This window comes from Shewanella submarina, from assembly GCF_042646185.1.
In the GTDB taxonomy this organism is placed as follows: domain Bacteria; phylum Pseudomonadota; class Gammaproteobacteria; order Enterobacterales; family Shewanellaceae; genus Shewanella; species Shewanella corallii.
Window position 1 is genome coordinate 173,014 of the sequence record NZ_JBHRTD010000006.1, and the last position, 57,671, is coordinate 230,684.

Sequence of the window (57,671 nt, forward strand, 5' to 3'; positions counted from 1 at the left end):
CCTTTATGGGACAGCAGGTGGTTAAGCAAAGCGGCTTTTCGGTCATCATCAACCTCATACACCTGCTGCTCAATATCCTGATTACCGGCGTTGCGCTTATCCACCTCAACCAGGGCCGGGCTGCTCAGTAATGATTTGCTGAAGCGGAAAATGCTGTCGTCGAAAGTAGCAGAAAACAGCATGGTTTGACGTTGCTTTGGCACTTTTCTCAGCACCATCTGGATTTCATCTTTGAAGCCCATATCCAGCATACGATCGGCTTCATCCAGCACCAGCCAGTTAAGGCCTCTCAAATCCACTGTGTGTTTGCGCACATGGTCAAGCAGGCGTCCCGGTGTAGCCACGACTATATCCGCCCCTTTGGCCAGTAGTTGCTGTTGTGGCTCGAACGCTGCGCCGCCATAAAGGCAGACACTCCTGATTGACAATCCCTGAGCATACTGGCTGATATTTTCCTGCACCTGCTGGGCCAGTTCACGGGTCGGCACCAGTACCAGGGCTTTGGGTTTGCCATCGCTCTGTATGCCAAGAAGTTGATTAATGACCGGCAGAGAAAAGGCGGCAGTTTTGCCACTGCCGGTTTTGGCTCCGGCCATCAAATCTTTGCCTGCCAACACCAGAGGAATGGCACTGGCCTGAATATCCGTAGGCGTATTAAATCCAAGGTGTTGCAGATTCGCCAGCAGACGGGCGTCGAGATTCAATGAGGCAAAAGACATGGTGGGTACCGTCAGAAATGAATTGGACTGATTGTATCAGGGCAGGAAGCAGACAACAGTCTGCGTCCTCAATATCCCGGTTTACTTGGTGGATTGCAGAATCACGAATTTGCCATTGCTGGCAACGGTCTGACAATTGCCGAATAATCGCTTGAGCTTGATGTGATAACCCAGGTGGCGATTACCGACGATATGCAATATGCCACCAGGCTTGAGACGTTTGCGGGCGTCATTGAACATCTGCCAGGCGATATGGTCGGTAATGGCTTCACCCTGATGGAAAGGCGGATTACACAACACCAAGTCAGCCTGCAGGCCTGCATCCAGGTGGGTCAGACAATCATCCCAGTGGAAGTGACCACGCTCCGGCTCCAGGCCATTGCTTTGCCAGTTTTCTCTGGCGCTGGCGACGGCCATTTCTGAGTCATCAACAAAGTGTACGCTGGCGTCCGGATAGCAGCTGGCGGCACGTAAACCCAGCACACCGTTGCCACAACCAAGATCGATAATTTGTTGGAACTCACCCTGAGGCAAATTTTCCAGCATGATTCGGGCACCAATATCCAGCTTATTGGCAGCAAACACATTGGACAGGTTACTTAACGTCAGACCATATTCAGGCACATTCCAGCGCTGAGGCTTGGGCTCTGCTCTGGTTTTGCCATCGGCAATGGCAGTGATCACCCGGGTCTTTTTCCAGGCAAGACTTGCAGTAGCCGGACCAAAATGCTTGACAATCAGCGCCAACAGGCTTTGATTGATGGATTTGGCCCTGGCACCAATTTGTAAGGTGCTGCCCTGTGGCATCACAGCTGATAAGCGGATCAGCTGGTGGGCAAAGTAGTTCAGGTTTTTCGGAAGCTTCATCAGCACCAAAGCCGATTGAGAGGGCAAGGTATCACGGCTGGTTAACCAGCTGATATTGTCATCCTTCAACTGGTTGCGGCTCAGGTTATGCTGAATTCCCAGCAGGCTGGTTTTGGCATCAGTTTCGCCCCAGAGCTGCTGCTCAGGGTATTTGGCGCGAATGCCGCAGGTCAGGGCACCGAAACTGTCGTTGATGATGCCGATTGGACCACATATGTCTGCCTGTTCATCCAGCCATTTCAGCAGATGCTCGTCGGCCGCATCCCAGGCCTGCAGATTGGAGATCTGAGTCTGTGGGTAACGATGTAATTCGAGCGCTGAGCCGGTGGCTGAAAACTGGGTTGTCATATGTCACACTGAGTTGATGAAACGTCAAAGTGCGGAATTATAACCTACAAAATTCAGCCAGGTGTGAATAAACACATGGCGAACTAAAGAATTATGCAGCAGCAACTCTTTCAACAAAGCCAGGAGCCCTGGACCTGGGTTAAGGGCTATTTGAATCCCCGTCAGCAGTCGCTGTTGTTGACGGAGGCTGAAGCCTATCCCTATGAAAGACCCGAGGTGACGGTTTACGGCAAAGCCCACAAGATCCCCCGTACCCAAATCTGGTTTGGAGATGAGGGGGTTGAGTACAAGTATTCAGGTTTGCTTGTGGTACCCACTCCCTGGCCTTATTACGCCAATCGTTTAAGGCACCAGTTGAGTAAGGATTTTGGCTTTGTCAGCAATGGTGTGTTGGTAAACCGTTATGCGGGTGGCAGAGATTGTATGGGGTGGCACGCCGACGATGAAGATGAATTGGTGCCGGGGAGTGATATTGCCTCTGTGACTCTGGGTGAGGGGCGGGACTTTGTGCTCAGACATAATGACACAGGTGAGAAGCGGATATTGCACCTTGAGTCCGGCGACCTGTTGCTGATGCATTATCCTATGCAGCAGACCTGGCAGCATAGCTTACCCAAGCGGCTTAAACAGGAGGGGACCCGCTGGAACTTTACCTTTCGGCAGCTTATTCCCGGATTCCACGCAGGCGATTGACTCATATCGCACTCGCCTTTACCCTGCGATAGCATTTTTATTTTCAGAGAGCCGATGTATGAGCGTTCAGACGACAATTAGCGATAAATTGACCCAGGCTTTTTCTCCCTCTCACCTGGAAGTGATTAACGAGAGCAAGTTTCACCATGTTCCGCCCAACTCAGAAACCCACTTTAAAGTGGTGGTTGTCAGCGGTGAGTTTGAAGGTAAACGTCTGATCGCCCGTCACCGTTTGGTGAACGAGTTGCTGGCAGATGAGCTGGCTGCGGGCGTTCACGCCCTGACTATGCACACTTACACCAAGCAGGAGTGGTCGCAGCGTGAGGGGGCGCCGGACTCTCCCAAGTGTAAAGGTTAGGGTCTTTTGACCTTTCATGGTTGAATTTTGCTCGAGATAGACGCGCTTTAATCGCGACGCAAGGTGTGTCGCCTAGTGGGCCTAAGCAAATACCTTGCAACAAAGAGTAAAGCGCGTATAGCCGAGCCCTTCGGGCAGCGTTTGTCGTCGCTTTCTACTGCATTAACGCTCATTTATGTAGAACAACTACACTTCAATCGCGTTGCTTTGTATAAAACAACGACAAAGAGCTGCAAAAACCATCTTCAAAGGTCAACAGACCCTGGTCAATTAGTCAATTAGTCAGGCCCGCTGGCGACCGCTGAGCGGGCCTTTGTTTTTCCTGCCCCAGCTTCCCCACTGCTTTCATCTTCTGTCATGTCTGCTGTCTGCCCGGTTTTTGTATAAATACTCACCTCCAACCTCTGTGTTTCTGATTTTCAGTCTGTAACTTTTCTGTTATCAATATGTTGTTATAAAAACAAACGACAAAACAGTAGAGTTGTATGAACAAACTGATCGCTGCCTGCTCCTGGCTGACCGAATATTCCGGCCGCTTGGTCAGTTGGGCCACATTGATTTTACTGCTGCTGACTCTGGCGGTAGTTATTCTCAGATATGTTTTTAATACTGGCGCGACTGCACTGCAGGATACGGCTTTGTATCTGCATGGTGCGGTATTCACTTTGGGCGCCGGATATACCCTCAAGCATGACGCCCATGTGCGGGTGGATATTTTCTATCGGCGTTTTTCCGAGCGCGGCCGTCATTGGGTGGATTTTCTCGGCACCTTATTACTGCTTCTGCCCGTCACTCTGTTTATAGGGATCTGGTGCTTTGAATATGTCGCGACTTCCTGGCGTATCGGCGAGAGGTCGGTGGAGGCGGGAGGCCTGCCACTAATCTATGTGCAAAAGAGTCTGCTGTTGATACTGGTTGTGAGCCTTATTCTTCAGGCCGTGGTGGAGCTTTATAACCATGGTAAAGCCCTGTTTGGGCACGGTGGTAACAGTAACTCTGACAGTGACCCCATCAGCCATGAAGGGGAAGGATTATGATGGCCCTGCTACTGTTTTTATGCATCTGTTTGGTGCTGATGCTGGGCTATCCTGTGGCCTTTACTCTGGCAGGTATGGGGCTCTTGTTTGCTGGAATCGGTACCCTGAGTGGCGACTTTAACCCCATGTTGCTCAACGCTCTGCCCAGTCGTTTATATGGGGTTTTGAATAACCCGATTTTGATGGCTGTGCCTCTGTTTGTATTTATGGGTACTGTGCTGGAAAAGTCCAAAGTGGCGGAGCAGTTGCTGACCAGTATGGCAGAGCTGTTCGGGCGTTTTCGTGGTGGGCTGATATTCAGCGTGTTCTTTGTGGGTATGTTACTGGCTGCCAGCACAGGTATTGTCGGTGCCACTGTGGTGACCATGGGGCTGATGTCTTTACCTGCCCTGATTAATCGGGGTTACAGCCCCTCTTTTAGTGCCGGTGCTATCTGTGCCACAGGGACACTGGGGCAGATTATCCCGCCCTCTATCGCCCTTATTCTGCTCGGAGATGTATTGTCCAATGCCTATCAGCAGGCGCAGTTATCCATGGGGATATTCAGTCCCAAGTCAGTGTCTGTTGGTGATCTGTTTGCCGGTGCACTGATCCCAGGATTGGTGCTGGTGGGATTGTACTGCCTTTACACACTCTTCCTTATATATAGAAAGCCTGAACGCTTTCCTGCTGTCGCAGAGCAGGGACAACTGGACAGTAAGTTCTGGCTGCGTACCGCGTGGGCGCTGTTGCCACCTCTGATTCTGATATTGATGGTGCTGGGCTCTATTCTGCTGGGGATCGCTACGCCGACGGAAGCAGCCTCCGTGGGTGGGGCTGGCGCCCTGGTGATTGCCCTGTTGAAACGCCAGTTGACGTTAAAGGGCTTGAAAGATGTGATGCTGAGTACGGTCAAAGTCACTTCCATGGTATTTCTTATCCTGATCGGCGCATCTATTTTCTCATTGGTCTTTCGTGGTCTTGGCGGTGAAGAACTGATTCATCAGCTGTTTTCCAATATGCCCGGCGGTGTGATTGGCGCCATGATATTGGTGATGGCGGTGATTTTCCTGCTGGGCTTTATTCTGGATTTTATTGAGATCACCTTTGTGGTTGTGCCTCTGGTGGCGCCGATTTTGTTGGCTATGGGGCTGGACCCTGTGTGGCTTGGCATCATGATCGCCGTCAATTTGCAGACCTCATTTTTAACGCCGCCGTTCGGATTTGCACTTTTCTACCTGCGGGGTGTGGCAAAAGACTTGGTGACCAGCGGCCAGATCTATAAAGGGGTGATTCCCTTTGTGATGATCCAGCTGCTGTTAATGTTGTTGTTGAGTATCTGGCCTGAGCTGGCGACCTGGTTGCCTCAGCAGATATATGGTTAGGCCCTTGAGACGGGTCGACAGGGATGAGGGTAATAAAAATGAATAAGTGGCTAACCGGTTTGGCTGTGGCGGGCACCATGTTGTTGTCCGGCTGTGGTGATAAGCAGCAGTCTCAGGGGGAAGGGACTGCTGCTGAGCCTGCAAAAACCTATCAGTGGAATCTGGTGACCTCCTGGCCCAAGAACTTTCCCGGATTGGGGATGGGGCCTGAGCGTTTCGCTGTGCTGGTGGATGAGATGTCTGCCGGTCGCCTTAAAATTAAAGTGTACGGGGCCGGTGAGCTGGTTCCTGCCTTTGAAGTATTCGATGCGGTCAGTCAGGGGACTGCCCAGATGGGACACAGCGCGGCGTATTACTGGAAGGGTAAGTCTCCGGCTGCGCAGTTCTTTACCTCAATTCCTTTTGGTCTGAACGCCAAGGAGATGAATGGTTGGCTCACCTATGGTGGCGGTCAGGAGTTGTGGGAAGAGGTTTATGCGCCATTTGGCATACTGCCAATGCCGGGAGGTAACTCAGGCGTGCAGATGGGCGGCTGGTTCAATAAGGAGATTAACTCCCTGGACGACCTCAAAGGCCTGAAGATGCGTTTGCCCGGGCTGGGTGGTGAAGTGCTGGAACGTTTGGGGGGGACACCGGTAACGCTGCCGGGCCGTGAGCTGTTTACCGCGCTGCAAACCGGCACCATAGATGCCACTGAGTGGGTGGGACCTTTTAACGATCTGGCTTTTGGTCTGCACAAAGCTGCCAAATTCTACTATTACCCTGGTTGGCATGAGCCGGGTACGACTCTGGAGTTTTTGATCAACAAGCAGGCCTACGAGCAATTGCCTGCAGATCTACAGGCGATTGTCAGAGTGGCAGCCAAGGCGATTAATCAGGATATGCTGGATGAATACACTACCCGCCATGTGGAGGCCCTGGATGCACTGGTCAATGAACATGGTGTTGAACTTAGAGCCTTCCCGGAAGATGTGCTGGATAGTTTGAGAGACACGTCCATCGAGGTGATTGCTGAGCAGTCGAACAAAGACCCGCTGATGAAAAAGGTTCACGATGCCTATCGTGAATATGAGCAGGGTGTCCGCCGTTACCACAGCATCGCCGAGGATGCTTATACCGAGGCCCGTCAACCCGACTAACCACAAACCTGCACTTTTTGGTGACAATTACAGCGTCTGAGTAAAGTGCAGGCTACTCTTTGGTGTCTTATTGGTGATATCCTTGTGATTCACTTGTGAGTGGCTGTTATTTAACAGATAACAGCCACTTCCTAATGGAAGAAGCAGTGCAGTCCCGGACTGTCTGTCGCTGGCTTAACACTGATTCAGTTGCCCGCGGATAAGGATTAAGTGCCCTTTTGCCGGTCCCGGTTTGCTGCTTCCTGTGGAAATGGAATACACCCTGGAGAAGTCTATGCCACTGCTTGATAGCTTTACTGTGGATCATACCCGGATGCATGCGCCCGCAGTGCGGGTAGCTAAAACCATGAGTACGCCCTCTGGCGATACCATTACCGTCTTCGACCTGCGTTTTTGTATTCCCAATAAAAGTATTCTGAGTGAACGGGGCACCCACACATTGGAGCACCTGTTTGCTGGCTTTATGCGTGACCATTTGAATGGCGACTCGGTTGAGATTATTGATATCTCTCCCATGGGCTGCCGCACCGGCTTTTATATGAGTCTGGTGGGACAACCCAATGAACTTGTGGTGGCTGATGCCTGGCTTGCCGCTATGGCCGATGTGCTGGACGTCTCTGAACAAAAACAGATCCCTGAATTGAACGCCTACCAGTGTGGCACTTTTGAGATGCACTCTCTGGAGGAGGCGCAGGCCATTGCCCGGGCGGTGATTGCCGCCGGTGTCAATGTTAACAGGAATGCTGAACTGACTCTCAGCGACGAGATTTTGGCTGGTCTGTGAAGTTTCTCTGCCGCGCGGAAGGTGACGGTGTGAGGTTTGTGGCGCTTTTGTTTGCCGCCAATGTGTGAGTGTTTGGAGTGAATGTGTGCGCCCACTTACGGTTAACTTACTGCAATAAGTGGGGTTCTCTCGATATATATGTGGCGAAATGAGGGTTCGCTGCTATTTTTCTTAAGGGAAGGGTGAGCCAGATCGCACGCGGCCTCCCCATGGGTGAGTCGATTTCAGTTGCAGTTTTGTATTGGACTTTAGTCGATAAACTCGGTTTTGAGCGCAAAAATTCGGCAACACCGTTTGTTTAGTGTGCGTTTGGATGTAAATCGTTAAAAACTAATGTTTTATTTTTGCATCTACTGCAAAATGTGATTTTTAGCGGCTTTCACCGGAAAAACCCCTGTCGATGTTCACGATTGCTGGCCTTTTGGCTGTTTGATCACAGATAAATGGTCGTTATTTTCGTGGCAGTGATGTGTTAATTGGGGTAAAATGCGCGCGAACAGCGTGATTATTGTCGCATTTCTGTGATAAATCTGCGCTAGCTCAATTTTGGGGTTTGGATTAACTCTTTGAAATTGATGCGGGAATGCGGCGCATTGTCTTTCCTTCAAACGTAGTGCTTGTGGATATGATTACAATTAAGAAAGGATTGGACCTGCCTATCTCAGGCAGACCAGAGCAAGCCATCCATGATGGTCAAGCCATTAAACACATAGCTACATTGGGTGAAGAGTATATCGGCTTACGTCCTACCATGAAGATTAAGGTAGGAGATAAGGTGCAAAAGGGCCAGGTGATCTTCGAAGACAAGAAGAACCCAGGCGTTATATATACAGCTTTAGCCAGTGGTACAGTAACCGAAATCAACCGTGGTGCCCGACGCGTTTTGCAGTCTGTTGTCATCGAAGTCGAAGGGGACGATGCCGTCGCTTTTGATAAGCATGATGCGCAAAACCTCGACGCACTGACTGACGAGCAGGTACGCAGCAATCTGATCAACTCAGGTTTGTGGACCGCGCTCAGAACCCGTCCATTCAGTAAAGTACCGGCCATTGACTCCAAAGCTGCCGGTATTTTTGTGACTGCAACTGATACTCAGCCACTGGCGGCTGACCCTGCGGTAATCATCAACGAGCATAAAGATGATTTCGTTAACGGTCTGACGCTGCTGTCTAAACTCACCGAAGGCAAAGTTTACCTGTGCAAAGCTCCTGGCGCGGATATCCCTGCCGGTAACGCTCAGGTAGAAGAGTTTGGCGGCAAGCATCCTGCCGGTAACGCAGGTACTCACATTCACTTCCTGCTGCCTGCATCCGGTACCCGTACCGTATGGCATATCGGTTATCAGGACGTGATTGCTGTCGGTAAGTTGTTCACTACTGGTGAACTGTTCACTGACCGCGTCGTTGCTATCTCAGGTCCTCACGCCAAGAATCCCCGTTTGGTTCGTTCTCGTCTCGGCGCTCAGGTATCACAGCTGACCCAGGGTGAATCTGAAGGTGAAAACCTGCGTCTGGTATCAGGCTCTGTCCTGAACGGTCGCACTGCCAACGGTCCTCACGACTTCCTCGGACGCTACCACAACCAGGTAACCATTCTGGAAGAAGGTACCGAGAAAGAGTTCTTCGGCTGGGCTATGCCGGGCAAGGATAAATACTCCATTACCCGTGCTTTCTTAAGCCACCTGTCTTCTGGTTTGTTCAACATGACCACCTCTACCGGCGGTTCAGATCGCGCCATGGTACCAATTGGTGCGTATGAACGTGTAATGCCACTGGATATTCTGCCGACTATGCTGCTGCGTGACCTTGTGTCCGGCGACACGGAAGAAGCCATGGCGCTGGGTGCACTGGAGTTGGATGAAGAAGATTTGGCCCTGTGTACGTTCGTTTGTCCCGGCAAGTATGACTATGGCGTCTACCTGCGGGATTGTCTGGATACGATCGAGAGGGAAGGCTTATGAGCTTGAAAGAATTTATCGAACGTATTGAGCCGCAGTTTGAAAAAGGCGGGAAATACGAAAAGTGGTACGCTCTTTACGAAGCCGCCGCCACCATTTTTTACACCCCGGGTAAAGTGAACAAGGGTCGCACCCATGTTCGTGACAACCTGGATTTGAAGCGCATGATGATCACCGTATGGGCCTGTACTTTCCCTGCGATGTTTGTCGGTATGTTCAACGTCGGCCTGCAAGCGCAGGACGCTCTGATTGCCGGTTTCGGCACTCCGGATGTGTGGCAGGTTTCCCTGTTCAGCATGTTTGGGGCTGAGCTGACTGCCAACTCAGGTTGGGCCACCTTGATGTGGTACGGCGCCTGTTTCTTCCTGCCTATTTATGCTGTGACTTTTGCAGTTGGTGGCTTCTGGGAAGTGCTGTTTGCCTCTGTCCGTGGTCATGAAGTTAACGAAGGCTTCTTCGTTACCTCGATTCTGTTTGCCCTGACCTTGCCGGCAACTATTCCATTGTGGATGGTAGCGCTGGGTATCACCTTCGGTGTGGTAGTGGCTAAAGAGGTATTCGGCGGCACTGGCCGTAACTTCCTTAACCCTGCACTGGCGGGTCGTGCCTTCCTGTTCTTCGCCTATCCGCTGAACATGTCCGGCGATACCACCTGGGTTGTAGCTGATGGCTATTCAGGTGCGACTGCACTGAGCCAGGCTGCCAGCGGTACTCTGGAATACGGTTTGAGCCAGCAATGGTGGGATTCCTTCTTCGGCTTTATCCCAGGCTCTGTGGGTGAAGTATCGACTCTGGCTATCCTGCTGGGTGGTCTGGTAATTGTTTATACCCGTATCGCTTCCTGGCGCATTATCGCCGGTGTGATGGTAGGTATGATTGCTGTATCCAGCCTGTTGAATCTTATCGGTAGTGACACCAACCCAATGTTCGCCATGCCTTGGTACTGGCACCTGGTTCTGGGTGGCTTTGCCTTCGGTATGATGTTTATGGCGACTGACCCTGTGTCAGCCTCTTTCACCAACAATGCCAAGTGGGCTTACGGTGCGCTGATTGGTGCCATGGCGGTATTTATCCGTGTCATCAACCCTGCATTCCCTGAAGGCATGATGTTGGCGATTCTGTTTGCCAACCTGTTTGCACCACTGTTCGACCATTTTGTGGTTCAGGCCAATATCAAGCGGAGGATCGCACGTGGCTAGTAAAAAGGACTCGTTCGGAAGAACGCTTTTCGTTGTCATTGGCTTGTGTTTGATTTGCTCTATCTTCGTATCGACTGCGGCGGTAGTGCTTAAGCCAATCCAACAGGAAAACAAGCTGCTGGATCGCCAGAAGTACATTCTGGAAGCGGCCAACCTGCTGAACACCAAAGATGCAGGTATGACCAAAGAGCAGATCCTGGAGACCTACAACAAATTCGTTGAGGCCAAAGTGGTTTCTCTGGCAACCGGTGAATTTGTTGATGTTGACGGCAACAGCTTTGATATGGAAAAAGCGGCCCGGGACCCGAAGACCTCATTTATCCCAGAAAACGACATTGCATCTGTTAAGCGCGTAGCCAACGATGCAGTGGTTTACCTGGTGCACGATGAAGCCGGTACCCTGAAGACTGTGATTCTGCCCATCAAGGGCTATGGTCTGTGGTCAACCATGTACGCTTTCCTGGCACTGGATCCTGACATGAACACGATTCAGAACCTGGTGTACTACGACTTCTCCGGTTCAGGTGAAACTCCTGGCCTGGGTGGTGAAGTACAGAATCCAAAGTGGATCGCCAAGTGGCACGGCAAGAAGCTGTATAACGACCAAGGTGAACTGGCTATCAAGGTAACCAAGAACCCTGCCGTTGCTCAGACTGAGTACGGTGTAGACGCTCTGTCTGGTGCAACGCTGACCAGTAACGGCGTGCAGTACTCTCTGGAGTTCTGGCTGGGTAAAGAAGGCTTTGAGAAGTTCATCGACAAGGCCCGTGACGGAGGACTGAGCTAATGGCTGATGCTAAAGAACTGAAGCAGGTCCTCACCGGACCTATTATCAGCAACAACCCGATTGCCCTGCAGATCCTGGGTATCTGTAGTGCACTGGCGGTAACCAGTAAGATGGAAACCGCTATGGTGATGACGATTGCACTGACTGCGGTTTGTGCCTTCTCAAACCTGTTTATCTCTATTATCCGTAACCACATCCCAAGCAGCGTGCGTATCATCGTGCAGATGACCATCATTGCCTCTTTGGTAATCGTGGTTGACCAGGTGCTGCAGGCATACGCCTATGACGTGGCCAAGCAGCTGTCGGTATTCGTTGGTCTGATTATTACCAACTGTATCGTAATGGGACGCGCTGAAGCCTACGCCATGAAGACTCCTCCTATGATGAGCTTTATGGATGGTATCGGTAACGGCCTGGGTTATGGTGCAATCCTGCTTGCTGTTGGTTTCTTCCGTGAACTGTTTGGTAACGGCTCCCTGTTTGGTGTTGAGCTGCTGAAGAAGGTTTCTGAGGGTGGCTGGTACGAGCCAAACGGCATGATGCTGCTGCCTCCCAGTGCATTCTTCCTGATCGGCGGCATCATCTGGGTTATCCGCATATACAAGCCAGAGCAAGTTGAAGCAAAAGGATAAGATGAGATGGAACATTATATCAGTCTGTTAATCCGCTCTATTTTCATCGAGAACATGGCGCTGGCTTTCTTCCTGGGGATGTGTACTTTCCTGGCGGTTTCCAAGAAAGTCACCACCTCCATGGGTCTGGGTGTAGCGGTAATTGTGGTACTGGCCATCTCTGTGCCGGTTAACCAAATTATTTATCAGGGAATTCTGGCGCCGGGTGCGCTGGCATGGGCTGGTCTGCCTGAAGCGGATTTGAGCTTCCTGAAGTTCATTACCTTCATCGGTGTGATTGCGGCTCTGGTACAGATTCTGGAAATGACCCTGGATAAGTACTTCCCACCTTTGTACAACGCGCTGGGTATCTTCCTGCCATTGATTACAGTGAACTGTGCGATTTTCGGTGCGGTTTCCTTCATGGTTGAGCGTGACTACAACCTGGGTGAAAGCCTGGTATTCGGTATCGGTTCCGGTATCGGTTGGGCACTGGCTATCGTGCTGCTGGCCGGTATCCGCGAGAAGATGAAGTACGCCGACGTACCCGATGGGTTGCGTGGTCTTGGGATTACATTTATCACAGCTGGTCTGATGGCCTTAGGTTTTATGTCGTTCTCCGGTGTGTCTCTGTAAGGGACACCCTGTACGACTTTTCAGAATCGACCTTCTAAGGATAAGTACATGGATATTTTGAGCTCGACTCCGCTGGAAGTATATCTGGGCGTGAGTATGTTTACCGCCATTGTACTGGTGCTGGTTTTGGTGATTATGTTCGCCAAATCCAAGCTGGTAGCCAGCGGTGACGTGACGATTAGCATTAACGATGACCCTGAAAAGGCCATCAAAACCGGTGCTGGTGGCAAGTTGTTGGGGGCGTTGGCCGATAACGGTATCTTCGTTTCCTCAGCCTGTGGTGGTGGTGGTTCTTGTGGCCAGTGCCGTGTGAATGTGACCTCAGGCGGTGGTGATATTTTGCCAACCGAGCTGGACCACATCAGCAAAGGTGAAGCCAAACAGGGTTGTCGTCTGGCCTGTCAGGTTAACGTTAAAACTGACATGGATATTGAACTGGACGAAGAGATCTTCGGCATCAAGAAGTGGGAATGTACTGTTGTTTCCAATGACAACAAAGCCACCTTTATTAAGGAGCTTAAGCTGGCCATCCCTGATGGTGAGTCAGTACCTTTCCGCGCCGGTGGTTACATCCAGATTGAAGCCCCTGCACACCATGTAAGATACGCCGATTACGATATTCCTGAAGAGTATCGTGGTGACTGGGAACATTTCGGCTTCTTCAAGCTGGAGTCCAAAGTGGATGAGCCGACTATTCGTGCATACTCCATGGCGAACTACCCGGAAGAGTTTGGCATCATCATGCTGAACGTACGTATTGCGACTCCGCCGCCACGCGACCTGTCTCTGCCTTGCGGTAAGATGTCTTCATACATCTGGAGCCTGAAGGAAGGTGACAAGGTCACTATCTCCGGCCCATTCGGTGAGTTCTTCGCCAAGGATACCGATGCTGAAATGGTATTTATTGGTGGTGGTGCAGGTATGGCGCCAATGCGTTCACACATCTTCGACCAGCTGAAGCGTCTTCAGTCTAAGCGTAAGATGAGTTTCTGGTACGGTGCCCGCTCCAAGCGCGAAATGTTTTATGTTGAAGATTTCGATGGCCTGGCGGCTGACAACGATAACTTCCAGTGGCACGTGGCCCTGTCAGATCCTCAGCCAGAGGATAACTGGGACGGTTACACCGGCTTCATTCACAACGTACTGTACGAGAACTACCTGCGTGACCATGAAGCGCCGGAAGATTGTGAGTACTACATGTGTGGCCCTCCAATGATGAATGCCGCCGTGATCGGTATGTTGAAAGATCTCGGTGTGGAAGACGAAAACATCCTGTTGGATGACTTCGGCGGATAATACCCGACGCGCTGCGTGATATACTGTCACGCAGCGTTTTTCCAATTTTGATTGAAGGGTTAAGGGTCATCATGATTAAGACCTTGGGAAAATGGCTGGCCTTTGTAGGGTTGGCCTTTTTTATTGCAGCTTGTTCTTCTCCGGCCAAGTTACAGTCCTATTCCGGCAACACTATGGGTACGACTTACCACATTAAGTTGGTTCCCAATGACAGTTTGCCCGATGCACAGTTACTGCAGGCCGAGATCGATTTGGCACTGGAACAGGTTAACGACCAGATGTCGACCTACCGCCCTGACTCCGAGCTGTCGCGCTTTAATAAGCTGGCATTGGCACAGAGTGTTGTCGTGTCTCCAGACACTCTTAAAGTAGTGGAAGAGGGGATACGTTTGCATAAGCTCACCCATGGCGCACTGGACATTACCATGGGGCCTTTGGTCAACTTATGGGGTTTTGGCCCTGACGCCAGACCAACCAGCATACCTTCCCAGTTTGAAATTGATGAGGCCATGGCGGACGTAGGTATTGAGGGAATTAAAATCTCCGGCGATCGCCTGGAGAAAACCAAACCTGAACTCTATGTCGACTTGTCATCCATTGCCAAAGGTTTCGGCGTAGATAAAATTGCTGCCATTCTCGATAAGTACGGCGTAACCGGTTATCTGGTGGAAATCGGCGGTGAGGTATCACTCAAAGGTACCAAAGCAGGCGGTGAACCCTGGCGTATCGCTGTAGAGCGTCCGACCGAGGATGCCAGAACAGTGCAACTCGTAATAGAACCGAAAGATATTGCCATTGCCACTTCCGGTGACTACCGCAACTATTATGAAGAAGAGGGTCAACGATTTTCCCATATTATTGACCCGCGTACCGGTTATCCGATAGAACATAAACTGGCATCGGTGACGGTTATGGATAAGAGTTGTATGGTTGCTGATGGACTGGCAACGGCCATGATGGTGATGGGCACCAAGGAGTCTTTGGCGCTGGCAGAGCGTGAGGGACTTGCTGTGATGCTAATTGAATACCAGGGTGATGGGTTCAAGACCTACTACAGCGAAGCATTCAAACCCTATATTACTCAGCAGTAGGAGTGAAGTATGAGCACATTTTTGGCCGCGTTTGTGGTGTTATTGTTGTTTTTCTTACTGATGTCGGTCGGCTATATCATTAAGCGCAAGGCAGTCGCTGGAAGCTGTGGCGGTTTGGGTGCCATAGGGATAGACAAAGCCTGTGATTGTGATGAGCCCTGCGACAACAGAAAGGCGAAAATGGCCAAGGCTGAAGAGGAAGCCCGTAACGAGCGGCTGACTCAAAACAGAATTCTCTGAGATATCTAACGGCGCCACAGGCGCCGTTTTTATTTCCGCACCGCCCGTGTGCTTTAAAGCTGTCTATACTCAATATTATCCAGGGTGATTTAGGTGGTAGCGCATGACAGCTTCATCTGTGCAGGGGAGAGTGCACTCGCAATATAATGATGCCGGAGAGCCGAACGGTCTGGCATCCAATCCGGTAGAAGCCGCCGCTGAGATGGTGGGCAGAGCCTCTGAGGCTGTGCTTAACTCCGTGGTGCAGCTAACCGGTAAACGTCAGATTCGTGCATTGGGTGAGAGCCTGGTGGACACCATTCATAATTCACTTGATGCAACGGCGGTTGCCTTTGTCGCGGTGAACAGTCCGATACACTTTCCCGCCTGTATGCTCCCGAAAAAGAATGCCCTGCCAGAGTCTTCACTGCTCGACTGCGTGCAGAAGTGCTCCCGTCAAAATCAGATGGTGTCAGAGCGTCATGATGACAGTGTATTGACCGCCCTTCCTATTATGGTTAACGGCATCACAGTGAAAGTGCTGTTGATTAAATCCATTATGGAGATGTCTGAACATCAAATCAGTTTGCTTACCGGCTTTGCCCGGGTGTATGAGAACTTTCTCAATGTAATGCTGGATATGGAAACCGATAGTCTGACCGGTTTGCTCAACAAGAAAGCTTACTACTCTCAGGTGTTGGCCGTATTGGAAGATGATGACAGTGCGGTTTGTGAAGAAAGTGGTGACCCCAAGTTTTTCTGGCTGGTGATATTCGACGTCGATAAATTCAAGAAGATTAACGACACCTTCGGTCACCTCTACGGCGATGAGATCCTGCTACTTGTGGCCAATACCATGATCAAAGTTTTTGATGATGAAGACCTGCTGTTTCGATTTGGAGGGGATGAGTTTGTGGTGTTGCTCAGCCCCAGAACCAAAGAGAAAGCCCGGGAAGTACTGAAACAGTTTCAGCAGGAGATCGCCTGTATCCGTAACGATAAGCTGTGGCCGGTGCGCTGCTCCATTGGCGGGGTCAATGCGTCCGGTGCCGAGAATCCTACTGACCTGTTGGTACAGGCCGACAGAGCCCTGTACTACGTGAAGGAAAACGGACGGGGAAAAATCGCCTTCTATTGCGACCTGCTGGATGATGGTGTGATGACCAATGAGCACTTTGAAGATGACATAGAACTTTTTTGAATACCTGACTCCTTCTTTAGCTTTTTGAGTTTTGTTGAACGGCCACCAATTTGGTGGCCGTTTTCATTTTTGTCCCAAATACAAGCGCTTGAGAGAATGGCTTAAGCGTAAATGCAAGTTGGAATGATAATGGTTCTCTTTGCTTAACTTTATGAAAAATAAAGAAATTGAATATTCCTCTGAGCATGATTTACTAAACCTTGATCCAGATCAAATTCTGACAGGGAGCCATTATGAAAGGCCATGCCGATGTCCTTAAGCAACTCAACAAGGTGTTGACCAGCGAGCTGACCGCCATCAACCAGTATTTTCTGCACGCCCGTATGTTCCGTAACTGGGGCCTGGACGGCCTGGATAAGGTGGAGTATCGCAAGTCGATTCAGGATATGAAGCACTCAGACAAGTTGATAGAGCGCATTCTGTTTCTTGAGGGACTCCCCAACCTGCAATTGCTGGATAAGCTGATGATAGGTGAGCACACCGAGGAGATGCTGAGTTGTGACATGTTGATGTTACGGGGGGAACTGGACCTGCTCAGGGACTCTATCGCCCTGTGTGAGCAGCACAGGGATTATGTCAGCAGGGATATGCTGCAGGAGCTGTTGGAGGATGAAGAGGAGCACCTGGATTGGCTGGAAGCCCAGTTTGAGTTGATTGGCATGACAGGTATCGAGAATTACCTGCAATCACAGATTTAAGGAGGCAGATAATGAAAGGCAATGCAGAGGTAATCGACGCACTGAACCGCTTGTTGACCAATGAGCTTACCGCCATGGACCAGTACTTTGTTCATGCCCGCATGTATGAAGACTGGGGGCTGAACGAACTTTATGAGCGTATTAATCACGAGTCCGATGATGAACGTGAACATGCATCCAGACTTATCCAGCGAATCCTGTTTCTGGAGGGCAAACCTGATGTCGCCAGCCGTGCACCCTTGACCATAGGCAAAGATACGCCCGAGATGCTGCATAACGATTTGCAGTATGAGTACAAAGTTGCTGAAGATCTGCGGCAAGTGATCGCTTTGTGTGAAGAGAAGCGTGACTTCCAGACCCGGGATATTTTACAGGTGTTGCTGGAAGAAACTGAGGCAGACCATATGTACTGGCTGGAGAAGCAGTTGGGACTTATCGACAAGATGGGTCTGGCTAATTATCTGCAGTCAAAGATGGGAACTGAGGCCGCTCCCGCAGGTTAACGCTCGGATCTTACTTGACACTGTTTATTTGTACAGTATCCTTTCTGTTGGAGGAACACTGTGCGTAAAATTATTCATGTCGATATGGACTGCTTCTATGCAGCCGTTGAAATGCGTGACTTCCCTGAACTCAGGGGAAAGCCCCTTGCCGTAGGCGGTCGCAGCGATCGCCGTGGGGTGATCAGTACCTGTAACTATGAAGCCCGCAAGTTCGGTGTTCGCAGTGCGATGGCGTCAGCCTATGCACTGCGGCTGTGTCCGGACCTGATTCTGGTGCCGGGACGCATGGACGTATATAAGCAGGTGTCATCCCAGATTCGGGATGTGTTCTCCCGTTACACCTCGTTAATTGAACCTCTGTCACTGGACGAAGCTTATCTGGATGTGACCGACTGCACCGCTTGTCGGGGCTCGGCAACCCTGATTGCTGAGGCCATCCGCAAAGATATCTTCGAAGAAACCGGCCTCACGGCATCTGCAGGTATTGCGCCGGTAAAGTTTCTGGCCAAGGTAGCTTCAGATCTTAATAAACCCAATGGGCAATATGTGATAACCCCTGATGCTGTGTCTGAGTTTGTGAAAACCCTGCCTCTGGGAAAAATCCCCGGTGTTGGTAAGGTGACGGGAGAGAAACTGGCATCCATGGGACTGCATACCTGTGGTGATGTACAAGGGGCAGATCCGGCCATGTTGACCGAAAGGTTTGGTAAATTCGGTGCTCTGTTGGTGGAAAGATCCAAAGGCATAGATCCCAGAGCTATTTCACCCAACAGGGTGCGTAAGTCAGTGGGGGTGGAAACCACGCTGGCGCAGGACATTTATGAGCTCTCCCAGGCCAACCAGGTGATGTCAGGGCTGATTCCTGAGCTTTCTACCCGTATGGCACGGGGAGCGCCGGGCAGAGGTATTCATAAGCAGGTGGTTAAACTCAAGTTTGCCGACTTTAAACAGACCACGATTGAACATCGCAGTGATTCCCTGTCTGTGAATCTGTTTCAGGACTTGCTGGCTCTGGCCATGGAGCGGGCTGAGGGCCGGGGAATTCGTCTGGTGGGGATCTCTGTAGGACTGGCTGAACAGCAAACTGATGAGCAGAACTCTAATGTCTGTCAGCTGGATTTAGCGCTTTGACACTCGGCTTATATTGGCTGATGGTGTGTTTAACTCTGATTAAGCGTGCGGCGCGTGTTGTATATAGCTACCGTCATAAACACCAAAGGTGCTGCCAGCAGCGCGCATACAAGATGGTGTAGCAGCAGGTGACTGAGCATAAACCCGGGAATGTCGGACGCTTTATCTATCAAGGTCATTTTGGCGATCAATACCAGGTACAGACTGATATGAAGGAGGGCTGCAGTAGCAAACAATCGACTGAACTTTTGTTTGAGCACTGGGTCGAGCTTGAATGGAAGCTTGCGACAAACTATCCATGCTATGCCGCCAATGGCAATGCTCATCAATCCCTGTCCAATCAGAGACAGTTTAATCAGCACCACTGATACCAGCATAAATATTATAAACACCAGAATTGCATCTCTCTTATTTGGAATCTCAATCGGACGCTACAGGCGTGAACCGGTATTCATCCTGTATCGGCCAGAGTTAATCTTGTCCGTATATTGCTTCGAGTTAGACTGAGTCTTTACCCTTAGCGGGAGCAAGTCATGGAAATCATCCACGCTGACATCTGTCATCTTAACCAGATAGCAACTCTGTTTAATGACTACAGGGTGTTCTATCACTGCCAATCAGATTTAGAGCTTGCCAGAGAGTTTATCGCTGCGCGTTTAAATAACAATGAATCTGTGATTTTTCTGGCGGTGGAGAATGACAGGGCCCTTGGCTTTACTCAATTGTATCCATCGTTTTGCTCGGTGGAGGCCTGCAAAATAGTGATTCTTTACGACCTGTATGTGGCAGAAGATGCCCGTAAGTCCGGTGTCGCGACTGGGTTGATGAATGCCGCCAGAGCTTATGCGGAAGGCACTGGTGCCAGGCGTATGGATCTGTCGACCCAGAATACCAATCTTCCCGGTCAGCATCTCTATGAAAAACAGGGCTATCAAAGAAGTGGTGAAGACTTCTATATCTATTCTTTGTACCTTTAATTGGGGTTTTGCCTGCCGATTAATTGCAGACAAACAAAAAGCCACATCGAATATCGATGTGGCTTTGTTATTTCAGCTCTTTGTCAGCTGATATCAATCTTTGGTCGGAATACGTTCTAGTACTGCCAGCAGTAATTGCCAGTATTGACCAACAGTCTCAATGTTGACCATTTCATCCGGGCTGTGCGGGAAGCGAATGGTGGGGCCAATGGAGACCATATCCATCTCAGGGTATGGCTTTTTGAACAGACCACACTCCAGACCTGCGTGGATAACCATGATCACAGGTTCTTTGTGATAGATATCCTGATAGGTTTCACGCACGATCGCCATGACAGGTGAACTGTTATCCGGCTTCCAACCTGGGTAAGCCCCTGACAGTTCGATTTCAGCACCGGCCAGATTGGCCAGAGCGATCAACATGCCTTCTACCTGGGTGCGACCTGAATCAATCAGTGAACGGATCAAACACAGAACTTTGACTTCCTGCTCGTCGGTGGAGATTACGCCCACGTTAAGGGAGGTTTCAGTGACGCCTTCCACTTCATCACTCATGCGCATGACACCGTTGGGGCAGGCGTGCAGCAGGTCGATCAGTGTGTTCTGGCTCTGCTCGCTCATCACTCTGGATGGTGTTGCAGCCTCCTTCAGCGTCAGCGTGCCATCTGGGTCAGCGACAGCCAGTTCTTCGCGGATCAGGGCTTCGAACTCAGTAACTTTGGTACGCAGGGCGGCAACATGCTCCTCGGGCACCATAATGGTGACACCTGCTTCACGTGGAATCGCGTTACGCAGAGAACCACCGGAGAAAGCAGTCAGTTCCAGTTGCAGGGCTTCAGCATTTTCAAACAGGAAACGCCCCAGCAGTTTGTTGGCATTGCCACGACCCAGGTGAATGTTCACGCCTGAGTGACCACCTTTGAGGCCAGACAGGTTCAACTCAAAACACTGGTAGCCTTCAGCCGGTGCTTCCCAAACCATAGGCAGGGTGATTTCAGCGTCGACACCACCGGCACAACCCATATAGATTTCGCCTTCCTGCTCTGAGTCGGTATTGATCAGAATGTCGGCTTCCAACATGCCTGCTTCCAAGCCGAAAGCACCTGTCATACCGGCTTCTTCATCTATCGTCAGCAGCACTTCCAGCGGGCCATGGGGAATATCATCACTGCCCAGAATCGCCAGTGCTGATGCCATACCAATACCGTTGTCAGAACCCAGAGTCGTGCCTTTGGCCTTTACCCATTCGCCATCAATCCAGGGTTCAATTGGGTCTTTTTCGAAGTCATGAACCTTGTCGTTGTTCTTCTGCGGCACCATGTCGATATGCGCCTGGATAACCACAATTTTGCGGTTTTCCATACCAGCAGTGGCTGGCTTGCGGATAATCAGGTTACCCACTTTATCTTCGGTAACGGCCAGGCCTTTCTCTTTGGCCCATGCCTGAATATGAGCGCTCAGGGCTGCTTCATGTTTAGACGGGTGCGGGATGGCACAGATCTGCTCAAACCACTGCCACAGGGGTTGGGGATATAACTGGTTAATGCTTGTCACGAAAGATTCCCTCATAAAGGCCTTTGTAATATCTGGCCCGAGTGTATCACAGACCCGGCGCTGCCCAAGGGCTCTGGCAGGTGATGGTATCTACTGGTGGCAGAGAAAGTTGCCAGCTGATGGTTTACTGCACAAACCTGAATGTTGGGGTCAATATGGCTTCTGTACAGCGGACTTGACTCATGGAACCCAAACTTGGGGATATGGGGTCTTTAACCCTCAGCGATTGTGTATAGAATGAGGCTGATAATGACAACAAATGGACCTTACATGACAAGCAACTTCTTTACTCCGGCTGCGGAGAACGCGTGGCGCGAACAGGATTGGGATCTGCTGGTGTTGTTTACCACAGCGGGTGAGTGGCCAGCTAATCAGGTACTGGCTGATATTGCCCAGGCTGGCAAGCTGCTGGATGCCCGTGTGGGTAACACTCTGACCATGCTGGCAGCGCCTCAGGTCAGTGGCGGTCGAATGATATTGGCGCCGGTGACAGGTACTGACAATGAATATCAGGATGTTCGTCTGTTTGCTGATATGGGCAAGCAGGCTGCCGCGTTAGCCAAAGCGGTTGGCGCCCGTCGACCTTTGCTGATGCTGGATGCCAAATTGGATGCAGCATACAAGCAAGCGTTGCAGGTTGCTGCTCTGGGTTTTGCTCAGGCGTTGTGGCAGCCGCTGGAGAAGCGCGAAGCTGAAGGTTTGTCTGCTGCATTGGATGCCGTGGGGGTATTGGCCGATGAGCAAACCGTTGCTCAGTTGAGCGCCATTGAGGCGGGCAAATATCTGGCGCGGGACCTTTGTGGTACTGAGCCTGAGCGGATGTCAGCGCCGGCGTTCGCCCATTACAGCGTGGCACACCTGCAGGACTCAGGGCTGACAATCAGGGTAGAAGAGAACCGGGATGCGCTGGAGCGGGATTACCCGCTCATGAGCGCGGTAGCCAGAGCTTCTTTTCAGGTCGCTCGTCATCAACCCCGTGTTGTGCGGTTCGAGTATCAGGGTGAGGGCGAGTGTCAGCATACTTTCCTGTTGGCTGGCAAAGGTGTGGTGTATGACACCGGCGGCGCGGATCTGAAGATTGGTGGTGCCATGGCCGGTATGAGCCGGGACAAGGGGGGCGCTGCAGCTGTAGTGGGGCTGATGAAGTCGCTGTCGGAACTCAAGCCAAAAGGGATTCGGGTCATTGCCGATGTGGGATTGGTACGCAACAGCATTGGCTCAGAAGCGTTTGTTACTGATGAGATTATTACCAGTCATGCGGGCGTGCGGGTACGCATTGGCAATACAGATGCCGAAGGTCGATTGGTGCTGGCTGATGTGCTGTCTCACCTGCGTATTAAGGCAAAAGAGTGTGTTGCTCCTGAGCTGTTCTCGGTTGCTACTCTTACTGGTCATGTGGTTCGCGCCTATGGAGGCTACACTGCCGCGGTGGAGAATGCGGTCGCCAGGGAGCAGGGCGTTGCCAACAGTCTGAACGAAATCGGTGAGAGTTGGGGGGATCCTATGGAAATCTCCCGATTGCGTCGTGAAGACTTTGCCAAAATCCGTGATGTCTCAGATGCGGCAGATATTCTCAGTTCCAATAATGCGCCGTCCTCCATTACTGCAAGAGGTCACCAATTCCCGGCGGCCTTCCTGCTGAAAGCCTCGGGCCTGATGGACAACACAGGCGAGGGTGAGTTACCACTGCCATACACTCATCTGGATATTGCTGGCAGCGCCACTGAGGGTGATCCGGTTTATGGCGTGCCAACTGCGGCGCCGCTGACGGCTCTGCTGCAGTACATCTTGTCCAAATCCAGTCATTGATCGGTATTGATGGCTAAAGGTAAAACGCCGTGGGTTACCCTGCGGCGTTTTTTTTAGGCTGGGGCTTGGCATGATTGTTTGGTAATAAAATTACTTAAATTTGAGTTTTTAGAAAAAATATTCAGCGATCTATTGTAATAAAACTACAGAAATGTAGAATGGCTCGCGTTGGTTGAGCCAAGGTGGCCACCAGCTCTAGTTCACCTCCTTACGGAATAATCTCCAAGGATATGAATGATAAGTTGTCTCCACGGAACCGAGAATCTCTAGCTCCAGGGAACCGAGCCAAGCTTCGCTAGAGTAATTTTTTTACAACTTTTGATTTCGGAGTATCTCAATCATGGCTTATCAAGCGATGACCTCTATTTATTGGCAGAGCACCTGGTTTGATACCAGTGTTTTGCGTGGTGGCATTTACCCAATGTCACTGTAAGGACTCACACTCCTTACCGGAAAGTTTCCATCATCCATCAACCTTTGTATCACCCTTTGGGTGTGTTTCGGACAAACTGCTTTTCTGTTGTTAGTCACCTTTCGCATCGGTGGCCCTGATTACTCGCTGGCGCGGTAACCAATTTCCCTGCGGAAAAGTATGAGTTTTGTCTTGGCCTGCTCTTTGAGCAGGCTTTTTTTTTATCTGCAATTTGCTCCCTGGGTGTTCCCTTTAGCGTTTAACAACCCGCAACATAAGCGAAAGATGTACCAGCATCGTCTAAAAATCAGGTCGATCGTTCGGCTTTTGGAACAATATGTTCTGTCTGGTGGGCGTTAGCTTGCTGGTCTGATCTGGTTGAAATTCCTATAATCCCGCCGAAATTGTGAGTGGCTTTCCAGGATGGCAGTTCCGGTAGGTACCGGGTCACTTACCCACACTGTTTGTTTCGCGCTATAGGAACCAGCTTCCATGTTGGAAAAACTGTTCAAACTCAAGCAAAACCAAACCAGCCTTAAGCAGGAAGTGATCGCAGGTTTTACCACCTTCCTGACCATGGCCTACATCCTGTTTGTTAACCCTATGATGCTGGCAGATGCCGGTATGGACCATGGTGCCGTATTTGTGGCCACCTGTCTGGCGGCAGCAATTGGCTGTATCGTCATGGGTGTCGTTGCCAACTATCCCATTGCACTGGCTCCCGGTATGGGTCTGAACGCCTTCTTCACTTACACTGTGGTAGGTGAAATGGGCTACAGCTGGGAAACTGCATTGGGTGCAGTATTCCTGTCCGGTATCTGTTTTATGGCCTTGTCTCTGGCCCGTATTCGCGAGTGGATTGTGAACTCAATTCCTATGTCGCTGCGACTGGGTATTGCTGCTGGTATCGGTCTGTTTCTGGCGCTGCTTGCGCTGCAAAGTTCAGGTATCGTGGTTGGCAGCCCGGCGACTCTGGTGACCATGGGGGATATCACTTCCTTCCCTGCGCTGATGGCGACTCTGGGATTCTTTATCATTATCGCGCTGGTTCAGCGTGGGTTTAAATCTGCGGTGATTATCAGCATCCTGTCTATTACTGCATTGGGTGTGATTTTCGGTGGTGTGGAGTACAAAGGCCTGGTGTCTGCGCCGCCGTCGATTGCGCCAACCTTTATGGCCATGGACCTGTCCGGTGCGCTGGAAATCTCCATGCTGTCAGTGGTATTTGCCTTCCTGTTTGTTGACCTGTTTGACACTTCCGGCACTCTGGTGGCGGTCGCTCAACGTGGTGGTTTCCTGGATGACAAAGGGCGCCTGCCTCGCTTGAACCGTGCTTTGATGGCTGACAGTACAGCGACTATCGCAGGTGCTGCATTGGGTACGTCAACCACCACAAGTTATATTGAAAGCACCGCAGGTGTGAGTGCTGGTGGCCGTACCGGTTTAACTGCGGTTGTTGTGGGTCTGCTGTTTTTGGCTGCTCTGTTTATCTCACCGTTGGCAGGTATGGTGCCAGCCTATGCGACCGCGGGTACTCTGTTCTATGTTGCCATTCTGATGATGTCTGGCCTGGTGCATGTAGAGTGGGAAGATCTGACTGAAGCAGCTCCTGTGGTTGTGGTCTGTATTCTGATGCCACTGACATACTCTATTGCTACCGGTATCGCCTTTGGCTTTATCTCTTACGCCGCTATCAAGCTGATGAGCGGTCGTTACCGTGACCTGACTGCTGGCGTAGTAGTGTTGGCTGCCCTGTTTGTGGCTAAGTTTGCGTTCGCCTGATAACGCAAGTTATCACGCAACTCTGCTTCGGGTTGATCACTGAGTTAAAAAGCACGTCACAGGACGTGCTTTTTTGTATCCGGGGTGATTCCTATGCGGATGAAATCTTGCTCATCTATGATGAATATCCATCATATGCCTGTTGCGGGTACTGTTAATTCCGCGGGGGATTGGGTATAAGGATCCATCGAATTTTTTATGCTGAAACAGAATGAACGCAAGTGAGATAGCTTACCGCCGCGTAGTGGTAAAACTGGGAACCAGTGTGCTGACATCAGGCAGTCGTAGCCTGGATAAAGCGCAGATGGCGGAATTAACCCGCCAGATGGCGCATCTGATGAAAGCCGGTGTGGAAGTGGTGTTGTGTACGTCCGGAGCAATTGCTGCCGGTCGTGAGCATCTGCAGCACCCCCAGTTGCCCGATACCATGGCCAGCAAACAGTTGTTGGCAGCGGTAGGGCAAAGTCAGTTGATCCTGGCCTGGTCACAGCTGTTTGGTATTTATGGTTTTAATGTGGGCCAGCTGTTGCTGACCCGTGCCGATCTGCATGACCGTGAACGCTATCTCAATGCCCGCGATACCTTGAATGCTCTGTTGGCTCAGGGGATTGTGCCTATTATCAATGAGAACGACGCTGTCGCGACACAGGAAATCAAAGTGGGCGATAACGACAACTTGTCTGCCCGTGCTGCACTTTTATGTGATGCTGATTTACTGATCTTGCTGACAGACCAAAAAGGTTTGTTCGACGCGGATCCCCGTAATAATCCTGATGCAAAATTGATCCCCGAAGTCGCCAATATTGACGATAGCCTGCGTAAGCTGGCTGGCGGCTCTGTGTCCGGTCTGGGTACAGGTGGTATGGCCACCAAGCTGGAAGCGGCAGATATTGCCCGTCGCGCCGGTATAGAAGTGGTGATCGCTTCGGGTCAACACCCGGATGTGATTAAGAAGCTGAGCTGCAAAGAAGCTGTCGGTACTCATTTCTGTGCTATTGAGCATCCACTGGAGAGCCGCAAGCAGTGGATCCTGGCCGGTCCCAAGCCAAGAGGTCAGCTGGTACTTGATGAAGGTGCGGTGAATGCCGTGGCCAATAAAGGTCGCAGTTTGCTGTCCAAAGGCGTGGTATCCGTTGAGGGTGAGTTTGAGCGCGGTGACACCCTGGAGCTGACCGATGCCAACGGCAGGGTGTTTGCACGCGGTCTGGCCCGCTATAACGCGGCTGCCATGCAGAAGATTGCCGGTAAGCACTCGGATGATATCGAGTCTCTGCTGGGGTATGACTATGGTGATGCTGTAGTACACAGAAACGATATGGTGGTGTTGTAATGACGATGAGTGCACAAGACAAGCAGACTTACCTGGACAACCTGGGTAAGCAGGGCCGTGAAGCCAGTTATTCTCTGGCCAACCTGACTGCCAAAGATAAACAGCAATTGCTGACAGCGATTGCCGCATCACTGCAGGCCCACAAGAAAGAAATTTTGGCCGCCAACGAAATGGATGTGGCCGCCGCCCGTGAAGCTGGCTTGAACGATGCCATGGTGGACCGTCTGCTGCTTGATGAGGTCCGGCTGCAGAGCGTGATTGCAGACATAGATAATGTGATTGCCCTGGCTGACCCCGTGGGCAGTGAAATCGACAGTCGCGTGCTGGACAATGGTATGCGTCTGGCCCGTCGTCGCGTGCCTCTTGGTGTGATTGGTGTGATCTATGAAGCCCGGCCCAATGTGACCGTGGATATTGCGGTACTGGCGCTGAAGACAGGCAATGCTGTTATTCTGCGTGGCGGTAAAGAAACCGTAAATTCCAATCGCGCGCTGGCATCCGCCATCCGCCGCGCTGTGGTCGAACAGGGTTTGCCACAGGATGCTGTGCAGCTGATTGATAACCCGGACCGCGAGCTGGTCAGTGGCCTGCTCAAGCTGGATCAATATGTGGACATGATTGTGCCCCGTGGTGGTCAGAAGTTGCAGCGCCTGTGTGCCGAGCAGGCGACTATTCCGGTCATCCTCGGTGGCATTGGTATCTGCCATATGTTTATTGATGAGCAAGCTGATTTAAGCCGCATCAACCCGGTGATCATCAACGCCAAGGTGCAGCGTCCAACTGTCTGTAATGCACTGGATACTTTATTGGTACATGAAAAGGTTGCTGCCGAGGTGATTCCGGCGGCATTAACCGAGCTGGCAGCTCAGGGCGTGCACTTTTATGGCTGTGACAAAACCCGGGAGCTGGCTGCAGGACTGAATGTTGAGATGCATGCTGCTGATGATGAGTCTTTCAGCACTGAGTGGCTGTCGTTGACTCTGGGCGTACGAGTTGTGGCCGATTTGGATGAAGCCGTGACCCATATCCGCCGTCATTCCAGTGGTCACTCAGAAGCGATTCTGACCGATAATATTCACACTGCGGCTCGCTTTATGGAACAAATCGACTCATCTGCAGTGTATGTGAATGCCAGCACCCGCTTTACCGACGGAGGCCAATTTGGTCTGGGCGCAGAGGTTGCTGTATCTACCCAGAAGCTGCATGCCCGTGGACCCATGGGATTGGAAGCCCTAACTACCTTTAAATGGTTGGCCTGGGGCGATTACACCGCCCGCAGCTAAGCTAAATAAAAAGGCCGCATTGATGCGGCCTTTTTTATCGCAATTACTCTGACTGTTTCAGCTCATGGGGATATTTAAGGTGATCCGGCAGTGTGATGGGTTGCCCAAGTGGCGTGCTCATAGCGTAGATATACAGGCCCAGCACGATAAGAGTAATCACTATGGTCACCGCCCTCAGAGCAGCAAAAAACTGTTGTGAAAACGGGAAGTATCTCTCCTGTACGGCGCGGTCCAGGCCGATAGAAGGTAAAAGAAACATAAAGTAGAGCAGTACCAACAGATGGGTGTAATCATTGCCGGTGTAACGTTGAATGGTAAATATTACCAGGCCAACCACAATGCCCAGATATTTGAGCCTGCGCTCATTCTTTAAATTGATAAACTTGCCGGGCTCGTCCATTGCCCCTCCATGCTTGCTTCCAGTCCTCTGTTTCTGTTTATAACCCTCTGATGCCACAATTGCAAAAAGGCTTTTTAAGAGAATGCTTAACAGTGTTTAAGATCGGCAAATTTGGCATTCAGCACCTTACCCAGATCCGCTGCCTTTAAGCTGAGTTGCAATCCACGCTTGCCACCGCTGACATAGATAAAATCAAAATTGGTCGCAGTATCGTCTATCACAGTGGGTAAGCGTTTCTTCTGCCCCAAAGGGCTGATGCCGCCCACCAGGTAGCCGGTGCTTTTCTGGGCCGGCTCTACCCCTGCCATGGTCAATTTCTTCAGGCCGAGCACTTTGGATAATGCCTTGAGATCCAATTGATGGCTGACAGGCACCAGAGCGACGGCAACCGGTGCTGAGTTGCTGGATTCAGCCACCAGAAGTGTTTTGAACACCTGCGCCGGATCCGCGTTCAGTTTTTGTGCAACCTCGTCGCCAAATGCGTGCACCTCTTTGTCATGATGGTACTCATGTAACTCATATTGGATTTTGGCTTTCTTGGCCTGGACTGTGGCTGGAGTCATCTGAATTATCCGCGGTAAATAGCGAATTATAACGATAGCAGCGTCGGGCTTCCGTGATCTTTCGTTTAGCTTACTGGACGCATTCTCATTATGTTCAACGGAAAGAGATTGTGAAGGGACTGGCACAAAGAGGATACGGTGGCAGCAGCGACAGCCGAAGTGAATGAGCACGGGGGGGCACTCGAATTACAGTGTCTATCCATCAGGCCTGAGGCTAATCAGGCTTTGGGAGCACCTTAATATTACTTCTGTATCGAGAGGCGTCACCAATTGAATTGGACATCAGTATCTCCCTCGCAATAGCTTCCTTCGGAAGAGGAATTTCGATTTCAATTAGATGAGGAATTGCCCTGCATAGATCCGGCTTTACCCTGAGTAATTGCAGGGTTGTTTGTTGTTCACTTTCATCAATAACCTTCACCTTAAATGATTCAACACCTGTGCATCCGGTTGAAACAACCGCCACCTGGATACTCTTTCCCACTACCTTTACGCCATAAAGCAGCTCGGGAGAGGCAGATCTGACGTAGAAGTTGTTCATTTTGGCATGGTAGATGGTGGCGATGGCGGGAACAGAAACCATCGCAATAACAACCGCCAGTAATAATTGGTTTTTCATATTGAAGCTCCTGACAGGGCTTTGGAGATAACTCCAAAGCCCTCAAATGGGTTTATGCCCGTTTGCGTCTTGGGCATGACACCATTGCCAGAAGTGCCAGCAGTAAGATCAACGATAGTGAAATACTTCCACCTTTGCGCTTCTCCTGAATGATGACAGCGCCCTGGCTGGTTGCTTGTGCGCCGTACTGATCTGTTACTGTCAGTTCAAACTCAACCTTGCCCGCTTTTTTGCCTGGTTTTAACGTCGCAGTGTTATTGGTATTGCCAGTGAGGGTTGCGCCACCTGGGTTACTGGTTAGCTTCCAACTGTAACTGAGGGTATCTCCGTCAGGATCTTTTGTTGCGCTGGCATCAAGCTTAGCCGTTTTGCCTATCTCAACAGTCTTGGGGGCTTTAATGGCTATGGTTGGGGCCTTATTGGTAATGGTCAGTTGTACATTGTCCAGGTAAGCCTTGTCGTCCCCATCACTGCCGGAACCATCTTTGGTATAGGCAAACAATACTCTATCTTTACCTTTGGAAAGAGGGAGTGTCACATGCAGGAATTTGTCCTGGGTACTGCCGCTGGCAAACAGTTCTTCATTTTGGTTTACCGATACCCGCAATCCATCCTTATTGGCTTCGGAGCTGACAAGATAACTGAAGCTTAATTCAGTGACCCTGTCACTGCTGATAATGCCTAACAATGCAGCGGCGTTATCATCCTCAACAGAGTCTGTTTCTATGCCGCTGTCACCTGTGTATGTTTGACTGGACTGGGGTTGCCACTTTCCTTTGCCCCCCGTGTGCCACTCGATAAAGCCCGGATACTTGATATCCAGCAGCTTTTTCAGGTCAAGATCTGATTTCTCTGCAATTTCAACAGAGACATTGGAATTTGCTTGTTTAAGGTGAGGGTGGCTGGTTTCCAGCGCCATAACTAAGCTTGCAGCCCCAGCATTGTTAGTGGCAAACTTAAATTTAATATCGCACTCTTTGCCCGGTTCAATATCCTTCGTATTACAACTGTTATCGGTAACTTGTGGTGAAGCCAGATTTTTCAGCTCATTGAACTCTACTTTATTAACAACAAATCTCTCGCTTCCTTCATTCTTGATATTTAAATTTTGAATGACGTCCTGAGCCATTTCCAAATAACCCAAATCGAGCTCTTTGTTGAATGTCACTCCCGAAGATAGCCCATAAATCCAGTCAAGCATCTTGGAGACTCTGACGTAGACTCCCGGCAGATTATCGCTGGCACAAACCTGGGCGCCCCAACTGACAATGCCGGTTTGATAATATTGGCCGTCTCTTTTCATAAACAGCGGACCACCGCTATCGCCGTTACAGGAATCTTTTTTTATCTTGGCATAGCCAGCGCAGATCATAGCGTCAGTAATAGGGTTCTTCTGACCCATATATTCTTCATAGTTGGTATTGCATTGGGCTTGGTTAAATTGCGGCACATCGGCCTTTTGCAGTATTTCTGCAAGGGGTCTTTCGTCATTTTCAATGGTGACGCCAAAGCCAATGACAGTCATCATATCGCCGTCTTTCAGCTGCTTTGCCTGCTCAAGGGTTATGAGCTTGATTGGAACTACTCCTTCTGCAGGTTTTTCCAGCTCCAGCAGAGCGGTATCAGTGGCTGGATCTGCGTAGATAGCTTTGAGCTTGTGACGTTTGCCTTCGCCGGGTTTGTTGACATCGTGAAGCCCGACAATCACATCTATGGAACTTGGGTCTGCTTGGCCATAGCCGACACAGTGGGCGGCAGTAAGGATGTATTTTTTTCCTATCAGAGAGCCACCGCAAAAAGGCTGGACAGAGCCTGTGGTTTGCGTGTTGGAGCCAATAAGTGAGACCATAAACGGGAACTCACCCTTCTGGGCATTTTCACCACCAATGACTCGTGGCGTGGGGTTTGAGGCTTTTATTTTTGATAGGTTTTCGTATGTGTCCTTTGGCGCCGCGAGACAGGCGCTACTGGCTGTTACCACAAAAGCGGTAATCAAACTTGTTATTGTGGGGTGGGGCATTGTAAACTCCAATTGTTTAACTGTGCTTAGTTAAATGAAATCCTGCCTGAATTAGATTGCCGTCTATTCAGGCAGGTACTCGAGCAAATCACCGGGCTGACAGTCCAATGCTTCGCAAATTAGCGCCAATGTCGAAAACCTGATCGCTTTTGCTTTTCCTGTTTTCAATATCGACAAATTTTGTATGGATATTCCAACTTTGTCTGATAGTTCACTTAATCGCATATTCCTTTTGGCAAGCATTACTTCAAGATTTACAACTATTCTCATGCATAATCCATGTATTTAAATCAGAGTATCGACTTCTTCTTTTAAGTTTGCTGCATAACTCATTATTCTGGCGACTACAACCAGAAAGGAACCAAACAGCAGCAATGTAGCATTGTTATATATGATGGTGCCGAATTCTGGAGCATCTGATGGGTCCATTCCAGATTCGAGGGTATGTGGTGACACACAGTCAATCATCTGGGGGTCGCCCTCTGAGAAACTGCCAAACAAGATCGCTTCATCCGGGAGCCCTTCGCTGATAATAATATTCTCCATGGGCAGGCTAAACAGCAATGACTCGAATGTAATTGATGCAATTGCGTCGGTAAAATAGAGTGCAATCAACAACCATCCTATATTTGCCATTCTTTTATTATTTAGTGGATGGAAAACAATACCTTGTGAATAGGACTTAAATAGCCTGTCCAGCTTTATCAGAATCATTGCTGTGATGATCAGACAGACGGGGACAGAGATATACCAGAGGATTTTAGTGAACCATTTTGGAGAGTCATGGATGCTGGTGGACATGGCATCATCAAAGAATGAAGAGAATAACAACTCCTGAATCATGAAAGAGTTTGTGCGGGTAAATAGTTGAGTATCAACACCATAAAATAAAAACAAACTAATATTTGAAAGCAGTATAAGGCCGCAAATCAGCCACAACAGCCATCTCACCCGTTTTCCCAGATTGCATATTCTGGCTATATCTGAATTTGATTCCATATTAGTTTTCCGAATCCAGGTATCGAGTATGGATTTAACGATATTCATTAAAAATTTAATGTTAAACATTAAATTAACAAAGTCAAATGTTTTGCTGTTCATTCTTATGTTGTTGTTAATATGGGGTTATTTATGTTCTGGTTATCAGCGGGGCTTTTTTTTCTGTCACCTCACGGTTTGGTTCTGCTCTGCGTGATCATTAAGATGATGTCGTCTCATTCGCCCACTTAGCTCGTTGCCCTGACCAGAGGTGTGCTGTTTTTTTCTTTGTGCTGAAGTAATCAGAAGAAATTGATATTTACTTGTTTTTGCTTGGAATAAATAACAGGAGCAAGTAATGCATTCTCCGTCCGGAGGGCTTACTTCTAAGACGTGTATATTTGGGTTGTTTACATGTTGATAACTTTACGCCATTAATATTCAGGAGAGCTAAATAATAAAATGTGCAGTAGGGAGGCGCTATGGGTCAGGATATTAGTGACACCACCAAATCTCATCATGATAAACGCCTGTTTATGCAGCACCTGCTCAAGGATGTCCAGGCCCTTGAAACTATGTTGCAGCAGAATAAATTTGAAACTGGTGTCAGCCGTATCGGCGCCGAACAGGAGTTCTTTCTACTCGGGCAGGATATGGAGCCCGCCGCCAAAGCCCAGGAGGTTCTGGAACATCTGGATCCGGACTTCTTTACTCACGAACTTGCATTATTCAACCTTGAAGCGAATCTTAGTCCCCGGGAGTTTAAAGGGGATGTACTCAGCGCTGTGCAGCGGGAACTTGATGGCCTGGTAGCTGACCTTAAAAAGGCAGCAACCGGGGAGAGTTGCAATGTGATGGCCACCGGGATCCTGCCGACCATAGCGCCCAGGGATCTTGAGCTGGACAAGATTACCCCCAAGAACCGTTATTTCGAGCTCAACCGTGTGCTATGCGATATGAAAGGTGAAGATTATAAGCTTTATATCAAAGGCATAGATGAGCTTTCATTCACCCATGACAACGTGCTTATTGAGGCTTGTAACACCAGTTTTCAGGTCCATTTTCAGATAGCGCCGGAGGAATTTGTACATTACTACAATATTGCTCAGGCGATTACCGCGCCCGTGCTTGCGGTTGCTGCCAACAGTCCGATTTTGCTGGGTAAAAAGCTCTGGCATGAAACCCGGATTGCACTGTTTCAACAATCAATTGATACCCGTGACAACAAGCTGAACAGCCGGGAAATGGAGCCCAGAGTCTGGTTTGGCAGCAAGTGGATCGATGCCTCAGTAGCTGAAATCTTTAAAGAGGACATTTCCAAGTTCCGCATTCTGTTTGCCGAGCAATGTGAACAGGACTCAATGAAGGCGCTGACCAATGGTGAGATCCCCAAGCTCAAAGCTTTGTGTCTTCACAATGGCACCGTCTATCGCTGGAATCGCCCCTGCTATGGTGTGAAAGACAATTTACCTCACCTCAGAATTGAGAATAGAGCATTGCCTGCCGGCCCCACCAGTCAGGATGCCATTGCCAATATGGCGTTTTACCTGGGTCTGCTTAATGGCTACGGCCATACGCTGGACGATGTCACCAAGCTGATGCCCTTCAATGTGGCCAAAACCAACTTTGATAATGCCGCGGCTCAGTCACTCAATACCACAATGGAGTGGTTTAACGGCGAACAGCTCAGTTGCTGTGAGCTTATTGAAAAGCACTTGCTGCCTGTAGCCGAGAAGGGGCTAAGGCTGGCCGGGCTGGATGAGGCAGATATTCAGTTGTATCTGGGGATAATTGCTGGCCGGGTAAGTACCAAAACCAACAGTGCCATATGGATGATCCGCAATTTCGACTTTATCCAGAGCAAAGGTTTTAACGCACGTATCAGCAGTAATCTGTTGACCCGCGTGATGCTAAATCGTCAGGAAAGCAACTTACCGTTGCATCAATGGAAAGATATCAGTGCCACAGAGTTGGAGGTGTACACCAAGAGCGGCAAAACCGTTGAGCAGGTGATGGATACCCGGGTGTTTACCGTTAACGAGAACGACCTTATCGACTTCGCTGCCAAGATTATGCATTGGAATCATCTGCGCACTCTGATAGTCGAATGCGATAATGGTGACATAGTTGGTGTCCTGTCTTACCGTCATATTTTGGATATTTATGGCACCTATGCCGAGCAGGGCGATGTACACCTGGTTCCGGTAAAAGACTTGATGAGTCGCGACGTTATCACCTTATCCCCCACGACAAGTGTGAAAGAGGCTGTTGAGCTGATGCAATCAACACAGATTTCAGTCGTACCCATCATTCATGACGGTAAACTCGTTGGAGTATTGTCAGATAAGCAACTCTTCAATGAGTTCTCCCATTGGTTGTCGAGTTTGTACTGAATTTATGACTGAACCTGTATTTCATTGGCTTAAGAGTTCACCGACGGGACCATTGATGGTGCTGACCGGCTTTGTCCATGGCAACGAGCCGGTTGGACATTACGTATTGGAGCAACTTAAAGAGTGTATAGCGGGTCTGCCGACTAAAGGGAGTTGGTTGTTTGTAGAAGGAAACAAACAGGCATTCCTGCAGGGAAAACGTTTTATCGACAGAGATCTCAACCGCTGTTTTACTCCGGAAATCCTGCTTGAAGAGACAATTTATGGGCATGAGCCTGAGCTTGCCAGGGCTATTAACAATAAGTTGAGTGCGATTTTGGATGAGTATGAAGACAGAGAGATACACCTGCTGGATCTTCATTCTACATCAGCCCATGGTATGCCCTTTATGTCAGCTCTAACCCGGAATACAGCTGAGCTGCTGCTGCCCGTTACCCCGGTCCCCAAGATTTCAGGTCTGCTGGAACAGCTGCAAGGCTGCCTAGCTGAGTGGTTTGTTCCTGAGTTGACGACCTCTCATATCATTGAATGTGGTCAGCATGATCAGGCATCCACGCTGGAATATGGCCTGAATGCCGTTATATTGCACAGCCATATTCTTGGCATGATGGCCCACTGTGAACAGGTTGAATCTGCAAAAGCTTATCTGGCAAAGGCATCTGCACCCTGGGGAAAAATCTATACCGAGATTTGTTATACCCTGACAGTAAGCAAAGGGGACGAGTTTTCCATGTACCCCGGATTTGAGAATGGTCAGCCGATTCATCGGGAACAACCGCTGGCAACCCTTAACGGGCGGGAGATCTGCGCCCATCTTGATGGCAGGATTATCATGCCCGGCTACCATCTTCCTGTCAGTGAAGGTTTCTTTCTCAGCCAGGATAAGCCTAGGCAATAATCAATCTGGTTAAAATCACTAAATGTGTTGGCAATATTCGCCACCCAGGCAGCTTGATATCTAAGTCTGGAATGGAGGTTTTTGATTAACGTATTGTACTTTAAGGTTTTTTGTTGGTTGGCATTGTCTTTGCTATTTCGTGGGAAAGGAATATTTCCACGGAGATGCAAAATGAACAGAATGCTGAAAACCAAAATTGCTGCGCTAACCTTATCCGGGCTGCTGATATCAGGCAGCGCATTGGCCGACGACAAAACCCTGACTGAATCCTTCGATTATCAGGGGGAGGTTTTACACCTGGATGTAGGAGTTGGGCAGGTTGAGCTGATCGCTTCCAACTCAGATCAGATAGAGATTCAGGTTGAATTGGAAGGTGCCGAAACCGGATTTTTGTTCTTTGGTGATAAGCGTGATGTCAGCGATATCGAACTGGACGTGCAGTTGAATGAAGGAAAGCGCCTGTCTTTGAGCTTGAGTGACAGCGAAGATGTCAAAGAGGAGTGGCGCATTTTACTGCCGGCGTCAGTGGCGGTAAATCTGGAAATGGGTGTGGGCAGAGTTGAAACCCGGGGCATGGACAACAGCCTGGAAATCGACCTTGGCGTTGGCGAGGTAGAGGTGAATCACAGCCACCAGTATGATGACGTTGAGCTGACCTCAGGTGTGGGTGATGTCAGCTTCTCTATGAACGGCAAAAAAGCTGAAGTCGAGCGCGCCATGGTCAGTGCCAGTTACAGCGCCAGCTTGAACGGACAGGGAAATCTTCATGTCGACGTAGGCGTCGGTGAAGTGGATGTCAATGGCAAGTAGAACCCGGTAACTGAATTAAAAAAGCCCTTCAGTTGAAGGGCTTTTTCGTTATTGGCTGTCTGGCTTATTTTTGAGTCTGACGGTAGTGGTCGAAGTGCTCAATATAGTCGTTCAGGTTACCTTCGAGCATCTCTTTATAACGCTCCATATAGTAATCCATCATCTCCTGCTTCTTTGACTGCATCTGCTCTTTGGTTTCAAAACTGGTGGAGCCAAACCAGGCATTGTAACGGGCTACCGCATACATAAAGGAAGCGCTGACTTCGCCGGTTTTGATTTCTGTGTTTTGGTTCTGTTTGTTCGCCAGTTGGATCAACTCACTGGCACGGTCAAAAAACGCTTTTTCGCTGTCAGACATCCTGAATTCCTGTTCTATGGCAAAAGGTATCACTGACCTTTTGCATTTATCTTTATTCGCCGTTAACCCTACGCATTTTGTGTGCCGCAGACAGCAAGCTGGCTCACATTACTGATTTATATGAGTTAAAAACGATGAGCTAAATCTCAATATTGGGAAAAGAGGATAATTGGTCAGCCACTGAGGTTCGGTTGCGGCCATTACTTTTCGACTCATACAAAGCTTTGTCTGCACGAATGAATAGGGCGTTGATGTCGGTTTCGTCATTGCTGAGTTGGGCCACGCCAAGACTTATGGTTATATGGCTGCCATCCAGTGTCGGAAATACCATACTTTCCACGCTTTTTCGCAGGCCCTCGGCGATAGCTGCAGCACTGTTCAATCCTGTATCCGGCAGAAGAATGACAAACTCCTCTCCTCCGTATCTAACAGCAATATCTGATGTGCGGATGCTGGCTTTAATGTTTCGCCCCAGCATTTTTAGTACCTGATCTCCAGAGGCGTGGCCATAGTTGTCGTTAACATGTTTGAAGTGATCGACATCAAATAAGATAATGCTCAGGTTGCTTTGCTCACTTATGCTGGTTTCGATCAACTGCCGCGAACTGTCATGCATGTAGCGGCGATTTTTCAGGCCTGTCAGAGGGTCTGTTGTCGCATCACTCAGAGCATCATCCAGTTTACTCTGTGTCTTTTGATTGGCATCAACAAGAGCATCTCTGGACCGGGTCACTCTTTCCCCCATATGATTAAATGCCGTGGCTAGCTCGCCAATTTCATCCTGTCTGGAGAGTTGGACAGGAATAAAAGCTTTGGAGAATTTGTAGGCCCTGGCTGATTTGGTCAACAGAGCTAAAGGCCGAAGTATGCTTTTATTGACATACCATAGTACGCCTACCATAGCTGCGATAAAGATCAGGGACTCAAGTATAAAGGTGTGCTGAATGGCAGTTTGCATTTTTGAGTATGTATCTCGCCGGGACTTCAACAGTTCTGCTTCTACGGCTTGAAAGGCATCCATTTCAAGTCGTATCTCATCCATTATTTGCTTACCCTGGTCACTGTCGACAAGCTGAATGGACTCTTCAATTTTTCCCGCTTTATAAAGGGTTATCGTATGAGTCAGTTCATTCAGTTTATCGTCGATTAGGTTTTGTATTCTTTCAAGCTTTTGTTGTTGCTCTGTGTTGTCCCGGGTTTTATCCAGTAGTACTTTCAGCTCTTGCTTGCTGCGCTGTACACCGGAAAAAAATGGCTCAAGGTATCTTGGGTCGCCGGTAAGCAGATACCCTCTTTGTCCTGTCTCTGCATCCCGGATTTCACCCAGGAGGTTTTCACCGTGCTGCATGACAACATGTGTGTGAGTTACCCAGTTGTAGTCCTCCTCTGAAGTTTTTGCCATCGAACTTATCAGACTAAAATTGATAACGCTGATGGCCATCAGAGAAGCAAACAGCAGGAAGACCTTGCTGCGAATATTGATTTTCATAAGAGACCTACAACACAGATCTGTTGAACATGACCTTGCCGGGCGCAGTGGGAACCTGAAATTGAGCTGCTTTCGATGAATGCATTATGGGGTATTTTTTCAATTTCATGCCTGAGCCTGAATGCCAGCATTCTGGTGTTCAGGCGGAGCCGAACCTGGGTCATGAATAATCATCCTTGAATGGTTGTGGTGTTTTACAACTTTTTGTATTTGAAGATAATTGATTGTTTCAGTCAAATCTTTGCCCGGCAAATCGAGGATATCTCTGCATTGGTTTTGGACTCCATTGGAGTGTGCTTACTTTTGTTGATTCAACAGATAAATTCGCTGCCTTTGTGTTGGCCATATTTTGTTGGCAAAAAAAGACCGACAGTAAAACTATCGGTCTTATTCAAATATGCTGGTTCAGGACAGTTTGAGATATGTTTAAGCTGCAGGTTCCACCTTGGGGCCCCGGGGCTTCAGTAGTTTCTGCATCACCAGCGCCGACAGAATCAATCCCATACCGGCGATGGTTGACGCGGTAATGGTTTCTTTCAGCACCAGCGCAATCAAGCACATGGACAGCAGCGGCGTTAAAAAGGCCAAAGTGCTGATATTGGCGGCGCGCTCGGCTTTTTTCAGCGCCATCAGCCAAAGTACAAAGGTGATGCCCATTTCAAACAGGCCTACATACACCCCGGCGGCAAGGGCTTCCAGATTCAGGCCTGGTAACTTATCTGTGGTCAGCACAGTGACCAGAATAAAGGGCAGGCTGATGATAAAGCCCAGCATCAGGCTGACAACCGGGTCGCCTTTGTCCCTGGTATTGATGATCCAATACAGGCTCCACAGCAAAGTGGAGGCCAGTGCCAGCGCCACGCCCTGAGGGTTTTCAAAGTTCATTGATAGTGGATTACCGCCGGTGGCGATCACCAATACACCCACATAACCCGTAATGGCCGCGAGAATATCACAGCCCTGTAGTTTCTGTTTAAGCAGAGGGACCGCCAGCAGTGGCAGCAAGATGGCCCAGGTGTAGTTCAGTGACAAGGCTTGTTGGGCTGGCAGCAGCGAGTAGGCTTCGAACAACACCAGATAATAAAGAAACGGATTGAGCAGGCCGGTTTGCAGATAAAACAGTGGGCGCTCGCGGAACTGGCCTTTAAGCAGTTTGAGTTTTCCCTGTACGCCCAGGATCACCGCCAGCGCAATAATCGAAGTACATACCGCAACCAGCACCAGTTGCAGCGGAGTAAAGTGGGCCAGAGCCAGCTTGAAGGCGGTGGCGACAGTGGACCAGCAAAGTACGGCACCAATGCCATAGACATAGGCCAGGTTTGATGTTTTCAAGGTAGGGCTTCCATCCAATGCCCCTGACGGGGTCTGGTACTACAAAAGTCGTATGCATTATACAATGTGTAAAACCTGACCACAGAAAAAAAAGATCAAAATTTTTCATCGATCCCTTGTTTTTGGAAATGGCATCCCAATATAGGGAGTTAAGAGAGATATGGCAGCATGGAAAGCGCGACTTGAAAGCCGGGAAATCCATCCCCATATCACCATCATTGAACAGAATTAAGCGTTATAAAGTTTTTTGGAGGACCCCATGGGTAAAATTATTGGTATCGATTTGGGCACAACCAACTCCTGCGTTGCCATCCTGGATGGTGGTAAAGCTCGCGTACTGGAGAACGCCGAAGGCGATCGTACCACTCCGTCTATCATCGCCTACACCGAAGACGAAACTCTGGTAGGCCAGCCTGCAAAACGTCAGGCAGTGACCAACCCAACCAACACTTTCTTTGCTATCAAGCGCCTGATTGGCCGTCGCTTTACCGATGACGAAGTACAGCGTGACGTAAACATCATGCCATTCAAGATCATCGAAGCTGATAACGGCGACGCCTGGGTTGAATCTCGCGGCAACAAGATGGCAGCGCCTCAGGTGTCTGCTGAAGTGCTGAAGAAAATGAAGAAAACTGCTGAAGACTTCCTGGGTGAGTCTGTAACTGAAGCGGTTATCACTGTACCTGCATACTTCAACGATGCTCAGCGTCAGGCAACCAAAGATGCCGGTCGTATCGCTGGTCTGGAAGTTAAGCGTATCATCAACGAGCCAACGGCTGCGGCACTGGCCTATGGTATCGATAAGAAGCAGGGCGACAACATCGTAGCTGTATACGACCTGGGTGGTGGTACCTTCGATATTTCCATCATCGAAATCGACAGCAACGACGGCGACCAGACTTTCGAAGTACTGGCAACCAATGGTGACACTCACCTGGGTGGTGAAGACTTCGACAACCGTCTGATCAACTACCTGGCTGACGAGTTCAAGAAAGAGCAGGGCCTGGATCTGCGCAACGACCCACTGGCTATGCAGCGTCTGAAAGAAGCCGCTGAAAAAGCCAAGATCGAGCTGTCCAGCACCACTCAAACTGAAGTTAACCTGCCATACATCACTGCTGATGCAACTGGTCCTAAGCACCTGGTGGTTAAAATCACCCGTGCCAAGCTGGAGTCTCTGGTAGAAGACCTGATCCAGCGCTCTCTGGAGCCACTGAAAGTTGCTCTGGCTGATGCTGACCTGTCTGTGTCTGACATCAACGAAGTGATTCTGGTGGGTGGTCAAACCCGTATGCCTAAGGTTCAGGAAGCGGTAACCAACTTCTTCGGTAAAGAGCCTCGTAAAGACGTTAACCCAGATGAAGCGGTAGCTATGGGTGCTGCGATTCAGGGTGGTGTACTGGCCGGTGACGTGAAAGACGTACTGCTGCTGGACGTAACTCCTCTGTCTTTGGGTATCGAAACCATGGGCAGCGTGATGACCAAGCTGATTGAGAAGAACACCACGATTCCTACCAAGGCATCTCAGACCTTCTCTACTGCTGACGACAACCAGAGCGCAGTGACCATTCACGTGCTGCAGGGTGAGCGTAAGCAGGCCAGCGCGAACAAGTCACTGGGTCAGTTCAACCTGGAAGGCATCGAGCCAGCTCCACGCGGCATGCCACAGATTGAAGTAACCTTCGACATCGATGCTGACGGTATTCTGAATGTGTCTGCCAAAGACAAGAAGACCGGCAAAGAGCAGAAGATCACCATCAAGGCTTCTTCTGGTCTGAACGATGAAGAGATCGAAAAAATGGTACGTGACGCAGAAGCTCACGCGGACGAAGATAAGAAGTTCGAAGAGCTGGTAACTGCACGTAACCAGGCTGATGGTCTGGTACACGCGACCAAGAAGCAGATTGAAGAAGCTGGTGAAGCACTGAGTGCTGACGACAAGACCAAGATCGAAGAAGCTATGGCGAAAGTTGACACTGCCAACAAAGGCAATGACAAAGAGGCCATCGAGAAAGCTTCTCAGGAGCTGATCGAAGCCTCTTCCAAGCTGATGGAAATTGCCCAGGCGAAAGCTCAGTCTGCTCAGGGCGGTGCCCAGGCTGAAGCCGGTCAGAGCAATGCGTCTGCTGACGATGTTGTTGATGCCGAGTTCGAAGAGGTTAAAGACGACAAGAAATAATTGAGGTTTAGTCCTTAATTATTCGTCCGGCGGGCGTTACGGGATCTCCCTAACGCCCGTTGTTATGTCTCCCGCAGTCAAAATGAACTGCCAGCTCAGAGAAAGCGAAGACTATGTCAAAGCGAGATTATTACGAAGTATTGGGCGTTGGCCGTGACGCCAGCGAGCGCGATATCAAAAAGGCGTACAAGCGCCTGGCGATGAAATACCATCCCGACCGTAACCCGGGTGACAAAGAAGCGGAAACTGCCTTTAAAGAGGTGAAGGAAGCTTACGAGATCCTGACCGATTCCGATAAGAAAGCGGCCTATGATCAATTTGGTCACGCCGGTGTTGATCCTAACCGTGGTGGCGGTGGGTTCGGCGGTGGCGCTGATTTCGGTGATATTTTCGGTGATGTCTTTGGTGATATCTTCGGCGGCGGTCGTCGTGGTCAGCGTCAGGCTGCCCGTGGCTCAGACCTGCGTTACAACCTGGAACTGTCTCTGGAAGAGGCCGTACGTGGCCTGACCAAAGAACTGCGTATTCCAACACTGGCTACCTGTGACGTGTGTGATGGTTCTGGTGCCAAAGCTGGCAGCAGCGCGACAACCTGTGGTACCTGTCATGGTGCCGGTCAGGTGCAGATGCGTCAGGGTTTCTTTGCTGTGCAGCAGCCATGTCCAACCTGTCATGGTCGCGGCAAAATCATTAAAGACCCTTGTGGCAAGTGTCATGGCGAAGGTCGTGTCGAGAAGACCAAGACTCTGTCTGTGAAGATCCCGGCCGGTGTTGATACAGGTGACCGTATCCGTCTGGCGGGTGAAGGTGAAGCCGGTGAGTTCGGTGCACCTCCAGGCGATCTGTATGTACAGGTCAGCGTGCGCGAACATCCTATCTTTGTGCGTGATGGCAACAATCTTTATTGCGAAGTGCCTATCTCTTTCAGCAAGGCTGCACTGGGCGGCGAAGTTCAGGTGCCAACTCTGGATGGTAAGGTTAGCCTGAAGATCCCAACGGAAACTCAGACAGGTCGCATGTTCCGTCTGCGTGGTAAGGGTGTGAAGTCTGTGCGCAGCCATGCCGTGGGCGATCTGCTGTGTAAGGTTGTAGTTGAAACCCCGGTTAATTTGAACGAGCGTCAGAAAGAACTGTTGCGAGAGTTTGAAGAAACCCTGACGGGCGAATCACGCAAGCACAGCCCTAAAGCTGAAGGTTTCTTCGATGGCGTGAAGAAGTTCTTCCAGGATCTGAATAACTGATCCTCCGACCCTGTCGAACGATGAATTAACAAAGCCCGGTACTGGAGACAGTATCGGGCTTTTTACTTTTGCGCTGACTATCGATTTTATCTGTCTGTATTGGTTACACTCTACCACATTGTTGTAACGGACTAAACCAATGAAGATATCTGTGAAATTAGCCGCACTGGCATTAACCCTGACAATGGCAGGCTGCGCCACTCACCAATCGCCCACAGGACGCAGTCAGATGCTGATGCACAGCGAGGCAGAAATGGCGCAGTTGGGGCAGGTATCGTTTGAGCAGTTGAAACAGCAGGAAAAAGTCAGCAGCGATCCGGCCAGCATTGCCTATGTTAATTGCATCGCTGACAGAATCACAGGAGTGCTGCCTGCTCAGCAATGGGAAGTGGTACTGTTTGACTCCCCTCAGGTGAACGCCTTTGCCCTGCCTGGGGGATATATAGGGGTTTACACCGGCATGCTGAATGTCGCCCAAAATGAGGACCAATTGGCCGCGGTAATGGGGCATGAGGTGGCGCACGTACTGGCTCGCCACAGTAATGAAAAGGTGTCCCGCTCCGAGCTGACGGGAACCGGGCTGCAAATCCTGAATATTGGTCTTGCTGCCTACGGGGTTGAAAGTGCCGGCACGATTACTCAGCTGGCGGCATTGGGCACCAATGTGTTTTTCACTTTGCCCTATGGCAGAGAGCAGGAAACCGAAGCAGATATTATGGGCGTTGAGCTGATGGCCAGAGCCGGCTTTGACCCGGCCGCGTCTGTAGACCTTTGGCACAATATGGCCAAAGCCAGTGAAGGTGCACCACCTGAAATGCTGTCTACTCATCCCTCTCACAGTACCCGTATTAATGAGCTGACCGCTCAACAGCAATCGGCTCAACAATATTATCAGGCGGCCAAAGCGATGAACTGGCCAACCTGCAGCAAGCCAAAATGATTAAACCTGGCCCAATGTCATTGGATAAGTTATTTACTGCCCATATATAGGTAAATAAGCACTGTTGTCATCGAATGCTGTTTATTTGCCTATGAAGAAGTTTATTCCTGCGTTTGTATTGTCACTGGCGGTCACTTTATTGAGTGGCTGCGATACCCATACCTCGCCAACCGGGCGTAGCCAGACGCTGCTGTTTTCCGAATCTGATATGGCACAGATGGGAGAGGCGAGCTTTGCGCAAATGAAGCAAAGTCTGCCCATTAACCGCAATCCCCAGTTGAACGCCTACGTCAACTGTATTACTCAGCGTATCGTCAAGCAGGCGGGCGATACCCGTCATAAGCACTGGGAAGTCGTGCTGTTTGACTCACCTCAGGTCAATGCCTTTGCGCTACCCGGTGGCTTTATTGGGGTCTATACCGGCATGCTGAATTTGGCCCGCACCCAGGATGAACTGGCCGCTGTCATAGGTCATGAAGTGGCTCATGTGCTGTCCAGTCACGGTAACGAGCAGGCTTCCCGCTCCGAGATGAAAAACTTTGGCCTTAAGGCGGTGGATTTTGCTCTGGATATGGGCGAAGTCGAGCACAGGGATATGGTGATGGCCGCGTTGGGCCTGGGCGCTGAAGTAGGTATTACTCTGCCGTTTGGCCGGGATCAAGAGACAGAGGCGGATTTGGTCGGGCTGGTGCTGATGGCCAAAGCCGGGTTTGACCCCGGGGCTGCTGTCAGTCTGTGGCAAAATATGGCCAGAGCATCCGGCAGCCAGCCTATGGAAATACTCTCAACTCACCCATCCCACGGCAGTCGTATAGAGGAGCTTAACGAGCAAATTCCCCATGTAATGCCAGCCTATCAACAGGCCAGGGAAGACGGGATACGTGAGTGTCGCCTGAGGTAAGTGCTCAGAAATTACCCTGTTATGGCAGGGCGTTGCGTAATGCACTATGTTACAATGCCCGCCGCATAAATTTTCACTAACCAAGAGTAACCTGATTATGTCTGAGAAGTTCTCTACCGTAGAACAGCACGCCAGCTATGGTGTAGGTCGCCAAATGGGTGAGCAGCTGAAAGCCAACTCTTTCGAAGGTATCGATATCGCTGCAGTCCAAGCCGGTCTGGCTGATGCGTTCGACGGCAAAGATAGTGCAGTATCCATGCAGGATATGCAGATTGCTTTTACTGAAATCAGTCAGCGTCTGCAAAAGGCACAGGAAGAAGCGGCTGCGGCTGCATCTGCTGAAGGCGAAGCTTTCCTGGCTGATAATGCCAAGCGTGACGGTGTATTCACCACTGAATCAGGTCTGCAGTACGAAATCATCACTGAAGGTAACGGTGCCAAGCCTACCTACAATGACACCGTACGTACTCACTACCATGGTACTTTCATCAATGGTGATGTGTTCGACAGTTCCGTTGTTCGTGATCAGCCTGCTGAATTCCCGGTATCCGGTGTAATCGCTGGTTGGACTGAAGCCCTGCAGCTGATGCCTGCCGGCTCCAAGTGGAAGCTGTATGTACCTCAGCACCTGGCCTATGGCGAGCGTGGTGCCGGTGCATCTATCCCACCATACTCTGCACTGGTATTTGAAGTAGAGCTGTTGGATATCCTGTAATTGGATTGATGCTATTACTTATAAAAACGTCGGCACTGCCGGCGTTTTTTTATGCCCGGTATCCGTCTGGCACTGACGTTAGCCTTGAAACGCTGAAATCTGGTCAAGTACAGAGATTTTTCTCCCTCCTCTTCATAGTTTATGTAGAATCAATCCATTCATTTGTCCGCGAGCCGGGCAATAGCGTTATCAGATTCAGGGAGCTAGTGATGAGTGGAGATGTTCGGGTTGCGATTGTAGGCGCCGGCGGCCGTATGGGGCGGACGTTGATCGAAGCAACTGAAAACCATGCTGACATTATTCTGGGGGCGGCTATCGAGCGTCCTGATTCAAGCCTGCTGGGCTGTGATGCCGGTGAGTTGGCGGGGATCGGCAACAAGGCAATTACTCTGGTTGATAGCCTGGATAAAGCCAGCGATGATTTTGATGTTCTGATTGATTTCACTTCCCCCGAAGGCACGCTTGCGCACCTGGATTGGTGTGCCCGTAACCATAAAGCCATAGTGATAGGCACTACTGGTTTTAATGCTGCTCAGAAAGAGCAGATAGCCGCCTTTGCTGAGCAGACCCCAGTGGTGCTGGCACCCAATATGTCTGTGGGGGTAAACCTGATGTGGAAGCTGCTGGAACTGGCTGCTGAAGTCATGGGTGAGTACACAGATATCGAAATTATCGAAGGCCACCATAGATTCAAGAAAGACGCACCCAGCGGTACAGCCTTGAAGATGGGCGAGGTAATTGCCAATAAGCTCGGCCGTGATCTGGAACAATGCGCCGTTTATGGGCGTGAGGGCATTACCGGTGAGCGTGACCGCGAGACAATAGGTTTTGCCACTATCCGAGCAGGCGATCTGGTAGGTGAGCATACCGCGATGTTTGCTGATATCGGCGAACGTCTGGAGATTACCCATAAAGCCTCAAGCCGTATGACCTTTGCTAATGGTGCGATGCGTGCCTCTTTATGGGTATCTGACCAGGATGCCGGTCTGTATGACATGCAGCAAGTGTTAGGGTTAAGTTAACGAAAGCCGCCGCAAGGCGGTTTTTTTTGGAATTATTTTTCAGAATAGAAAGCTTGGGTGTAGACGGGTTAGCATCCCCAAGGTATAATCCTCGGAATTTGTCAAAATTTCGAAATTAAGCGGAATTTGGTAATTTAACTATACAAATAAATTCAATTTTCAGTGGCTTGTCTTTCGGAGGTCGCGTTGACACAGTCTGCCTTACTCGTACTCGAAGATGGATCCGTTTTCAGAGGTACCGCAATTGGAGCGAATGGAATCGCCGTTGGAGAAGTTGTTTTTAACACTTCGATGACAGGGTATCAAGAAATTCTGACTGATCCTTCCTATTCTCGCCAAATCGTTACTTTAACCTACCCACATATTGGTAATACCGGTACCAATTCAGAAGATACAGAATCCAACAGCGTTCATGCCTGTGGTCTGATCATCCGGGATCTTCCTCTTCTCGCCAGCAACTTCCGCAATGAACAATCCCTCAGTGACTATCTGAAGTCCAACAACATAGTTGGTATTGCAGACATTGACACCCGTCGCCTGACCCGCATTTTGCGTGAGAAAGGTGCTCAGGCAGGTTGTATCCTGGTGGGTGATATGGATGAAGCCAAAGCACTGGAAGCTGCCCGTGCATTCCCTGGTCTGAAAGGGATGGACCTGGCCAAGGAAGTGACCACTGAGTCGACCTATCAGTGGCGCAAAGGAAGCTGGCGTCTGGAAGGTGGTCTGCCTTCAGACACACCTGCCGAAGAGCTGAAGTTTAAAGTCGTGGCTTACGACTATGGCGTAAAAACCAATATTTTGCGCATGCTGGTTGACCGTGGCTGTGATGTCACTGTGGTACCTGCACAAACTCCTGCCAGTGAAGTACTGGCGATGAATCCTGACGGTGTGTTCCTGTCCAATGGCCCTGGTGACCCAGCGCCATGCGACTACGCTATCGCAGCGATTCAGGAAATCCTGACTACCGACATCCCTGTTTTCGGTATCTGTCTGGGTCATCAGCTACTGGCTCTGGCCAGTGGTGCACAGACTCTGAAGATGAAGTTTGGCCACCATGGTGCAAACCATCCGGTGGGCGATATCGAAAAAGGCACTGTGATGATCACCAGCCAGAACCACGGTTTTGCTGCTGATGAGGCAACACTGCCAGCCAACATCAAGGTGACTCACAAGTCCCTGTTCGATGGCTCACTGCAGGGTATTCACCTGACTGACAAGCCAGCGTTCAGCTTCCAGGGGCATCCTGAAGCGAGCCCGGGCCCACACGATTGTGCACCTTTGTTCGACCACTTTATCGAACTGATTGAACAATATCGTCAGACCGCCAAGTAACAGAATTCGGAGCAGAGAAGTAAGCCATGCCAAAACGTACAGACATACAAAGTATCCTTATCCTGGGTGCCGGTCCGATTGTTATCGGTCAGGCCTGTGAGTTTGACTACTCAGGTGCTCAGGCCTGTAAAGCCCTGCGCGAAGAAGGCTACCGTGTCATTCTGGTGAACTCCAACCCAGCCACCATCATGACCGACCCGGAAATGGCCGATGCCACTTACATCGAGCCAATTCACTGGGAAGTGGTGCGCAACATTATCGCTAAAGAGCGTCCAGACGCGATTCTGCCTACCATGGGCGGCCAGACCGCACTGAACTGTGCACTGGAACTGGAACGTCAGGGCGTACTGGCTGAGTTCAATGTTGAGATGATCGGTGCCACTGCCGATGCTATCGATAAAGCAGAAGACCGCTCACGTTTCGACGTGGCTATGAAATCTATCGGCCTGGAATGTCCTCGTGCCGGTATCGCCCACAGCATGGAAGAAGCCTACGGCGTACTGGATGAAGTGGGTTTCCCATGTATCATCCGTCCATCTTTCACCATGGGTGGCTCAGGCGGCGGTATCGCTTACAACAAGGAAGAGTTTGAAGAGATCTGTAGCCGTGGTCTGGATTTGTCTCCGACCAATGAACTGCTGATTGACGAATCCCTGATCGGCTGGAAAGAGTACGAGATGGAAGTGGTTCGTGACCGCAACGATAACTGCATTATCGTGTGTGCCATCGAAAACTTCGACCCTATGGGCGTTCACACTGGTGACTCCATCACTGTGGCACCGGCCCAGACGCTGACCGACAAGGAATACCAGATCATGCGTAACGCCTCCATGGCGGTACTGCGTGAAATCGGTGTAGAAACCGGTGGTTCCAACGTTCAATTCGGTATTAACCCGAAGACTGGCCGTATGGTTATCATCGAGATGAACCCACGTGTATCCCGTTCATCTGCACTGGCCTCCAAAGCAACCGGTTTCCCGATTGCCAAGATTGCGGCCAAGCTGGCAGTAGGCTTCACCCTGGATGAGCTGTCCAACGACATCACAGGCGGTAAGACCCCAGCCTCTTTCGAACCTGCTATAGACTATGTTGTGACGAAGGTTCCACGTTTCAACTTCGAAAAGTTTGCCGGTTCCAACGACCGTCTGACTACTCAGATGAAGTCTGTGGGCGAGGTAATGGCGATTGGTCGTACCTTCCAGGAGTCTCTGCAGAAAGCACTGCGCGGTCTGGAAGTAGGCCGTAACGGTCTGGACCCTGTGGTTGATGTAGAAGAAGCTGATGCCCTGCAGAAAATCCGCCATGAGCTGAAAGAGCCGGGTGCGGACCGTATCTGGTACATCGCTGATGCATTCCGCGCCGGTCTGTCCATGGACGCCATCTTCAAGCTGACCAATATTGACCCTTGGTTCCTGGTGCAGATTGAAGACCTGATTAAGTCTGAGAACAAGGTTCGTGAACTGGGTTGGGCTAACCTGGATGCCGACCTGCTGCGTCAGCTGAAGCGTAAAGGTTTTGCCGATGCGCGTTTGGCAGAGCTGCTGGGTATCAGCGAAAACGAACTGCGCAAGGCCCGTCATCGCTATGAAATCTTCCCGGTTTACAAGCGTGTAGACACCTGTGCTGCTGAGTTCTCTACCGATACCGCTTACATGTACTCTACCTATGAGGAAGAGTGTGAGGCCAACCCATCTACCCGTGACAAGATCATGGTACTGGGTGGCGGTCCAAACCGTATTGGCCAGGGTATTGAGTTCGATTACTGCTGTGTTCACGCTGCCCTGGCACTGCGTGAAGATGGTTACGAAACCATTATGGTTAACTGTAACCCAGAGACAGTATCCACCGATTATGACACTTCCGACCGTCTGTACTTCGAGCCGGTAACCCTGGAAGACGTATTGGAAATCGTACGCGTTGAGCAGCCAAAAGGCGTTATCGTGCAGTACGGTGGTCAAACGCCACTGAAACTGGCCCGCGCTCTGGAAGCCGCTGGCGTGCCGATTATCGGTACCAGCCCTGATGCCATTGACCGCGCTGAAGACCGTGAGCGTTTCCAGCACGCAGTGCAGCGTCTGGGCCTTAAGCAGCCTGAGAACGATACTGTAACCACAGTTGAAGGTGCGGTACTGTCCGCTGAGCGTATCGGTTACCCACTGGTTGTTCGTCCATCCTATGTATTGGGTGGCCGCGCCATGGAAATCGTGTATGACGAGCAGGATCTGCGCCGTTACTTCAACGAAGCGGTAAGCGTATCCAACGCGTCTCCGGTACTGCTGGACCGCTTCTTGGACGATGCCACTGAGGTGGATATCGATGCAGTATGTGACGGCAAGACTGTTGTGGTTGGCGCCATTATGGAGCACATCGAGCAGGCGGGGGTTCACTCAGGTGACTCTGGTTGTTCTCTGCCTCCATACACCCTGAGCAAGCAGATCCAGGATGAGATGCGCGAGCAGGTTCGTAAGCTGGCCTTCGAGCTGGGTGTTGTGGGTCTGATGAACGTACAGTTCGCGGTGAAGAATAACGAAATCTATATGATTGAAGTTAACCCACGTGCTGCCCGTACCGTGCCATTTGTGTCCAAGGCGACCGGTGTGCCGCTGGCCAAGATTGCTGCCCGTGTGATGGTTGGTAAATCTCTGATTGAACAGCAGTTCACCGAAGAAGTTATCCCACCATACTACTCAGTGAAAGAAGTGGTACTGCCATTCAACAAGTTCCCAGGCGTTGACCCGCTGCTTGGCCCTGAAATGCGCTCTACCGGTGAGGTTATGGGTGTAGGTGATACCTTCGCAGAAGCTTATGCAAAGGCGCTGCTGGGTTCTGTTAAGGACATTCCTAAGAAGGGCCGTGCCCTGCTGTCTGTACGTGACAGTGACAAGGGCCGTGTTGCTGACCTGGCTGCCAAGCTGGCTGAACTGGGTTATGAGCTGGATGCTACCCATGGTACTGCCGTGGTACTGGGCGAAGCCGGTATCAACCCACGTCTGGTGAACAAGGTACATGAAGGTCGTCCACACATTCTGGACCGCATCAAGAATGGTGAATACACCTATATCGTCAACACCACTGAAGGTCGTCAGGCGATTGAGGACTCCCGTCAGCTGCGTGGCGGCGCGCTGCGCTACAAGGTGCAGTACACCACGACCCTGAACGCGGCGTTCGCAACCTGTATGGCATCGACCAATGATGACCGCAGCAAGGTGAACTCAGTGCAGGAACTGCATGAGCGTATAGCCAAGGGCTAATTCAAAGGAATTAACCAATAACTAAGAAGGCCGCATTAGCGGCCTTCTTCTTTTGTTGGTATTAATTATTTTTGAATCAGCATCTGCAGCGGTTTAGTAAGATATTCAATAATCGTTGATTTTTGAAATTTGGGGATTAGCTTGCTTGATATGCCCTTAAGCTGTTTTCAAACGGATAAGGCGGGTGATTAATCAAGTTTAATCCTGTGCAGTTTTTATGGAACTTTAAGACTATCTTTGGGTGGTTGTTTATCTCTAAACAAATCAGGTGCCTGATAAGAACTTCAGCTTGAAGATGGTATTTTGGAGTCAGAAATAGAGATAAGTACTAAATCTGTTTGAGAAATATAAACCAGACCTCTTAGCCTCTTACTCGTTTTGTGTGAATTTTCGTATTTACATTGAATTCCAATGACGACTCCTGTCCTCTGTTGCCTGAACTTATGACAGGAGGTTACACATGAAATCAATGATCTTAGGTTTACTCGCTGTGGGAGCGTTAACGGCATTTGATACCGAAGCAGCGGCTGTTGAGTGTTATGTAGATACTCAGGCCTATGACCAATATACTGCTGGTCATTGCTTCTCCATGGTGTGGGGAGCCAGAACTGCTACGGCTGTGTTTCGGGTAAATGGCGCAAATGGTCAAATCTCTCAGGTTATTTGGGGAGATGCTGCCAGTGGCAAATGCGGTAGCGGAACCCACTGTTCTTTTACTATCAGGCCTTTTAGACCGTACCGTGCGACAGCGACAATTTTGTATGCCGATGGAACCTGGGAAAATGCGACTCCTGCTACCGCCAGCTTTGAAGATGGCAGATAGCCTGTATTGCATCTGATGCCCCAAAGAGGGTGGGGCTGAAGCCACCCTCTTTCTTTTGATTATGACTTCCTCTTTGGCAACTAAAGCATCCATTTGTCAGCTCACAAAAGTTCAGTTTGGCGTGGAGTTGTTGCTGAATTATCTCTACAATCCGCCACCTGAATTTTGCTCATCTTGTGCTGTAAATGATCGATCTATCTGTATTACCCCTTTACCTGACTGCTATTTTGGCACTTTTGCTGATCCCTGGCCCTGATATGCTGCTGATCACTTCAGCCAGCCTCAGCTATGGTCGTCGTGTGGGCGTTTGGGCCAGTATTGGCAACGCGACTTCCGGCATTATTCTGACCTTGTTGGCGGCGATGGGGGTGTCTGCTCTGGTAGCCATGAGCCCACTGGCACTGGAAGCGCTTAAGTATATTGGCGCAGCTTATCTGGCATGGATGGGATGGGGTTGCCTCAGAACCAAAGACGGCGGCGAAGCCAAAACACCGGAAGCGCAAAAGAACCTGGGCAAGCAGTTATATCGTCAGGCTGTGATTAGCAACCTGCTTAACCCCAAGGCACTGATGTTCTTTGTGCTGTTTCTACCTCAGTTTGTGTCATCCAATATTAGTGCATCATCCGGTGAGCAGATGTTGGCGCTTGGTTTGCTGCTTAATGTCGCAGGTCTCACCTTTAACCTCTTGCTCGTCGCTGCGGTGGGGTCTTTGGGGCAGGCGTTGCTCAGCCATCCCGGTTTCCGGGTTTGGCAGAACAAGGTGATGGGCGCCGTATTTATTTTGTTGTCAGTTTGGTTGCTGACATCTCAGGTTACGGCTCAGGTCGCTTAGTTCAACAACCCTCCAGAAAGTCGAAAAGGCGTCCTTTGCTTGATGTGCATAGAGCGCCTTTTTACTGTCTGTTTTACTGCTGTCTATTTGCCAGCGCTGGCAGATTCGTCAGTTATCTTTTTTGGGCGGTTTGACTTTGGCGGCCTTCCTGGACTCGTGCAGTTCTCTCAGGTGCTGCTGTTCGCCTTTACGTCTGTGTTCGTCATGAGCCAGAACATCTGCTTTCTTCTGCCCTTTAGCTTCAGCCAACTCTTTAAGATGTTGCTGCTCACCTTTGCGTTTGGTGGCATCAGAAACGACATGAGTCGTTAAGTCGTCATTTGATTGAGTGCTGGCATCTGCATTTGCAGCCGCCGTGAAAAAAGGGATGAAAAGAGTGAGGGGAAGTGCTAACGCGAGTTTTTTAAGCTTTGGCATATCAACCTCCGCAGCCAACACCGAACAAGGTGTGGCGGGTAAATATTGAGCAGCCAGTATAGCTGCTCAATATGGAGGATTTCACTGCTTTTGGTGAAATTTACAGCGATATTCTTGGTTAGGCTTAAGTCGCTACTGTCTGGCGCTGTATTCAATAATAGTATCGCGATACAGCTTCAGCAGTGAGGCGTCATCCACATCAACCGCGACAGATTGCTTTGGCTTGCCTTCCCACTCATCGTAACCGTGACGGCGATCCGTGAATTTCTGCAGAGTCATGCCTTCGGCGCAACCATCCAGCACTACCCGAACAGGACCCAGACGCAGGCTGAAAAGTTCTGGGTTGATCACATAGGCGATGGCAGAAGGGTCATGCACATGACAGCCTGAAAGCCCGATTTTCTCTGAATAGAACTCCAGATAGTAGCGACTGACATCGTGAATAAACTGGCCCACCTCTCCTGCGTCATCACGCAGCTGATCCAGATACTCGCTGCTGAAGAAGCTCTCTTCAGTGACATCAAGACCAACTATGACCACAGGCCAATCAGCGGTGAACACCAGGTCAGCAGCGTGCGGGTCGTCATGAATATTAGCTTCGGCAAATGGTGTCACATTACCTTTGTGTCCGTGTTCACCAAAGGCGCCACCCATAATGACTACCTGTTTAACCAGTTTGGTGATTGCAGGATCAGCCTGTAGTGCCAATGCAAGGTTGGTCAAAGGGCCAACGGCAACCAGGGTGATTTCGCCGGGGTGAGCCTTTAGCTGGTCGATAATGTACTGATGTGCCGGACGCGGATCTGCCTTTGCGGTTTGCGGTTCAGAAGCATGCAGGTGGCCAAAACCGGTTTCACCGTGAACAATCACAGTTGGGCCAACCGGTGGACGCTCCAGTGGCTGACTTGCACCCTGGGCAACGTCATAGCTGCAATTGAACTTCTCTTTCAGGAAGAGGGCATTACGGGTGCCATTTTCGATGGTTGCATTACCAAATACTGTGGTCAGCGCCATCAGTTCGATATCTTGGTGGGCCTCGGCAAACAAAATCGCCATTGCATCGTCGATACCCGGGTCTGTATCCAGAATAATTTTATGAGTCATTGTTATTCCTGTTGTAGGGTCCCTTTGGATGGGAGATGGCGCAGTGTATCTGATAAATCCTGCGACTGTTGTGACAGTTCGCAAACCGCTAATTAAGCCTCGTACGATTGCTGTGGAAGTAAGCAATATGCTGTATTTTTCGTAACTTACTGGAACCAGAGAGGTATTGAACTAAGCTTAAACAGACACCCGTTGGTCTGCTGGCGGCGAGACCAACGATTTGGGCATACCTCAGGTATGCCATTTTTTTCCTTCAGTTGTCACTTGTTTACTGTCCCCCTCAAATCTTTCTTCGGGTTATGCTCATCACTGACACTTGTCGGTAGAGCAGGAGTTATGCCGGGAAAATTAGGAGGAACGGGCTTCTTACTGCAGCCAGCAGTCATTATCCGCTCAGTTATGAAGGTTGGAGTTGGCTCACGAGAGTGGGTAGGGTAACTTTCTGGTTGGAAATCAGACTTTAGGGTGATTGCACAAAAAAATTACCCTGTTGAGAATCTACTTACGTCTGGTCGATAACTGGTAACCTTATGAAAAAAATAATGATAACGCTTTGTGCTGTACTTCTGGCCGGTTGTGGAGCAACGCCCGTGTTAAAGCAGCCTGCGATGAAGATTAGTGCCAGTGAGCTGTCCCGCTATTGGTTACCCGTATCCGACTCCTACCAATTTGAGATTGATGAAAGTCTGCCTGCTAAAGGCTATGTTGAGGCCAGGTATTTGATCGATTCCGAAGGAAGGGTTCACAAGGTCACTTTTACCTCTATGACTGACCCTCAGTGGGGAGAGGTGGTTCGGGAAATGCTGGCTCAATATCAATACACCCCTTCGGCATACAACACCAAGTTGATCCCTGTCTGGGTCAGTAATGAGTTTACGCTGACTAAGTAGTGCCCCAACTCTTACACTCTGTTTAAATCAGCAGGCCTGTGGTTGCACCAGTTCCCGGGCCTGCTCACGCAGATAGTCCATTCCTGACAGGAAGCCGGAGAACATTTTCAGCGCCACAAATTGGCCCATTTCAGTGACCTGATAGCCGTCGCTGTGACTTTTAATGGCGCCTGTGGCCAGCAGGAAGCTCATTTCCAGTGGCAAAGCCCGCCACAGGCTTTGCCCTGTATGCAACTCAAACTCTTTGTGTCGCACAATTCCGTGGCCCATCATTATCATTAAATGATGTTGCCTCAGGGCCTGATCACTTATCTGCTTTTCAAATTGAATTCCAGGCTTAGCGGGGGCGGCTTTTCTTGAATCTATATAGTCCTGAATATCAAAGCTGGAGATCAGGAACCTGTTTCCAAAACGGCCAAATGCTCCTGAACCGACACCGAAGCAATCTTCACCGTCAAGAACATATTTGTGTTCAACAGGCTGCTGTTTACGCTGACTATATGTCCAGGGAAATTCCATATCATAGGCTGTTGTCAGGCAAGATCTGGCCGTGACGAACTGGGCCCATAGGTCACTCTCTTTACCAGAAATTGATGCGCATTTTTTTCGGTTTTTGCCAATGCCCGGGGTCAGGGGGTAGGTGGTGATCTGTTCCGGCTTCAGACTTATGGCTTTTTCGAGATCAATGGCAATGGAGTCCGGGGTTTGACCGGTAAACCCATACATCATATCCATGTTAACGGTTGGAAACAGAGATACGGCTTTATGAATATACTCATACTGCTCCTGGCCCGAGCCGAATTTCTCATATCTTCCTGTGGCTTTGAGTATTCGGTCTTCAAAACTCTGGACACCAATCGACATACGATCAACTAACCCTGTAAGCCTCTGCGGTTGGCCTTCATGGAAGTAGATTGGATCGCTTTCACAGGAGACTTCCCGTATCCGGGTTTTACTCAGAATAAGTTCTATGGTGGCTATCAGTTCATCTTCAAGAATCGTGGTAGTGCCGCCGCCCACATACACACGGTTAAATTTAAAGCCAAGATCGATTACAGAGCAGATCTCCTGCCTCAGAGCCTTAAAGTAATCCCTGGCCAGTACCTCATTAAACTTAACCTTATGAAATGAGCAATATCGGCATAATGTGTGGCAGAAGGGAATGTGCAGATACAGGGTTTCGATGGGTTTTTCCGGGGCAATGAGCATTGAATTGGGCACTTTGGCATCCGACAGGGAGAGCGAATTCTGGATCTGCCATTGCATCACCTTATCCATGGCACTGATCGACATTGATGAAAATCCACTTAACGGTCTGAAATCCATGAATCCCTCCTGACTTCGATACTGAGTGGCGGTAAAACCTACAGATACCAGCCTAAGAGATAGGCTATTTTTGAACTGTCGACAGCGGCATACTTTTATCAATTAACTGTTTTATTTGTATAAATTGTCGGGTTGCCCACAAATCACTATGAGCGGAGAAATAAAAACCGCCTTGGCAGGCGGTTTTTAATAGACGGATTTTAAGCTGGGCTATATGGCAGGCTTATGGTTGCTGCTTGGTTGCAGCCAGTACGATTTCACGTACGCACACATTTTGTGGTTGCTGCCAGGCGAACAGTGTCGCTTCAGCGATGGTTTCCGGCATGATCACGCCGCCCATCTCAGTTTTCCAATCTTCGTAGCCTGCTTTGATTGCATCACTGGTGGTGTGGCTAAGCAGTTCAGTTTCCACAGCACCAGGGGCAATGGTGATGACACGGACATTGTCCATGGCCACTTCTTCGCGAATGTTTTCTGTCAGCGCATGCACAGCAAATTTGGTGGCGCAGTATGCGGCATGGTTAGGGAAGGTCTTACGACCGGCGATAGAGCTGACATTGATGATGGTACCAGTGCTACGGGCTTTCATATCAGCCAGAACAGCATGAACGCCGTTAAGCACACCCATCACATTGATGTTCAACATGCGGGTCCATTCAGTTGGGTCCTGTTCGTGGGCCAGTCCCAGCAGCATAACGCCGGCGTTATTGACCAGACAGCCTACTTTGCCAAACTGCGCTTCACCTTCTGCAATCGCTGCCTTAAAGGCTTCGCCATCGGTTACATCCAGACTGATGCACAGTGCGTTTGGCAGATTCAGTGCCTGCATTGGCTCAATACGACGGGCCAACAGTAACAGAGGGTGACCTGCATTGCTGAACGCTTTGGCCATAGCAGCGCCGATACCTGATGATGCACCGGTAATAACAACTAACTCTTTACTCATAGTGATTGTCCTCAATCCAATGCTCTGGGTCAGAGCGGAAAACTTGTATGCCGGCCGGGCAGGGAATGAGCGCAGTATAGGAAGTGTCGAGGAAAGGGAAAAATAC

At 50.0% G+C, this 57,671-nt stretch carries 54 protein-coding genes (1 of these 54 running past the window's edge); 37 read left to right on the forward strand and 17 right to left on the reverse strand.

Annotated features, from left to right (window positions below):
- Positions 1-719, reverse strand: the 5' portion of a protein-coding gene (locus tag ACFOE0_RS03790; RefSeq protein ID WP_248935387.1) for a DEAD/DEAH box helicase. The gene continues 505 nt to the left of window position 1, outside the view; the window shows 719 of its 1,224 coding nt (coding positions 1-719); the start codon lies at positions 717-719; its stop codon lies off the left edge, out of view.
- 81 nt (positions 720-800) lie between these two features.
- Positions 801-1,934 carry a methyltransferase gene (locus ACFOE0_RS03795; protein ID WP_248935386.1) on the reverse strand — a complete coding sequence of 378 codons (1,134 nt, stop codon included), beginning with the start codon at positions 1,932-1,934 and terminating at the stop codon, positions 801-803.
- Positions 1,935-2,027: 93 nt separating this feature from the next.
- On the opposite strand from ACFOE0_RS03795, the gene ACFOE0_RS03800 reads away from it, so the two are divergent.
- The 18 genes from ACFOE0_RS03800 to dinB all read left to right on the forward strand — a co-directional run bounded on the left by ACFOE0_RS03800 (position 2,028) and on the right by dinB (position 18,638).
- On the forward strand, positions 2,028-2,627 hold the full coding sequence (locus tag ACFOE0_RS03800; protein ID WP_248935385.1) for an alpha-ketoglutarate-dependent dioxygenase AlkB family protein: 600 nt from the start codon (positions 2,028-2,030) through the stop codon (positions 2,625-2,627).
- A 58-nt stretch (positions 2,628-2,685) separates the two neighbouring features.
- A complete protein-coding gene (locus ACFOE0_RS03805; protein ID WP_248935384.1) occupies positions 2,686-2,985 on the forward strand; it encodes a BolA family protein in 300 nt (99 codons plus the stop codon).
- Positions 2,986-3,470: 485 nt separating this feature from the next.
- On the forward strand, positions 3,471-4,022 hold the full coding sequence (locus tag ACFOE0_RS03810) for a TRAP transporter small permease subunit (protein WP_248935382.1): 552 nt from the start codon (positions 3,471-3,473) through the stop codon (positions 4,020-4,022).
- The gene (locus ACFOE0_RS03815; RefSeq protein ID WP_248935549.1) at positions 4,022-5,386 is read left to right on the forward strand and encodes a TRAP transporter large permease; all 1,365 of its coding nucleotides are present in this window, start codon (positions 4,022-4,024) and stop codon (positions 5,384-5,386) included. The genes ACFOE0_RS03810 and ACFOE0_RS03815 overlap by 1 nt, the downstream gene beginning before the upstream one ends.
- 38 nt (positions 5,387-5,424) lie before the next feature.
- Complete coding sequence (locus ACFOE0_RS03820) at positions 5,425-6,525, forward strand: TRAP transporter substrate-binding protein (RefSeq protein WP_248935381.1); 1,101 nt, start codon at positions 5,425-5,427, stop codon at positions 6,523-6,525.
- Between the two features lie 274 nt (positions 6,526-6,799).
- Positions 6,800-7,309: an S-ribosylhomocysteine lyase gene (luxS, locus tag ACFOE0_RS03825; protein WP_248935380.1), complete on the forward strand. Its 510-nt coding sequence runs from the start codon at positions 6,800-6,802 to the stop codon at positions 7,307-7,309.
- A 625-nt stretch (positions 7,310-7,934) separates the two neighbouring features.
- Positions 7,935-9,269, forward strand: coding sequence for a Na(+)-translocating NADH-quinone reductase subunit A (locus ACFOE0_RS03830; protein WP_248935379.1), 1,335 nt, complete (start codon positions 7,935-7,937; stop codon positions 9,267-9,269).
- Positions 9,266-10,465 (forward strand): NADH:ubiquinone reductase (Na(+)-transporting) subunit B, encoded by a 1,200-nt coding sequence (locus tag ACFOE0_RS03835; RefSeq protein ID WP_248935378.1) that lies wholly within the window; start codon positions 9,266-9,268, stop codon positions 10,463-10,465. The genes ACFOE0_RS03830 and ACFOE0_RS03835 overlap by 4 nt, the downstream gene beginning before the upstream one ends.
- Complete coding sequence (locus tag ACFOE0_RS03840; RefSeq protein ID WP_248935377.1) at positions 10,458-11,252, forward strand: Na(+)-translocating NADH-quinone reductase subunit C; 795 nt, start codon at positions 10,458-10,460, stop codon at positions 11,250-11,252. The genes ACFOE0_RS03835 and ACFOE0_RS03840 overlap by 8 nt, the downstream gene beginning before the upstream one ends.
- The gene (locus ACFOE0_RS03845; protein ID WP_115136157.1) at positions 11,252-11,884 is read left to right on the forward strand and encodes an NADH:ubiquinone reductase (Na(+)-transporting) subunit D; all 633 of its coding nucleotides are present in this window, start codon (positions 11,252-11,254) and stop codon (positions 11,882-11,884) included. Before ACFOE0_RS03840 ends, ACFOE0_RS03845 begins: the two co-directional genes overlap by 1 nt.
- 6 nt (positions 11,885-11,890) lie before the next feature.
- Positions 11,891-12,499, forward strand: a complete 609-nt coding sequence (nqrE, locus tag ACFOE0_RS03850; protein WP_115136156.1) for an NADH:ubiquinone reductase (Na(+)-transporting) subunit E — start codon at positions 11,891-11,893, stop codon at positions 12,497-12,499.
- 48 nt (positions 12,500-12,547) lie between these two features.
- Positions 12,548-13,795: an NADH:ubiquinone reductase (Na(+)-transporting) subunit F gene (nqrF, locus tag ACFOE0_RS03855; protein ID WP_248935376.1), complete on the forward strand. Its 1,248-nt coding sequence runs from the start codon at positions 12,548-12,550 to the stop codon at positions 13,793-13,795.
- Positions 13,796-13,866: 71 nt separating this feature from the next.
- A complete protein-coding gene (locus tag ACFOE0_RS03860; RefSeq protein ID WP_248935375.1) occupies positions 13,867-14,886 on the forward strand; it encodes an FAD:protein FMN transferase in 1,020 nt (339 codons plus the stop codon).
- A gap of 9 nt (positions 14,887-14,895) precedes the next feature.
- A complete protein-coding gene (gene nqrM, locus ACFOE0_RS03865; protein WP_248935374.1) occupies positions 14,896-15,126 on the forward strand; it encodes a (Na+)-NQR maturation NqrM in 231 nt (76 codons plus the stop codon).
- 103 nt (positions 15,127-15,229) lie between these two features.
- Positions 15,230-16,306 (forward strand): GGDEF domain-containing protein, encoded by a 1,077-nt coding sequence (locus ACFOE0_RS03870; RefSeq protein WP_248935373.1) that lies wholly within the window; start codon positions 15,230-15,232, stop codon positions 16,304-16,306.
- A 233-nt stretch (positions 16,307-16,539) separates the two neighbouring features.
- Positions 16,540-17,004 (forward strand): bacterioferritin, encoded by a 465-nt coding sequence (gene bfr, locus ACFOE0_RS03875; protein WP_115136151.1) that lies wholly within the window; start codon positions 16,540-16,542, stop codon positions 17,002-17,004.
- Positions 17,005-17,015: 11 nt separating this feature from the next.
- A complete protein-coding gene (bfr, locus tag ACFOE0_RS03880) occupies positions 17,016-17,507 on the forward strand; it encodes a bacterioferritin (protein ID WP_115136150.1) in 492 nt (163 codons plus the stop codon).
- Positions 17,508-17,567: 60 nt separating this feature from the next.
- Positions 17,568-18,638 (forward strand): DNA polymerase IV, encoded by a 1,071-nt coding sequence (gene dinB, locus ACFOE0_RS03885; protein WP_248935372.1) that lies wholly within the window; start codon positions 17,568-17,570, stop codon positions 18,636-18,638.
- A 29-nt stretch (positions 18,639-18,667) separates the two neighbouring features.
- On the opposite strand, the gene ACFOE0_RS03890 is transcribed toward dinB, so the two are convergent.
- Positions 18,668-19,030, reverse strand: coding sequence for a hypothetical protein (locus ACFOE0_RS03890; RefSeq protein ID WP_248935371.1), 363 nt, complete (start codon positions 19,028-19,030; stop codon positions 18,668-18,670).
- A 141-nt stretch (positions 19,031-19,171) separates the two neighbouring features.
- On the opposite strand from ACFOE0_RS03890, the gene ACFOE0_RS03895 reads away from it, so the two are divergent.
- Entirely contained in the window at positions 19,172-19,615 is a 444-nt protein-coding gene (locus ACFOE0_RS03895) for a GNAT family N-acetyltransferase (RefSeq protein ID WP_248935370.1), read from the forward strand.
- 93 nt (positions 19,616-19,708) lie between these two features.
- On the opposite strand, the gene ACFOE0_RS03900 is transcribed toward ACFOE0_RS03895, so the two are convergent.
- Positions 19,709-21,169, reverse strand: a complete 1,461-nt coding sequence (locus tag ACFOE0_RS03900; RefSeq protein WP_248935369.1) for an aminoacyl-histidine dipeptidase — start codon at positions 21,167-21,169, stop codon at positions 19,709-19,711.
- A gap of 270 nt (positions 21,170-21,439) precedes the next feature.
- Here ACFOE0_RS03900 and ACFOE0_RS03905 point away from each other — a divergent pair, with 270 nt between their 5' ends.
- The 4 genes from ACFOE0_RS03905 (at position 21,440) to ACFOE0_RS03920 (ending at position 27,785) form a co-directional block, all read left to right on the forward strand.
- A complete protein-coding gene (locus ACFOE0_RS03905; RefSeq protein ID WP_248935368.1) occupies positions 21,440-22,978 on the forward strand; it encodes a M17 family metallopeptidase in 1,539 nt (512 codons plus the stop codon).
- A gap of 904 nt (positions 22,979-23,882) precedes the next feature.
- Positions 23,883-25,172 (forward strand): NCS2 family permease, encoded by a 1,290-nt coding sequence (locus ACFOE0_RS03910; RefSeq protein WP_248935367.1) that lies wholly within the window; start codon positions 23,883-23,885, stop codon positions 25,170-25,172.
- 211 nt (positions 25,173-25,383) lie between these two features.
- A complete protein-coding gene (proB, locus tag ACFOE0_RS03915; protein WP_248935366.1) occupies positions 25,384-26,502 on the forward strand; it encodes a glutamate 5-kinase in 1,119 nt (372 codons plus the stop codon).
- A gap of 5 nt (positions 26,503-26,507) precedes the next feature.
- Positions 26,508-27,785 carry a glutamate-5-semialdehyde dehydrogenase gene (locus ACFOE0_RS03920; protein WP_248935548.1) on the forward strand — a complete coding sequence of 426 codons (1,278 nt, stop codon included), beginning with the start codon at positions 26,508-26,510 and terminating at the stop codon, positions 27,783-27,785.
- Between the two features lie 43 nt (positions 27,786-27,828).
- On the opposite strand, the gene ACFOE0_RS03925 is transcribed toward ACFOE0_RS03920, so the two are convergent.
- From ACFOE0_RS03925 to ACFOE0_RS03950, 6 genes are all read right to left on the reverse strand, one after another.
- The gene (locus ACFOE0_RS03925) at positions 27,829-28,185 is read right to left on the reverse strand and encodes a hypothetical protein (RefSeq protein ID WP_248935365.1); all 357 of its coding nucleotides are present in this window, start codon (positions 28,183-28,185) and stop codon (positions 27,829-27,831) included.
- Positions 28,186-28,271: 86 nt separating this feature from the next.
- Complete coding sequence (gene ybaK / locus ACFOE0_RS03930) at positions 28,272-28,748, reverse strand: Cys-tRNA(Pro) deacylase (protein WP_248935364.1); 477 nt, start codon at positions 28,746-28,748, stop codon at positions 28,272-28,274.
- Positions 28,749-28,962: 214 nt separating this feature from the next.
- On the reverse strand, positions 28,963-29,367 hold the full coding sequence (locus ACFOE0_RS03935; protein ID WP_248935363.1) for a hypothetical protein: 405 nt from the start codon (positions 29,365-29,367) through the stop codon (positions 28,963-28,965).
- 52 nt (positions 29,368-29,419) lie between these two features.
- Positions 29,420-31,387, reverse strand: coding sequence for a S1 family peptidase (locus ACFOE0_RS03940; RefSeq protein WP_283106382.1), 1,968 nt, complete (start codon positions 31,385-31,387; stop codon positions 29,420-29,422).
- 63 nt (positions 31,388-31,450) lie between these two features.
- Positions 31,451-31,657, reverse strand: a complete 207-nt coding sequence (locus tag ACFOE0_RS03945) for a helix-turn-helix domain-containing protein (RefSeq protein WP_248935361.1) — start codon at positions 31,655-31,657, stop codon at positions 31,451-31,453.
- Positions 31,658-31,672: 15 nt separating this feature from the next.
- Complete coding sequence (locus tag ACFOE0_RS03950) at positions 31,673-32,386, reverse strand: hypothetical protein (protein ID WP_248935360.1); 714 nt, start codon at positions 32,384-32,386, stop codon at positions 31,673-31,675.
- 461 nt (positions 32,387-32,847) lie between these two features.
- On the opposite strand from ACFOE0_RS03950, the gene ACFOE0_RS03955 reads away from it, so the two are divergent.
- The 3 genes from ACFOE0_RS03955 (at position 32,848) to ACFOE0_RS03965 (ending at position 36,466) form a co-directional block, all read left to right on the forward strand.
- Entirely contained in the window at positions 32,848-34,758 is a 1,911-nt protein-coding gene (locus ACFOE0_RS03955; RefSeq protein WP_248935359.1) for a CBS domain-containing protein, read from the forward strand.
- A 4-nt stretch (positions 34,759-34,762) separates the two neighbouring features.
- Positions 34,763-35,656, forward strand: a complete 894-nt coding sequence (locus tag ACFOE0_RS03960; RefSeq protein ID WP_380711434.1) for a succinylglutamate desuccinylase/aspartoacylase domain-containing protein — start codon at positions 34,763-34,765, stop codon at positions 35,654-35,656.
- A 171-nt stretch (positions 35,657-35,827) separates the two neighbouring features.
- Positions 35,828-36,466: a hypothetical protein gene (locus ACFOE0_RS03965; RefSeq protein WP_248935357.1), complete on the forward strand. Its 639-nt coding sequence runs from the start codon at positions 35,828-35,830 to the stop codon at positions 36,464-36,466.
- 64 nt (positions 36,467-36,530) lie between these two features.
- Here ACFOE0_RS03965 and ACFOE0_RS03970 read toward each other — a convergent pair whose 3' ends face one another.
- The 3 genes from ACFOE0_RS03970 to ACFOE0_RS03980 all read right to left on the reverse strand — a co-directional run bounded on the left by ACFOE0_RS03970 (position 36,531) and on the right by ACFOE0_RS03980 (position 39,645).
- Entirely contained in the window at positions 36,531-36,824 is a 294-nt protein-coding gene (locus tag ACFOE0_RS03970; RefSeq protein ID WP_248935356.1) for a DUF3144 domain-containing protein, read from the reverse strand.
- A gap of 139 nt (positions 36,825-36,963) precedes the next feature.
- Entirely contained in the window at positions 36,964-38,313 is a 1,350-nt protein-coding gene (locus ACFOE0_RS03975) for a diguanylate cyclase (RefSeq protein WP_248935355.1), read from the reverse strand.
- Between the two features lie 426 nt (positions 38,314-38,739).
- On the reverse strand, positions 38,740-39,645 hold the full coding sequence (locus ACFOE0_RS03980) for a DMT family transporter (RefSeq protein WP_248935354.1): 906 nt from the start codon (positions 39,643-39,645) through the stop codon (positions 38,740-38,742).
- Between the two features lie 259 nt (positions 39,646-39,904).
- On the opposite strand from ACFOE0_RS03980, the gene dnaK reads away from it, so the two are divergent.
- The 10 genes from dnaK (at position 39,905) to ACFOE0_RS04030 (ending at position 52,882) form a co-directional block, all read left to right on the forward strand.
- Positions 39,905-41,824 (forward strand): molecular chaperone DnaK, encoded by a 1,920-nt coding sequence (dnaK, locus tag ACFOE0_RS03985; RefSeq protein WP_248935353.1) that lies wholly within the window; start codon positions 39,905-39,907, stop codon positions 41,822-41,824.
- Between the two features lie 113 nt (positions 41,825-41,937).
- Positions 41,938-43,065 (forward strand): molecular chaperone DnaJ, encoded by a 1,128-nt coding sequence (dnaJ, locus tag ACFOE0_RS03990; protein ID WP_115136128.1) that lies wholly within the window; start codon positions 41,938-41,940, stop codon positions 43,063-43,065.
- Between the two features lie 139 nt (positions 43,066-43,204).
- The gene (locus ACFOE0_RS03995) at positions 43,205-44,005 is read left to right on the forward strand and encodes a M48 family metallopeptidase (RefSeq protein ID WP_248935352.1); all 801 of its coding nucleotides are present in this window, start codon (positions 43,205-43,207) and stop codon (positions 44,003-44,005) included.
- 91 nt (positions 44,006-44,096) lie between these two features.
- Positions 44,097-44,906, forward strand: a complete 810-nt coding sequence (locus tag ACFOE0_RS04000; protein ID WP_248935351.1) for a M48 family metallopeptidase — start codon at positions 44,097-44,099, stop codon at positions 44,904-44,906.
- Positions 44,907-45,003: 97 nt separating this feature from the next.
- Complete coding sequence (locus ACFOE0_RS04005; RefSeq protein WP_115136124.1) at positions 45,004-45,621, forward strand: FKBP-type peptidyl-prolyl cis-trans isomerase; 618 nt, start codon at positions 45,004-45,006, stop codon at positions 45,619-45,621.
- Positions 45,622-45,830: 209 nt separating this feature from the next.
- Entirely contained in the window at positions 45,831-46,643 is an 813-nt protein-coding gene (gene dapB, locus ACFOE0_RS04010) for a 4-hydroxy-tetrahydrodipicolinate reductase (RefSeq protein WP_248935350.1), read from the forward strand.
- 186 nt (positions 46,644-46,829) lie between these two features.
- Entirely contained in the window at positions 46,830-47,975 is a 1,146-nt protein-coding gene (gene carA, locus ACFOE0_RS04015) for a glutamine-hydrolyzing carbamoyl-phosphate synthase small subunit (RefSeq protein ID WP_115136122.1), read from the forward strand.
- 26 nt (positions 47,976-48,001) lie between these two features.
- Positions 48,002-51,226, forward strand: coding sequence for a carbamoyl-phosphate synthase large subunit (carB, locus tag ACFOE0_RS04020; protein WP_248935349.1), 3,225 nt, complete (start codon positions 48,002-48,004; stop codon positions 51,224-51,226).
- A gap of 460 nt (positions 51,227-51,686) precedes the next feature.
- On the forward strand, positions 51,687-52,049 hold the full coding sequence (locus tag ACFOE0_RS04025; RefSeq protein WP_248935348.1) for a hypothetical protein: 363 nt from the start codon (positions 51,687-51,689) through the stop codon (positions 52,047-52,049).
- A 185-nt stretch (positions 52,050-52,234) separates the two neighbouring features.
- Entirely contained in the window at positions 52,235-52,882 is a 648-nt protein-coding gene (locus ACFOE0_RS04030; protein ID WP_248935347.1) for a LysE family translocator, read from the forward strand.
- A gap of 108 nt (positions 52,883-52,990) precedes the next feature.
- Here ACFOE0_RS04030 and ACFOE0_RS04035 read toward each other — a convergent pair whose 3' ends face one another.
- Together ACFOE0_RS04035 and ACFOE0_RS04040 are read right to left on the reverse strand one after the other, a co-directional pair.
- Positions 52,991-53,299: a hypothetical protein gene (locus ACFOE0_RS04035; protein WP_248935346.1), complete on the reverse strand. Its 309-nt coding sequence runs from the start codon at positions 53,297-53,299 to the stop codon at positions 52,991-52,993.
- 132 nt (positions 53,300-53,431) lie between these two features.
- Positions 53,432-54,403, reverse strand: a complete 972-nt coding sequence (locus ACFOE0_RS04040; RefSeq protein WP_248935345.1) for a nucleoside hydrolase — start codon at positions 54,401-54,403, stop codon at positions 53,432-53,434.
- 590 nt (positions 54,404-54,993) lie between these two features.
- On the opposite strand from ACFOE0_RS04040, the gene ACFOE0_RS04045 reads away from it, so the two are divergent.
- Positions 54,994-55,293, forward strand: a complete 300-nt coding sequence (locus ACFOE0_RS04045) for an energy transducer TonB (RefSeq protein WP_248935344.1) — start codon at positions 54,994-54,996, stop codon at positions 55,291-55,293.
- Positions 55,294-55,320: 27 nt separating this feature from the next.
- Here the strand turns inward: ACFOE0_RS04045 and ACFOE0_RS04050 are convergent, their stop codons facing one another.
- Positions 55,321-56,619 (reverse strand): coproporphyrinogen III oxidase family protein, encoded by a 1,299-nt coding sequence (locus tag ACFOE0_RS04050; protein ID WP_248935343.1) that lies wholly within the window; start codon positions 56,617-56,619, stop codon positions 55,321-55,323.
- 223 nt (positions 56,620-56,842) lie between these two features.
- Complete coding sequence (locus ACFOE0_RS04055) at positions 56,843-57,565, reverse strand: SDR family oxidoreductase (RefSeq protein WP_248935342.1); 723 nt, start codon at positions 57,563-57,565, stop codon at positions 56,843-56,845.
- Between the last annotated feature and the right edge of the window lie 106 nt (positions 57,566-57,671).

Coding starts and splice junctions, on each gene's coding strand:
- ACFOE0_RS03795 (WP_248935386.1), bottom strand. CDS start 1,934: ATGACAACCCAGTTTTCAGCCACCGGCTCAGCGCTCGAATTACATCGT.
- ACFOE0_RS03800 (WP_248935385.1), top strand. CDS start 2,028: ATGCAGCAGCAACTCTTTCAACAAAGCCAGGAGCCCTGGACCTGGGTT.
- ACFOE0_RS03805 (WP_248935384.1), top strand. CDS start 2,686: ATGAGCGTTCAGACGACAATTAGCGATAAATTGACCCAGGCTTTTTCT.
- ACFOE0_RS03810 (WP_248935382.1), top strand. CDS start 3,471: ATGAACAAACTGATCGCTGCCTGCTCCTGGCTGACCGAATATTCCGGC.
- ACFOE0_RS03815 (WP_248935549.1), top strand. CDS start 4,022: ATGGCCCTGCTACTGTTTTTATGCATCTGTTTGGTGCTGATGCTGGGC.
- ACFOE0_RS03820 (WP_248935381.1), top strand. CDS start 5,425: ATGAATAAGTGGCTAACCGGTTTGGCTGTGGCGGGCACCATGTTGTTG.
- luxS (WP_248935380.1), top strand. CDS start 6,800: ATGCCACTGCTTGATAGCTTTACTGTGGATCATACCCGGATGCATGCG.
- ACFOE0_RS03830 (WP_248935379.1), top strand. CDS start 7,935: ATGATTACAATTAAGAAAGGATTGGACCTGCCTATCTCAGGCAGACCA.
- ACFOE0_RS03835 (WP_248935378.1), top strand. CDS start 9,266: ATGAGCTTGAAAGAATTTATCGAACGTATTGAGCCGCAGTTTGAAAAA.
- ACFOE0_RS03845 (WP_115136157.1), top strand. CDS start 11,252: ATGGCTGATGCTAAAGAACTGAAGCAGGTCCTCACCGGACCTATTATC.
- nqrE (WP_115136156.1), top strand. CDS start 11,891: ATGGAACATTATATCAGTCTGTTAATCCGCTCTATTTTCATCGAGAAC.
- nqrF (WP_248935376.1), top strand. CDS start 12,548: ATGGATATTTTGAGCTCGACTCCGCTGGAAGTATATCTGGGCGTGAGT.
- ACFOE0_RS03860 (WP_248935375.1), top strand. CDS start 13,867: ATGATTAAGACCTTGGGAAAATGGCTGGCCTTTGTAGGGTTGGCCTTT.
- nqrM (WP_248935374.1), top strand. CDS start 14,896: ATGAGCACATTTTTGGCCGCGTTTGTGGTGTTATTGTTGTTTTTCTTA.
- ACFOE0_RS03870 (WP_248935373.1), top strand. CDS start 15,230: ATGACAGCTTCATCTGTGCAGGGGAGAGTGCACTCGCAATATAATGAT.
- bfr (WP_115136151.1), top strand. CDS start 16,540: ATGAAAGGCCATGCCGATGTCCTTAAGCAACTCAACAAGGTGTTGACC.
- bfr (WP_115136150.1), top strand. CDS start 17,016: ATGAAAGGCAATGCAGAGGTAATCGACGCACTGAACCGCTTGTTGACC.
- ACFOE0_RS03895 (WP_248935370.1), top strand. CDS start 19,172: ATGGAAATCATCCACGCTGACATCTGTCATCTTAACCAGATAGCAACT.
- ACFOE0_RS03905 (WP_248935368.1), top strand. CDS start 21,440: ATGACAAGCAACTTCTTTACTCCGGCTGCGGAGAACGCGTGGCGCGAA.
- ACFOE0_RS03910 (WP_248935367.1), top strand. CDS start 23,883: ATGTTGGAAAAACTGTTCAAACTCAAGCAAAACCAAACCAGCCTTAAG.
- proB (WP_248935366.1), top strand. CDS start 25,384: ATGAACGCAAGTGAGATAGCTTACCGCCGCGTAGTGGTAAAACTGGGA.
- ACFOE0_RS03920 (WP_248935548.1), top strand. CDS start 26,508: ATGAGTGCACAAGACAAGCAGACTTACCTGGACAACCTGGGTAAGCAG.
- ACFOE0_RS03925 (WP_248935365.1), bottom strand. CDS start 28,185: ATGGACGAGCCCGGCAAGTTTATCAATTTAAAGAATGAGCGCAGGCTC.
- ybaK (WP_248935364.1), bottom strand. CDS start 28,748: ATGACTCCAGCCACAGTCCAGGCCAAGAAAGCCAAAATCCAATATGAG.
- ACFOE0_RS03935 (WP_248935363.1), bottom strand. CDS start 29,367: ATGAAAAACCAATTATTACTGGCGGTTGTTATTGCGATGGTTTCTGTT.
- ACFOE0_RS03940 (WP_283106382.1), bottom strand. CDS start 31,387: ATGCCCCACCCCACAATAACAAGTTTGATTACCGCTTTTGTGGTAACA.
- ACFOE0_RS03945 (WP_248935361.1), bottom strand. CDS start 31,657: ATGAGAATAGTTGTAAATCTTGAAGTAATGCTTGCCAAAAGGAATATG.
- ACFOE0_RS03950 (WP_248935360.1), bottom strand. CDS start 32,386: ATGGAATCAAATTCAGATATAGCCAGAATATGCAATCTGGGAAAACGG.
- ACFOE0_RS03955 (WP_248935359.1), top strand. CDS start 32,848: ATGGGTCAGGATATTAGTGACACCACCAAATCTCATCATGATAAACGC.
- ACFOE0_RS03960 (WP_380711434.1), top strand. CDS start 34,763: ATGACTGAACCTGTATTTCATTGGCTTAAGAGTTCACCGACGGGACCA.
- ACFOE0_RS03965 (WP_248935357.1), top strand. CDS start 35,828: ATGAACAGAATGCTGAAAACCAAAATTGCTGCGCTAACCTTATCCGGG.
- ACFOE0_RS03970 (WP_248935356.1), bottom strand. CDS start 36,824: ATGTCTGACAGCGAAAAAGCGTTTTTTGACCGTGCCAGTGAGTTGATC.
- ACFOE0_RS03975 (WP_248935355.1), bottom strand. CDS start 38,313: ATGAAAATCAATATTCGCAGCAAGGTCTTCCTGCTGTTTGCTTCTCTG.
- dnaK (WP_248935353.1), top strand. CDS start 39,905: ATGGGTAAAATTATTGGTATCGATTTGGGCACAACCAACTCCTGCGTT.
- dnaJ (WP_115136128.1), top strand. CDS start 41,938: ATGTCAAAGCGAGATTATTACGAAGTATTGGGCGTTGGCCGTGACGCC.
- ACFOE0_RS03995 (WP_248935352.1), top strand. CDS start 43,205: ATGAAGATATCTGTGAAATTAGCCGCACTGGCATTAACCCTGACAATG.
- ACFOE0_RS04000 (WP_248935351.1), top strand. CDS start 44,097: ATGAAGAAGTTTATTCCTGCGTTTGTATTGTCACTGGCGGTCACTTTA.
- ACFOE0_RS04005 (WP_115136124.1), top strand. CDS start 45,004: ATGTCTGAGAAGTTCTCTACCGTAGAACAGCACGCCAGCTATGGTGTA.
- dapB (WP_248935350.1), top strand. CDS start 45,831: ATGAGTGGAGATGTTCGGGTTGCGATTGTAGGCGCCGGCGGCCGTATG.
- carB (WP_248935349.1), top strand. CDS start 48,002: ATGCCAAAACGTACAGACATACAAAGTATCCTTATCCTGGGTGCCGGT.
- ACFOE0_RS04025 (WP_248935348.1), top strand. CDS start 51,687: ATGAAATCAATGATCTTAGGTTTACTCGCTGTGGGAGCGTTAACGGCA.
- ACFOE0_RS04030 (WP_248935347.1), top strand. CDS start 52,235: ATGATCGATCTATCTGTATTACCCCTTTACCTGACTGCTATTTTGGCA.
- ACFOE0_RS04035 (WP_248935346.1), bottom strand. CDS start 53,299: ATGCCAAAGCTTAAAAAACTCGCGTTAGCACTTCCCCTCACTCTTTTC.
- ACFOE0_RS04040 (WP_248935345.1), bottom strand. CDS start 54,403: ATGACTCATAAAATTATTCTGGATACAGACCCGGGTATCGACGATGCA.
- ACFOE0_RS04050 (WP_248935343.1), bottom strand. CDS start 56,619: ATGGATTTCAGACCGTTAAGTGGATTTTCATCAATGTCGATCAGTGCC.
- ACFOE0_RS04055 (WP_248935342.1), bottom strand. CDS start 57,565: ATGAGTAAAGAGTTAGTTGTTATTACCGGTGCATCATCAGGTATCGGC.